The sequence below is a fragment of the Streptomyces sp. NPDC048420 genome (genome assembly GCF_040651535.1).
Taxonomy (GTDB): Bacteria; Actinomycetota; Actinomycetes; order Streptomycetales; family Streptomycetaceae; genus Streptomyces.
Genome location: NZ_JBEZKG010000003.1, coordinates 57,672 through 115,342, shown reverse-complemented (window position 1 = coordinate 115,342; position 57,671 = coordinate 57,672). Strand labels below are relative to the sequence as shown.

The window sequence follows — 57,671 nt, the reverse complement described above, 5'->3', positions numbered from 1 at the left end:
CACCTGGAGCGGCGTGTGGACCGTACGCCCCTCGAACGGGGCGGCCGTCTCCGCCACCGGCAGCACACCCGTACCGCCGTCCCAGCAGCAGGCGATCACCACCGCCGCGGCGTTCCCGATCTCCAGCCTCGGCACGCTGCCCGAGTCGGCGACACCGCTGACGGCGCCCCACGTCGAGGGCGCGGGCGACGGCTACCGGCTGCGCGCACCGTACTGGGTGCGGGTGAGCCGCAAGGGCCGGCGCTGCACCGGAGCCATCTCCCCGGACGGCATCCGGTGGACCACGGTCGGCTCCACCGACGTCGACCTGGCGGGAACGGTCCACGTCGGTCTGGTGCTCACCTCCTGCCTCGGTGTGGACGAGGAGTACGCCGAGACCGGCACCGGCGCCTTCGACAACGTCAGTGTGCGGTCCTCGTACGGCGAGGTCTGGTCCCCGCCCCGTCCCCTGCGCATCGCCACCGACCTGCGGGCAACCGCCGGCGCCGACGCCGTCGAACTCGCCTGGACCGACCCGGACCTCTCGGGCGTCTACACGGTGCTGCGCGCCGACACCGCCGACGGGCCGTACCAGACCCTCGCCACGGGCGTCGGCCCGGTCGGCTTCGGCACCCGCATCCGGTACGCGGACGCCACCGGCCAACCGGGACGGACCTACCACTACGCCGTCGCCAAGACCAACTGCGCGGGCCGCGGAGCGCGTTCTGAGCCGTCGAGCGCGCAGATGCCGACCCCGTCCGTGCCCCGGCTCACCTCCGCCACCACGGTGTACGCGAACCAGGGCGACCCCTTCCGGCTGCTGCTGGAGGCGACCCACGAACCCGTGACGTTCACCGCCGACGGTCTGCCCGACGGACTGAGACTCGACCAGCGCACCGGACTCCTCCAGGGCACCCCCGACGAGAAGGGGGAGTTCACCGTCACCACCACGGCCGGCAACGCGGCCGGCACGGCGAGCGGATCGCTGAACCTCACCGTCGGCACACCACCGCCCGACCCGTGGACCTACGGCGACCTCGGCGACGTGGTCCTCGACGAACGCGCGTACGGCACCTTCGGGGTGGTGTCGATCCTCACCCCCGGCATCACCTCGTACGACGACGGAACCTTCACCGTGCGCGGGGCCGGCACCGATCTCAACGCCAACGGCCAGGGCATGACGGGCCAGTTCGTCCGTCGGGCCGTCACCGGCGACTGCGAGATCACCGCCCGCCTCGTCTCCCGCAGCGGCGCCACCGCCGACCGGGTCGGACTGCTCATGGCGAAGTCCCTGTCACCGTTCGACCAGGCGGCCGGAGTGATCGTCACCGGCGGCACCACCGCACAGCTCATGCTGCGCAAGACCGTCGCCGGAGCCTCCGTCTTCTCCGGCAACGGCACCGTCCAGCTCCCCGCACTGCTGCGGCTGAAGCGCTCCGGGACCGCCTTCACCGCTTCCGTGTCGTCCGACGGCGGCGCCACCTGGACCGACCTCGCCTCCGGCGAGATCCCCGGCCTCGGCGACGCCCCCTTCCACGTCGGCCTGGTGGCCTGCTCCCGCAGCCCGCTGGCCCTCGTCACCTCCGAGTTCGACGAGGTGAGCATCAACCCCATCTGATTCCCCCCACGGAACGGAGATGCACACAATGAGCCGCACTTCCCCCCACCAGCACCTCCAGCACACCGAGTTGAGCCGCCGCGGTCTTCTGAGGACCGCGGGCGGTCTCGGCGCCGCCCTCGCCCTGGGCGGCGGTGGCGCGCTCGCAGCGAGCACGGCCGGCACGGCGAGCGCCGCACCCGCCACCTGGACCCACCCAGGCATGCTGCACAACGCCGGCGACATCAACCGGGCCAAGGTCAGGGTCGCCGCAGGCGACGACCCCTGGCTCTCCGGCTGGAACAAGCTGGTCGCCAACTCCCACTCGCAGTCCACCTGGACCAACCGGGCCACGGCGACCATCATCCGCGGCGGCACCGGCGAGAACTACTCCCTGCTCTTCAACGACATCGCGGCCGCCTACCAGAACGCGCTGCGCTGGCAGGTCGGCGGCACCGAGGCCAACGCCGTCTGTGCCGTGAACATCCTCAACGCCTGGTCGAGGACGCTCACTTCGGTCACCGGCAACGCGGACCGGTTCCTCGCGGCCGGCCTCTACGGCTGGCAGTTCGCCAACGCGTGCGAACTCATGCGCGGCTACAGCGGATTCGACCTCGCCGCCGCCCAGGAGATGCTCGTCAAGGTCTTCTACCCGCTCAACAACAGCTTCCTGACCAACCACAACGACGCCTGTATCACCAACTACTGGGCCAACTGGGACCTGTGCAACATGGCCTCCATCCTGGCCATCGGGATCCTCAACCAGGACAGCGCCAAGTACGACCAGGCCGTCACCTACTTCAAGTCCGGCGCGGGCAACGGCTCCCTGGCCCACGCCGTGCCGTACCTGTACACCGACTCCGCCGGATACGCGCTGGGCCAGTGGCAGGAGTCCGGCCGCGACCAGGGCCACACCGTGATGGGCATGGGCCAGATGGGCGCCCTCTGCGAGATGGCCTGGAACCAGGGCGACGACCTCTACTCGTACGACAGCCGCCGCTTCATGAAGGCCGCCCAGTACGTCGCGAAGTACAACATCGGTCAGGACGTCCCCTTCACCACCTACAACTGGGGCACCGGGCAGAACTGCACCGCCTCGTCCCAGACCGTCATCTCCTCCGCCTCCCGCGGCCAGGTCCGCCCGGTCTGGGCGATGCTCCACTTCCACTACAACCGGCGCCTGGGCCTCGACGACAAGTACATCTCGCAGATGTACTACGACCTCGTCGCCCCCGAGGGCGGAGGCGGTGACTACGGCACCACCAGCGGCGGCTTCGACCAGCTGGGCTTCGGCACCCTGATGTACGCCAAGTAGCCGCCGAACCGCGCTCTGCACCGGAATACCGCGCCGAAATGTGGTGCTGTGTTGTTCACGGTGCAGTAGCGCGGTGAGGAGGCTGGTGCGTATGACAGCGGTCCGGACAGACCCCGTGGTGAGCACACCGTACGGAGCCGTACGCGGCCGGTACGAACACGGGGTCGCGGTCTTCCGGGGCATCCCCTACGCGGCCCCGCCCTTCGGCCCCCGCCGGTTCCGGCCACCCGTGCCGCCCGAACCCTGGGACGGCGTGCGCGACACGGTCGAGTTCGGGCCGACGGCGCCGAAACCGCCGTACTCCGACGCCTTCGCGCAGTACCTGTCCGACCCGTTCGTGCCCGGCGACGACTGCCTCAACCTCAACGTGTGGACCCCGGAGCCCGGCCCGGGGGCCCGGCTCCCGGTCCTGGTGTGGCTGCACGGCGGAGCCCTGACCAGGGGATCTTCCGCGGTGCCCGTGTATGACGGGCACGCCTTCGCCCGGGACGGCGTCGTGTTCGTCTCGGTCAACTATCGCCTCGGCGTGGAGGGCTACGGCCTCTTCCCGGACGCCCCTGCCAACCCCGGCCTGCGCGACCAGTTCGCCGCACTGCAATGGGTGCACGAGGCGATCGGGGCCTTCGGCGGCGACCCGGGTCGCATCACCGTGGCGGGGCAGTCGGCCGGTGCGATCAGCGTCGGTGCCCTGCTGGCCGCCCCGCAGACCCAGGGCCTGTTCCGGCGCGCGGTGCTGCAGAGCGGGCCGCCGGAGGCGAGCGACCGCGACAAGGTACGGCGGATGGTGCGCCGGATGGCCACCCGGCTGAAGATCCCCGCCACCGCCGCGGCCTTCGCCGAGGTCGACCGCGAGCTGCTGCTGCGCACCCAGGCCGAGGTGGGCCGCCTGAGCAGCCCGGTCCTGGGCGGTCCCGCCTTCGGGATCGTGGTCGACGACGACCTCGTGCCGCGTGATCCGCTGGAGGCGCTGGTCGAGGGCTCGGCGGCCCCCGGGGTCGAGCTGATGCTGGGCTGGACCAGCGACGAGTACCGCCTGTGGCTCGTCCCCGGGGGTCTCCTGGAGCGCGTCGACCGGCTCGGCCCGGTCGCCCTCGCGGGTGCCATGGCCCGCTGCCACTGCGGCTCCGAGGTGGTCCGCGGCTACCGTGCCCTGCACCCCGACGCCGGTACCGCCGACATCGTCGGCCAGATGGTCACCGACCACCTGCTGCGCATCCCCCTGCACCGCCTCGCCGAGGCCCGCCCCGGGACGTCGTACGTCTACGAGTTCGCCTGGCCCTCCAACCGCCCGGACCTCGGCGCCTGCCATGCCCTGGAACTGGGCTTCGTCTTCGACACCGGCGCCGCACCCGAGTCGGCCAAGCTCGCCGGCGAGGGCGCCCCGACCGAGCTCGCCGACGCCATGCACGGGGCGTGGGTGCGCTTCGCCGCCGACGGCGACCCCGGCTGGCAGTCCTGGGACGCCACGCATCCGGTCCAGATCTTCGGCAAGGGCGACCCGTACGTCGAGTCCGGCCCTCGGGACGGCGATTTCGCGGTGTGGACGGCGGACCCGACCACGCCGGAGACGGCCCCCGTGACGGAACCGGCGGAGGGCTGGCCGGCGCGGACCGCGGAGCTCCGGTCGGTCGTACGGCGGCTGCGGCGCACCGGGCTCGCGCGGCGGCACTGAGCGCGGCCGCTGGTGGGGACGTGCTCAGGTGCCGGTCGCGGTGACCGAGTCCCGGACCACCACGTGGGTGCCCAGCAGGAGATGCTCGGCCGGGTCCTCCGACGTACGGCCGAGTGCGGTGCGTACGGCGAGGCGGCCCAGCTCCTCGTAGGGGACGTGGACGGTGGTGAGCGCCGGGTGGAGGTCGCGGGCGAAGGGGATGTCGTCGTAGCCGGCCAGGGAGACGTCACCGGGGACGTCGAGGCCGGACTCGTGGAGGGCGGTCAGGGCGCCCGCCGCGACCATGTCCGTCGCGGCGACCACGGCCGTGAACTCCAGGCCCTCCTTCAGGGCCCGGCGCATCAGCCGGTGACCGGAGTCGCGGGTGAAGTCGCCGTTCAGGACCAGCGCGGGGTCGGGGTCCAGGCCCCGGGCGCGGTGCGCGGCGAGATAGCCGCGCTCCCGGCCCTGCGCGGTGGTGTGGTCCGCCTTGCCGCCGAGGAACAGGACCCGCCGGTGGCCCTGGGACAGGACGTGGGCGACGAGCGCGTAGGCGCCGCCCTCGTTGTCGTACTCGATGACCGTGACGGGTGCCCCGGGGCCCAGCGGCGGTCTGCCGCACAGCACGAGCCGGGAGCCCGCCGACGCCAGCGAGTCGGCCATACGGCGCGTGCGCTCGCGGTACTCGACGGTGTCGGCGGCGCCGCCCACCAGGATCACGGCGGCCGCGCGCTGGGCCCGCATCATCTCCACGAACTCCAGTTCGTGCTCGACGTCGCCCTCCGTGCTGCACACCAGGCACAGATGTCCGAGCCGGGTCGCCTCACGCTCCACACCGTGTGCCATCAGCGCGAACGACGGGCCGGTGATGTCCTCGAGCACGAACGCGAGGGTGGGCGTACCGACGCCCGCGATCGCCTTCGCACGCGCGTCGGCGACGTAGTCCATCTCCCGCACGGCCCGCATCACACGCGTGCGGGTCGCCGCGCTCACCGGATACACCCCACCGAGCACCCGCGACACGGTCGACGCGGACACCCCGGCCCGCGCCGCCACATCCCGGATCGTGCTCCGGCTCGCGTCCTCGCTCTTCCTGGTCATCCCGCCTCACCCCTCTCCCCGTACCCACCCCTCGGGAACTGCGGCAACACCGATGGAAACCGGTTCCCGAGCGGAGGCTAGCAGGGAGACGGTGGCGAGACTAAGGGGCGGGAGCGAGAAACAGGGGGCGCGCAGCGCTCCCCTTAGGGGCGCGGGGAACTGCGCGAGCAACCACAACGAACGCAGCAGCCGCAAGACGCCGGAACCCCGAAGGCGAGTAGGCGCACCGCAACCGCAACCGCAACCGCAACCGCAACCGCAACCGCTAACGCAGCGCCCCCGCGATCCCGGAGACCGCCTCCGGCCCCACCCGACAGCACCCCCCGATCAACCGCGCTCCCGACTCCCTCCACCCCGTGACCTCCTCCGGGGTGAACGAGGACCGTCCCTCCCAGCGGCGCGCCTCCGCATCCCAGCTCTCCCCACTGTTGGGGTAGACGACGACCGGCTTGCCGGTGACCCGCGCGGCGGTCTCGACGGCGCTGTTCACGTCCTCGGGGACACAGCAGTTGACGCCGACCGCGACGATCTCGTCCGCCTCGGCGGCCAGGGCGAACGCCTCCTCCAGGGGCTGCCCCGCACGGGTGTGGTCACCCGCGACGGAGTAGGACAGCCAGGCCGGCACACCGAGCCCACGGACCGCCCGCACCAGGGCCTGAGCCTCGTCGGCGTCCGGGACGGTCTCCAGTGCCAGGACGTCGGGTCCGGCCGCCGCCAGGACTTCCAGCCGGGGCCGGTGGAAGGCCTCCAGCTCGGCCACGCTCAGCCCGTACCGGCCCCGGTACTCCGAACCGTCCGCGAGCATCGCGCCGTACGGCCCCACCGAGGCCGCCACGTACAGCGGCCGCCGGACCCCCTTCGCCGCCGCCTGGCGTGTCGCCTCACGGGCCAACTCGACGCTCATGGCGAGGAGTTCAGCGGCCCGCTCCCGCCCGATCCCGCGCTTCGCGAACCCCTCGAACGTGGCCTGGTAGCTGGACGTGATCGCCACGTCCGCGCCCGCCTCGTAGTACGCGAGATGCGCCTCGGTGATCGCCTCGGGCCGCTCCGCGAGCAACCGCGCCGACCACAGCTCGTCGCTCAGGTCGTGCCCGGCGGACTCCAGCTGGTTGGACATGCCGCCGTCGAGCACGACAGGACCGGCCGCGAGGGCCTCGGCGAAGGGTACGGGTCGGGCGGCAGGGGCTTCCGGGATGTCGCTGGTCATACCTCGACGCTAGTCGACGGTCCACGCGACGGCCGTATCCGTCCACTGTCCGAACATCGTGCCCACCATGTGGCGGTCGCCGACTTCACAGCACGCCTCATCCCTGGCCGCGCACCGCGTGCCGTCCACCGCGCCTCTTACCGGCGCCGACCCTGCGCACGGTCGCTGGCACCACCAGCCCACCCAGCAGCCCGAGTGCCAGCAGATACGGCCACCACCCCAGCCCCTCGGCCACCGTCCCCGCCGTACGCGGCGCCGCCTCCGCTGTCTGCGGCGACGACGTGTCCGCACGCACACCCGGCGACGCGCTCGCCGTGACCGCGGTCAGTACGACGTCGTTGCCGTCCCCGCCCCGATAGCTGATCCGGTACGTCGTGTCGGCCGGCTTGAGGCGCGTGCCCTCCTTGAGGCCCTTGAAGGCGCCCCTGGTCTTCGCCGTGCCCTTGTGGTTCAGCACCGTGATCCGGCGGGCGGGGTGGCGGGTGCCGACGGCCGAGAGGTCGAGGTCACCGGCCAGCCGTACCGGTCCCGTCACCTTCAACGGGCTGTCACCCAGGATCAGTTCGCCCTCGGCGTTCTGTGTGTAACCGCCGGAGACGCTGAGCCCGCCCGCGACCACACCCTCGTTGGTGACCGCCCCCTTCACCGTCCCCTTGCCGGACAGCGAGGAGCCCACCCGCAGGCCCGCCGTCCCCACGTCCAGCTGTGCCGTCGTGGAAGTGAGCCGAATTCCCCTGCTGTGAGCGAGAGTTGCCCCACCGCGCAGAGCCAGCGTGCCCTTCTGCACCGTCGTGATCCCCGTGTACGTGATCGCCCCGCCGGTCAGCGTCGTCGTCGCCGCGCCCGCCTGTGTGAGGGAGCCGGTGCCGCCGATCCGGGGCAGGGTCAGGGGCTTGCTCGCGTTGTCGAGCACGAGCGAGCCGTTGTTCACGACCTTGTAGAGGCTGCCCCCGGTGTAAAGGCCGCCGTCGCCCCCTGGCTTGCCGCTGCCCAGGCGCAGCACCGCGCCCTTCTCGACGGTCGTGGAGCCGTCGTAGTACTGGACGGCCGCGAAGGTGACGTCGTTGCCCTTCGTCCCCTTGACGACGATGTCACCCGCGCCGGGCGCGGAGAGGGTGTCGTGGAAGCGGCCGCCGCCGATCGGGGCGCCCAGCGTCACGGGACCGTTGTAGTCGAAGGCCAGGGTCGAACGGGAGCGCGCCGCCAGCAGGTTGATGTACACCGTCTCCGCCGTCCCCGGCATGAAGATCCGGCTGGTCGTCCCGTCGCCCCACTGGACGTTCGCGCCCTTGATGTTGGTGCCGCGCTTGTTGACGTTCTTCGTCGCGGGCGTCCAGTTCAGAGCGGGGTCGCTGAGCGAGGGGTTCGTGTCACCGCCCTGGTTCGACCAGCTGTACTGACCCGTGAGGATCACCTTGCCGCCCGGCCGGGACTGGACGTTGATGTCGCTGCCGTACTCGCGCTGGTAGAAGTCCATCCGCTGGGTGACGGTCCGGCCCAGCGGGGTGTCCACGGTCCAGGTGCCCTGGTTCAGCACCTTGCGGACGTTCGGCAGCGAGGTGGCGTACTCGGGCCGCCCGGCGTTGGCCTGGGTGCCGTTGTCGATGACCCCGGCGAACGATCCGGACGTCAGGTCCCAGGTGCCCCACAGGAAGCGCGGCTGGGTGATCAGGCCGGCGCCGCTGACGGTGCCCAGGTTGTACGCGCTCTTCAGGGACAGCCGCAGGGTCCCGTCGACCCTGATGTTGTCCTGGTTCAGCCGGAACGCGGGTGTGTCGTACGGGAAGTGGCCGATCAGCCCCGTCGTGCCGCCGTCGCCGTACTGCAGGGTCGCGCCGCGCTCGACCGTGATCGCGGGCGGGTCGGGGTTCGTCGTGGTGACGTAGGGGTGGTTGCCGCCGAGCGTCCGCACGGTCTGCCGCCGCCGGGACTCCGGCAGTGTGAAGTCGCTGTCCTTCGTGAGGATCAGCGTCCCGCGGCCGCGCACGGTGAGCGTGCCCTCGCCGCGGAACACCCCGTCGTACGTCGTCGTCCCCGCGGGCACGGTGACGACGGTGTCGCCGGTCAGCGTCACGTCCCGGTCCGCGAGGACGTCGGCGGTGACGTCCCGGGAGCCGGCGGCCAGCGCCGGGGGAGCCGAGACCAGGAGGGCGGCGAGGGCGCCCATGGCCGCTGCTGTCTTGTGGGTTTGGCTGCGCACATGTGGGGAGACGCGCGGCGGCCGGGCCGATAACAGAAAGTCCGGATGCAGAAAGCGCCTTCTTTTGGTCGCGTCCGACCCGTTGACCTCCTGGTTCCCCAGCCGTACCTTTCGGCTGTTCGCAATAACAACAGATGTTCTCAATACCGAACATCACTCTCTGGACACCCCCACCCGAGAGGCAGCCCGCATGAGCCGCGCTCCCGATGTCCCCGACCGACGACTGCTGCTGAAAGGTGCCCTGGCCGCGGGCGCCCTCGCAGCGACCTCCACCGTCGCCTCGGCCTCCCCGAACCCGAATCCGGACCCGAAGAAGACTGCTCCCTTCGTGAACCCGCTCGTCCGCAACCGCGCCGACCCGTACATCCACCGTCACACCGACGGCTACTACTACTTCACGGCCACCGCCCCCGAGTACGACCGCATCATCCTGCGCCGCTCCCGCACGCTGGGCGGCCTCACGACCGCCGACGAGTCCGTCATCTGGACCAAGCACCCGACCGGTGTCATGGGCGCCCACATCTGGGCTCCGGAGATCCACCGCATCGGCGGCAAGTGGTACATCTACTTCGCCTCCGCGCCCGCCGAGAGCGTGTGGGACATCCGTATCTGGGTCCTGGAGAACGCCAACCCCAACCCGTTCAAGGGGACTTGGGTGGAGAGGGGGCAGATCAAGACCGCATGGGAGACCTTCTCCCTGGACGCCACCACCTTCACCCACCGCGGCACCCGCTACCTCGCCTGGGCCCAGCACGAGCCCGGCCTCGACAACAACACCGGCATCTTCCTGTCCAGGATGGCGAACCCGTGGACCCTGACGGGTCCCCAGATCAGGCTCTCCACCCCGGAGTACGACTGGGAGTGCATCGGCTACAAGGTGAACGAGGGCCCCTCGGTCATCGCCCGCAACGGCCGCCTGTTCATGTCCTACTCGGCGAGCGCCACCGACTGGCACTACTGCATGGGCCTGCTCACGTCCGACGCGGACGCCGACCTCATGAACCCGGCGAGCTGGTCCAAGTCACCGACGCCGGTCTTCACCAGCAACGACACCACCAAGCAGTACGGGCCCGGCCACAACTGCTTCACCGTCGCCGAGGACGGCCGCAGTGACGTCCTCGTCTACCACGCACGCCAGTACAAGGAGATCGTCGGCGACCCGCTGAACGACCCCAACCGCCACACCCGCGTCCAGAAGCTCGGCTGGCACGCGGACGGCACCCCGAACTTCGGCATACCGGTGGCGGACACCGCCACGGACACGGAGGTCGCGTCATGAGACGTGCTTACGCGGTACTGCTCGCCCTCTGCCTGGCCCTGGCCGGCGCCCTGGTGACCGCCGGACCGGCCCAGGCCGCCGCGCTGACGATTCCCAACGGCGTTCAGTTCAAGGACACTTCGGGGAACCCTCTGCACGCCCACGGCGGCGGGGTCATCAAGGTCGGCTCCTACTACTACTGGTTCGGCGAGGACCGCAACGCCGACAACACCTTCAGGTACGTGGACGCCTACCGCTCCACGGACCTGAAGAACTGGGAGTTCAGGAACCACGTCCTGACCCAGTCCTCCGCCGCCGAGCTGGGCACCGCCTACATCGAGCGGCCGAAGGTCATCTACAACGCGTCCACCGGCAAGTTCGTGATGTGGATGCACAAGGAGAACGGCACCGACTACAGCGAGGCCCGCGCGGCCGTCGCCGTGTCGTCCACGGTCGACGGGAACTACACCTACCAGGGCAGCTTCCGCCCGCTCGGCGACAACATGTCCCGTGACATCACGACGTTCGTCGACACCGACGGCACCGGCTACATGGTCTCGGCGGCCAACGAGAACTACGACCTGCACATCTACAAGCTCACCGCCGACTACACCGGCATCGCGAGTCTCGTCGCCAACCCGTGGGTGGGCGGCCACCGCGAGGCCCCGGCGCTGTTCAAGCGGGGCGGCGTGTACTTCATGCTGACGTCGGGCGCGACCGGCTGGAGCGCCAACCAGCAGCAGTACGCGACGGCGACCTCTCTCGCGGGCCCCTGGACGTCCATGGCCAACGTCGGTGACTCCACGACGTACAACTCGCAGACCGCGTACGTCCTTCCCGTGCAGGGGAGTTCGGGCACCTCGTACCTCTACCTGGGCGACCGCTGGGGCAACTCCTTCGGCGGCACCGTCAACGACTCCCGGTACGTGTGGCTGCCGTTGACCTTTCCGAGCTCCACCACGATGTCCATGTCCTGGTACCCCGAGATCACCATCGACGCGGCCGCCGGGACGATCGGCGGCACGAGCGCCACGTACAACACGCTGGTCGCGCGCAACAGCGGCAAGTGCGCCGACGTGGCCAACCAGTCGCTGTGGCAGGGCGTCGCGATCAGCCAGTACACCTGCAACAGCGGCGCCAACCAGAAGTGGTGGTTCAAGGACCTCGGCACCGGCTACTACCAGCTGGTCGGCCGCGGCAGCTCCCTGTGCCTCCAGGAGAACTCCACCAACGTCACCCAGGAGAACTGCGGCACCGCGACCACCCAGCAGTGGTCGGTGGTCACCTCGGGCTCGTACGTCAACATCAAGGCCCGGGCCACCGGCGAGTGCCTGGACGTGAACGGCGCGTCCACCGCCAACTCCGCCGCGCTCATCACGTACACGTGCAACGGAGCGACCAACCAGCAGTGGACGCGCGGTTCATGACGTCAGGTCAGTAGATCGATGGCGTCGATCGACGTGCCCGCGCTGAGATAGGCCGTCGACCCCGAACCGCTCACCACGTTGATCTTCAGCGTGTTGTACTGGCCGGTGTCAGTGAGCCAGGCACTGGCCGGAACGCTGTAGGTGAACGTGTAGTTGTTGCCCCGGTAGGACCCGTTGGTCAGCGACCGGGTGCTCGGCTGCGTGGGCGGGGAGGGGATCGCCGACGTCCAGGTGTCGTTGACGACGACCTGCGGCCGCCCGTTGGCGTAGGCCGTCGTCACGCCGATGCGCAGGGTGTGCGCGGCGGCGGCCTGGGCCGCGGTCAGCTTGAAGTAGACCAGCAGACCGCTGTTGACGTCCTTCCAGAGGTAGCAGGGGAAGGCCGAGGTCTCGCTGCCGCTGCCGATCACCACGTTGCCGGTCCAGGAGGCGGCACGGACGTCGGAGGGATGGGCGTACGTCATCAGGTCGGCGTTCTTGAAGCCGCTCGGCGTGCCCGTCCAGTCGTTGATCCGCCAGATCGCGCTCGCGTTGCTCGGGTCGTTGGACGAGGGGATCGCGATCGAGTTCAGGGTGGTCGTACCGCCGGCGGTGACCGTCACCGAGGTGGTGTAGACGGCGAGTTCGCTCTTGAAGACGGTCAGCGTGTACGTCCCCGGGAGGACACCCCCGATCGAGAAGTAGCCGTCCGAGGAGCGGGCCGAACCCCAGTACTGCGCCGCCGAGTTGGCGAGCCCGACGGTGTACGGGTACGCCGTGTTCCGCCCGGTGATGCCGACGCCCGCGACCTTGCCGCGGCCGCCCGAGGCGACGTAACCGGAGATGCCGAGCGAGTCCGCCCAGGAGGTGGTGAGGGTGCCCGGGTAGAGCGAGGAGGAGGGCGCGCCGCCGTCCGTGAGGGCGATGACGTACGGGCCCTGGAGGCCGAAGCGCTCGTTCTCGGTCTGGTTCTGGGCGTAGTGCAGGATCTCGTACAGGCCGCCGCCGTCCGCGCTCTGGTGGCGCAGCAGCGAGCGGTAGAACGGGCCGCCCGACGCCTTCTCGTGGTTGGAGCGGACGATCCACAGGCCGACGCCGTTCGCGCTCCAGCCGACGTAGTTGTAGTCCATGACCCGCAGCTTCGAGTAGTGCTTCGAGCGGGTCTGGCCGTCGGACTTGGCGAACACGTCCGAGGCCTCGATGGTGGTCGGCGCGTAAGTGTAGGAATCGGGCTCGTCGTTGAGGAACAGGCCCGCCTTCACGCGCAGGATGAAGCGGGTGGAGGCGACCGAGGTGTCGGCCCGGTTGGTCCACAGATAGACGTTGTTCTCACCGCTGCGGGCCGCGTAGTAGTGCCGGAGCGTGCCGTGGGCGACCGAGATCAGGATCGTCGTCCCCGACTGCTTGATCGTCACGGTCGAGGCGCCGAGGCCGGACTCGATGTGCGAGTTCTTGCCGCCGTAGCCCTGGTACTCGGTGCCCTTGTAGACCAGCGAGGTCAGGTCGCCGTTGGACTTGCTGACCTTGAAGACCAGGCTTGCGCCGGTGTCGACGACGTAGTTCGAGCCGTCGTCGGTGTAGCCGAAGCTCGCGGCGGACGCGCTCTCGGCGAACGGCCCGGCGAGCGCGGCGGTGCCCGCGGCGGCCGCGGTACCGAGAACGAAGGTACGGCGTCCGACCGGTCTGTTCACGGCGGATTCGGACATGGGGGTGCCTCCTTCGAGAGGTGTGGGGGTGGTGCGGGTGAGTGTGAGGGTGACAGTTGAATCGATTTCGCGAAAGGGCTTTCACTCGCTGGAAGTTGGCGATCTCGTGAAATCGGTCCAGGGTCTAGAAAGCGCTTGCCGATAGGGGTACGGTCCAGCCGCCAGGCCTTGTCGACTGTCGGAGGAGCCTCGAATGAGACGTTTCAACCTCGCCCTGCTGGCGGCGGTCACGCTGGCCACGGGCCTCGCCGCCACGCCGGCGCAGGCACATGCCGGGCGTGCCCTCGGAATCGAGAACTGCACGGTGGCCGCCTGCCACTTCGACGTCCCGCCCGGGACGTACGACGTGAAGGTCCTCCTCGGCGCGGACACCGCGTCGAGCACGGCCGTCAGCGGCGAGACCCGGCGCTCCCTGCTGCCGGAGACCGCCGTCGCGGCCGGTGAGCGGGTCGCCCGCAGCTTCACCGTGAACGTGCGCACCCCGGAGGGCGAGCCCACCGGCCCCGACGGCACCCCGGGTCTGGACCTCGCGCTCGGCGGCAGCGCCCCCGCGCTCGCCGACATCAGGGTCACCCCGGCCCGGCACGCCCGCCAGATCTTCCTCGTCGGCGACTCCACGGTCTGCGACCAGCCCGGCGACCCCTACTCCGGCTGGGGCCAGCAGCTGCCCCAGTACCTGCGCAAGGGCGTCTCCGTGGCCAACTACGCCGATTCCGGCGAGAGTACGGTGACGTACCTGTCGGAGCCGCGCCTGTGGGCCACCGTCCAGCCGCTGATCCGCCCCGGCGACCTCGTCCTGATCCAGCTCGCCCACAACGACAAGACGACCGACGAGGCGACGTACCGGGCGAACCTGGAGACACTGGTCGCGGGTGTGAGGGAGAAAGGCGGGAACCCTGTCCTAGTGACGCCCATCGTGCGACGCTGGTTCAACTCCGACGGCACGCTGAACAACAACACCGCGCTGCTGGTCAACGGTCTCGGAGTGGACCACCCCGCGGTCATCCGCTCGGTGGCGGCCGCTGAGGACGTCCCGCTGATCGACCTGACGGCGAAGACGAAGTCGCTGGTGGAGTCCTTGGGTGTGGAGGGCTCCAAGGCGATCTACCTCTACAACGAGAAAAGGGACAACACCCACACGTCCGTGCACGGCGCCACCGTGTACGCGGGCCTGGTCCGTGACGAACTCGTCGCACGGCATCTGGTGCCGAAGGGCCTCGTGAGGGTGGGATAGACGTCTGGGGCGTCCCGACCGGAACCGGGGCGCCCCAGACTTTGTACGGCACGACCCCGAAAGAGAGCCGATGCACCTGCCCCCGGACGACCGCACCCTCAGTCCGCGAACCGGCTACACCCGCGCCCACTGGGAGGCCGCCGCCGACTCCCTGCTCGCCGCGGTGGAGCCGTACGCCACCGAGGACCGTGCCCTCTACCACTTCCCCGGCGACCGCCGGAGCTGGTCGGGGCGGCTCTCCGACGGCCTGGAGGGCTACGCCCGTACGCTCCTGCTGGCGGCCTTCCGCCGGGACGAGACCGCGCTCCAGCGGTACGCCGACGGCCTCGCCGCCGGAGTCTCCGGCGTCTGGCCCCGCATCGAGGACCGCAGCCAGCCCCTCGTGGAGGCCGCGTCGATCGCCCTCGCGCTGCGTCTGACCCGGGAGCAGCTCTGGGACCGTCTCGACGACGGCGTGCGGCAGCGGGCGGCGGCCTGGCTCGGCGACGCGCTCACCGCCGAAGCCTGGCCCTGCAACTGGGAGTTGTTCCCGGTCACGGTCGGCGGATTCCTCGGCGAGATCGGGTACGAGACCGAGGCGTCCGGCAAGGCGATCGACCGCGGCCTGGAACGGATCGAGCAGTGGTACGTCGGCGAGGGCTGGTACACCGACGGCGACGGCCGCAAGTTCGACTACTACAACGGCTGGGCCATGCACCTCTACCCGGTACTGCACGCCTGGCTGGCGCAGGACGAACGACTGCTGGAGATGTACGGCGCTCGTCTGTCACGCCATCTCGACGACTACGCCCGCCTGTTCGGCGCCGACGGCGCCCCCATGCACCAGGGCCGCTCCCTGACGTACCGCTTCGCGACGACCGTCCCGCTGTGGCTGGGCGCGCTGACGGGCCACACCCCGCTGCCGCCCGGCGAGACCCGACGGCTGGCCTCCGGAGCCCTGAAGTACTTCCTGGACCGGGACGCGGTGGACTCCCACGGCCTCCTCACCCTCGGCTGGCACGGCCCCAACCCCTCTGTGCTGCAGGGCTATTCGGGCCCGGCCTCCCCGTACTGGGCGAGCAAGGGCTTCCTCGGCCTGCTCCTCCCGGCGGACCACGAAGTGTGGACTGCGGTCGAGGAGCCCGGTCCGGCGGAGCGATCCGACGCGGTCACCTCGATCGCCGCCCCCAACTGGCTGCTGCAGTCCACCCGTTCCGACGGCCTGGTCCGCCTCCACAACCACGGCAGCGAGGACGTCCGTTACGACCCGTACTACACGCGCCTCGCGTATTCGACGGTGACGGAGCCCTCGACGTCGTACGACAACAGCCTGATCGTGGGCGGCGATCCCAGCCGTACGGAGATCGAGCCGTTGGGCGTGGGGGAGGGGTGGGCGGCCTCACGGCACACGGCGGCCGGAGATGCGCGGGTCTCCAGTGTCGTGCTCGCCCGGGGGGCCGTGGAGGTGCGTGCCTTCCTCGTCTCCGGGGCCGAGCCCGGGACGCCGGTGCGCGTGACCGGATGGGCCGCCGGGGACGGCGTCCGGGCCGAACTCCTGCCCGTCGTCGGCCTCGACGACGAACTCGCCGGCGTCACCGGGGAAGGGGCGGCTCTTTTCGTCGCCGTGGCCCGGCTGACGGGAGAGTCGGATCCGGTGCCGCTGGAGGAGGCGGTGGCCGTGCAGGCCTATGGCGCAAGGGAGTTGGGGGTCCGCTGGGGCGACGACGAACCCGAGGTTCGGGTGCGGTTCGGTGACGCCGGAGTGGAGATCTCGCCGCACTTGTGACGCGCCGTCTCACGGGACCAGCGGCCACGGGCCGCTGGTGGCCCGGGATGCGAGGTCACGGTGGGCCTGGGGCTGGGCGGCGCCCCTGAGTGCGTTGCCGACGTCGGCGACCACCGCCTCGTCGGGACCCCGCCCTGCGGCATCGGCCGTGACACGGACACTGACCGCGACCTGGCAGGCCGCCCGTTCGCCGACCGCTCCGCAGTCCTGGCGGCCCACACCGACCGACGCCTTGGTACTGGGCGGCTGGTGGGGCTCGGGTGCGGGGACCATCGCGGGTGTGGGGGCGGGCTCCTTGCGCGAGGACACGCCCTCGCAGGCTCGAGCTTGCCGAAGCCGTCCGGCCGGACGGGGCGCAGGCTTCGGGTCAGCGTCGGTAGAGCTGCCACATGGCGAGTTCGTCGTCGTGCGCGCGCAGGCGTTCGACGGCTTCCACGGGGGAGCGGCGTTCGGTGAGCTCGTAGAAGAAGAACAACGGGGCGAACACGCTCGCATAGCCGAACGGGGCACCCCGAGGAGCGATGTAGATACTGGCGCCGGCGTCGAGGAAGGCCTCGGCGAGCGCAGGCTCGCCCGTGTCGCAGCCGGTGACGAGAGTGACGCTGCCCGGCAGCCGGAGGTGTTCGCGTACCAGGTCCGGCCCGACGGCACCGTTGAACGGCTGGAATCCGGCCAGCTCCTCGGCGAGGTCCTCCATCAGGATGCGTCCCTCGTCGCCGTGGCAGGACACGATCACATAGGACGCGATCGATCTGGTGCCGTCCAGCGCCGCCACCAGGTGGCGAGGCTGGCCGACCCGCAGATGGTTCACATGGACGCCGAAGACCTCCAGCCCGTCACGCAACGCATGCGCGAATCCGCCCCCGATGTCGATCAGGTCGATCTCGGTCCAGGCCAGGCGACCGGCCTGGACCTCGCGCACCCGCGACGGCCGCTGAGTCGCCAGCCACTCCTCTTCCTCTGCCTGTGTCACTCGGCCAAGATGCCACGGCCAGGCTGCGGCGACGTAAAGATCCGTTCATGGTTCCCGGGCGACCAGAGACAGTAACTGTCTTGCCCTGATAGGAAATGCGCATACTCCGGTTAAGAGGGATAACTCCTGCGCGCCTTGTGACGCGGATGCACCCGTCGGCCCGAGTGACACTTCGACCACCCTCACGGCCACAGGTCTGATGGTGTGTCAGTTCCTAGGAGAGTTCTGCATGGCCAAGAAGGTCCCCGACGCGCCCGGACGCCCCGGGCACGCGGCAGCCAGGAGCGGCAGACGGGCCAGGGCGATCGCCGCGGCCTCCACCGCAGCCGTAGCCCTCATCGCCGTCAGCGCGACCGCCTCCGGCGCGGTCGCCCAGGGCGGAACGGCCGGGCCGGGCGCACCCGAGCGAATAGGGGCGGCCCCGCGTGTCCCGGCGGGTGCGACGGTGACCGGCGCGACCGCGTCGGGAACCACGCTGCACCTCAGCGTGAACCTGGCCCCGCGCGACCCGCAGTCGCTGGCGGACTTCGTCACCGCGGTGTCCACACCGGGGAACGCCCAGTACCACCACTACCTCGCCAAGGGGCAGTTCGCCTCGGTCTTCGGTCCTACGCAGGCCACCGTCGCGGGTGTGACACGGGCGTTGAAGGCGGCCGGTCTGGCACCCGGCAAGGTCAGCCCGGACGGCCTGTCCATCCCGGTCACCGCCACCGCAGCGCAGGCGTCCCACGCCTTCGGCACCGGCTTCCACAACGTCCGGCTGAAGGACGGCACCACCGACTACCTCAACACCTCGGCCCCCTCGCTGCCCGCGAACGTGGCGTCCTCGGTGACCGGGATCGTCGGCCTGAGCAGCATCAACACCATCACCAGCCACCACTCCGCGGTGCGTCGCACGAGCAGGCACACCTCCGCCCGTACCGCCACCCCCTCGGCCGTCTCCGGACGCGCTTCGAGCGCGGCGACCGCCGCCGCGTACACCCCGGCACTCTGCGCCGACTTCACCGGCTCGGGCCTTACCGACGGCAACGACTACTACAGCCCCGGCAAGCTGGCCGGCGCCTACGGGATGACCAGCTCCGCCACCGCGGGCGCGGGCCAGACCGTGGCCGTGTTCGAGCTGGAGAACGTCGACGCGGGCAGCATCGCCGCGTACCAGTCCTGCGTCGGCACGAACAGCTCGGTGTCCCACGTGTACGTCGACACGACGGAGGGTGCCGGTGCCCCGGCGACCGACGGGTCCGTCGGTGTGGAGTCGGCGCTCGACATCGAGGACCTGATCGGTCTGGTGCCCGGCGCGAGCATCATCGACTACCAGGGCCCGGACGCCGGGTCCGCGACCGACCAGAACGTGCTCGACGTCTACCAGCGGATGGTCACCGACGACCAGGCGCAGGTCATCTCCACCAGTTGGGGTGAGTGCGAGGCGCTCGAGAGCAGCGCGACCGCGAGTGCCGAGAACACCGTCTTCGCGGAGGCCGCCGCCCAGGGGCAGAGCGTCGTCGCCGCCTCGGGCGACGACGGCTCCAGCGACTGCTACCAGGCGACCGGCTCCACGGCCAAGGCCGTCGACGACCCCGCGAGCCAGCCCTACGTCACCGGCGTGGGCGGCACCACCATGACCACCTCGGGCAGCACCAGCACCCAGACGGCCTGGGGCAACGCCGACGGCGGCACCGGCGGCGGTGTCTCCTCGCGCTGGGCGCCCGTCGCCTACCAGGGCGGTGTCGCCACCACGACCAAGCGGGCCGTCCCGGACGTCGCTGCCCTGGCGGACCCGGCCCACGGCTATCCGGTCTACCTCCAGGACGACAGCCAGTCCTCCACCCCGATTCCCGCCATCGTCGGCGGCACCAGTGCGGCGGCTCCGACCTGGGCCGCCGCGATCGTCCAGGCGAACGCCGGTACGGCCTGCCAGGCAAACGGCCGGGTCGGCTTCCTCAACAACGCCCTCTACCGGGCCGCGCGGAGCAGCTACCCGACGGACTTCTGGGACGTCACCAGCGGCAACAACTCCGTCCACGCCACCGGCTACACGGCGACGGCCGGCTACGACGAGGTGACCGGCCTGGGCTCGCCCAGGGAGGCCGGCCTGACCTCCGCCCTGTGCCCGGTGCGGGGCACCGCGGCCACCGGCGCCTCCACCTTCCACGCGCTCAGCAGCCCCAAGCGCCTGCTGGACACCCGCAACGGCACGGGCTGGGGCCTCAGTTCCATCCCGACCACCAAGCCTCTGGTCGCGGGCGGCACCGCCCCGGTCAAGATCGAGGGCGCCGGGGGGATCCCCAGCAGCGGCGTCACCGCCGTCGTGCTCAACCTCACCGTCACCGGAACCACCGGCGCGGGTTCGTTGATCGCCTGGGCCGACGGCACCAGCAAGCCGTCGACCAGCAACCTCAACTGGACCGGCGCGAGCCAGACCATCGCAGCGTCGGCGACCGTGAAGGTGGCCGCCGACGGCGTGGTGGACCTCTACACGAGCAGCACCACCCACCTCATCGCCGATGTCCAGGGCTACTACACCAGCGGCACCACCGGCTCGAAGTACACGGCGCTGACCCCGGCCCGCCTGCTGGACACCCGCTCCAAGGTCGGCATCTCCACCACCAGCAAGATCACCAACGCGGTGGTCAGCCTCAAGGTCCGCGGCCATGGAGGCGTGCCGACCGCTGCCACCTCCGTGGTGCTCAACCTGACAGCCACCCAGACCGTCGGCGGGGGATACCTGGAGGCCTACCCCGAGGGCGCCACCCGCCCGACCGCGTCCAACGTCAACTGGTCGGCCACCGGCACCACCATCCCCAACCTGGTGGTCGTGCCGATCGGCAGCGACGGCAACGTCAGCATCTACGTGCACGGCACCAGCCACGTGATCGCGGACGTCTCCGGCTACTTCTCCACCAGCGGCTCGACCTTCGACACGGTCACCCCGCTGCGCCTGCTGGACACCCGCCAGACGACGGCACTGGGCTCCGGCAAGACGCTGGCCGTGCAGATCTCGGGGCGCGACGGCATCCCCTCCACCGGCGTCAAGGCCGTCGTACTGACGGTCACCGTCACCGGCACCACCGGCAGCGGCTACCTCACCGCCTGGGCCGACGGCAGCAGCCGTCCGACGGCCTCCAACCTGAACTGGACGCAGGGCAAGACGATCGCCAACCAGGTGATCGTGCCCGTCGGTTCCGACGGCAAGGTCGACTTCTACACGAGCAGCACCACCAACGTGCTCGCGGACGTGGCCGGCTACATCAGCTGACGCCGACGGCGGACACGACCGCGATGCCCCGCCGACCATTCCGGTCGGTGGGGCATCGTTGCGCCCGGTGAGCCGGGGCCGCCCTGCGCGGCTTTCAGGGCTTGAGGCGGGCGATCCGCAGACTTGTCGTCGTCGGGGACGCGCCCGTCAGCGGCTTCGCGTACGTCGGTGTGACCGGGACGTACGCCCAGGTCAGCGTGCCGTCCTTCTGGACAGCAAGGTCACCCGTGATTCGCGTCGACACCACCTTGTCCGCGCTCTGGACCTTGCCGTTCCAGTCGACGAGACGGAAGTGCGTGCCGGTGAACGTGCCGGTGCAGGTGCCGCTCGCGCACTTGGCGTTCTTCAGGGACTCCCAGGACACGAGGAGACGGTCCTTGCCGTACGGCGCCACATGCACGTTGACGTTCTCGACGGTCTTGGCGCTGGTGAGGTAGATCGCCTTGCCGGGCCCGGAGTTGCGGTTCTTCAGAAAGGCCACCGCCACCTGGTGGGTGCTGGTCCTCGGCGTGACCGTCCAGCCGCGGCCGCTGGAGTCGTCCGGGTTCTTCTTCGCGGAGGCGGCCCCGCGGGAGGCGAAGGCGGTCACGTAACGGCCGCTGGAGGACTTCACCAGATCACCGGTGCGGGAGGCGAAGGTGCCCCCGCAGTACCCCGCCCAGCACTGCTCGCGCTGCACCACCGGAGCCACATCCGGGGCGCCGATGCCCGTCGACACGAACAGGCCGGAGCGCCAGTCGTCGAAGCACAGGGAGGTGAAGTCGCCGGTGGTCTCGGCGTGCAGCGCGATGCCCTCGTTGTGACTGCACCCCCAGCCCCAACCCCCGCCGAGCTTCGCTCCCTTGGCGCTGATGTACGACAACTTGTCGCCGAAGTGTCCGTCGGCGAAGCCGCCCGCGCCGTGCACGACGAAGTAGGCGCCGTACTTCTTGCCGTTCCAGGTGAGTTGGCCGTCGAGGGTGGGGGAGGTGTCGTGGGAGGCGGTGCCGGTGAGCTTCGTACGGAACGTCTGCTTGCCGTTCGTGTACCGGACGATCGCGGCCGCCGTCTCCTTCCACTTGTTGGTGTCGGCGACCCGGGTGAGCAGCGCGAAGCCGTCGTTGTGGGCGACCAGCCCGCCGACCTCCTTCGCGCCCTTGACGACGGTGTCCGCGCCCGAGCGCTTCCCGGCCGACGTCAGCGGGGTGACATGGACGCCGTCCGAGGCGGGCCAGGCGACACGCAGGGTGCCGTTCGGCGCTACCGCGGTCGTCGTCCGGGTCCACTCACGCGTGTTGTTGTAACCGGCGGACAGATAGGGGAACTTGGCGGCCAGGGTCACGGCCGTGGTGGTGGGTGCGAGCGTGGGGGCGGTGGCCGCACCGGCCGTGGCGTACCAGGCACCGACGAGCGCGGCCGTCGCGGCGAGACCGGCGATGACGGGCTTACGGGCGGCGCGGACCCGGCGGTGGCCGGCGCGAGGGGAGCCACCGGAGGCGTCAAGGAGGGTGCCACTTTGTCCGTCGCGGCGACGGTCGCGGCGGCTCTCGCGGGAGGCGTCGCCGTCGCGCGGCGTGCGTCTTGCGGAAGTCATGCCCCCAGGTCGCCGCGGGGCGCGCGAAGGTTGCCGCCGCCCTTGCGGTGATCGACCGGGCCTCCGAGAATCCCCCCATGACCTCCAGCATCCGCCACGTGACCATCGACTGCGCCGACGCCTACGCGGTCGCCGACTTCTGGTCCCGGGTCCTCGGCCAACCGCTGCACGAGGACGACGGCGAGGAGGACGAGGAGGTGCTGATCGAGGCCGCGGGGCTGCTCTTCGTCACCGTCCCGGAGGCCAAGACCGTCAAGAACCGCCTCCACTTCGACCTCCAGCCACAGGACCGCACCCGCGACGAGGAGGTCGACCGCCTGCTCGCCCTGGGCGCCTCGATCATCGACGACCAGCGCACGGGTGACGGCATGGGCTGGGTGGTCCTCGCCGACCCGGAGGGCAACGAGTTCTGCGTGGAGCGCAGTGAAGCGGAACGCGAGGACTGAGAGCGCGGGGCGAGGGTTCGGGGCCTGCACCACACTTCGGTCATCACCGAAACGATCCGTGACCTGTCATGACCGTACGTCGGCCCCGAGCAGCGTCCGCGTGAGCTGTTCGGCGAAGCCCGCCGGGTGCTGGAGAATGCCGAGGTGACCGCCGGGGAACTCGACGAGGTCGGTCTGCCGGTCCTTCGCGAGGAACTCAGCGGTGCGGTAGAGGAGTTGGCCGCGGGAGTCGACGCCCGCGCCCAGGGTGAGGTGGACCGATGAGGGTCCTGCCGCGGGGACGTAGGACGTGAAGGGCCCGATGACATGCGCCAGGGAGAGCGCCATCGGGTTCACCAACTCCTCCTCGCGGGACAGCGGTTGACCCGCCGGAAGCACTCCCGCCTCCCGCTCCTCCAGTACGGCGGTCATCAGCGCGCCCGCCACCGCGAGCCCCTGGGCCCGGTAGACGTCACAGACCTCCCCGAACCGGGCCCGCTGCCGCACCCCGTCCGGCAACACCCCCACGCACGGCGGCTCGTGCGCGACGACGTGCCGCAGCCGCTCCGGATGCCGGGCGAGCAGATCGAGCGCGGCGACGGCGCCGGCGCTGGTGCCGAGGACGTACGCCGACTCACCCTCAGGAAGCGTCAGTTCGAGCACGCGCCGCGCCCCGTCGCTCCAGTCCTGGACACGCTGGTCCGCGACGGGTTCGCCGAGGCGGCCATGGGCGAGGCCGAGGGGATCGTAGGTGACGACGGTGAAGTGCGCGCAGAGCACGTCCGTGATCGCGTCGAGGCCCATGGGGTGCCCCGCGCCACCGGGGATCAGCAGCAGGACCCTGCCGTGGCCGGTGACGTCGTAGTGCGGGTGCGGGTCAGTCATGGGCCTTCTCCTCAGGGGGCCAGTTGGTGAGAGCCACGTGCAGGGCGTCGACCGCCCGGTCCCAGGACTTCTGTACGTCCCGGGGCGCGCGAGGGCGTACGCCCGGTAGGCACCGGCGAACGCGGCCAGCGCGTCCTTCCCGGCCCGCCCCGCCACCGCGATGGCGATCCGTGGGCATGGGGGGACGTTACCTAGGTGGCCTGGGTTCTTGGCCAGTGATTTTTGGTTCGGCGGAACAGGGCCATGTCGTTGGCGAAGCAGATGAGGAGGTCGGTGCCGACGGCGGTGGCGGCTGTGGTGGGGAGGGGGAGGGAGATCACCTCGGTGCATTCGCCGGTTTGGAGGTCCCATATGCGGGCGGTGGCGTCTTCGGCGGCGGTCAGGAGGTGGGGGTGGTCGTCGAGGGTCAGAGGGCTGACCGTCTTCACCTCGCCCGTGTGTCCGGAGAGGAGATGGGTGCGGTTGCGTGACTGGAGATCCCACAGATGTACGGTCGATCGGTGGCTGACGACAGCGTGGGGGCGGTCGTTCAGCGTGACCACGCAGACCGATCGAGCCCTGGTGCCCTGCTCCGTCAGGGTCGCCGCGCATTCCGCGGTCCGGAGATCCCAGAGGCGCAGGGCACCCCGATGGTCGCCGGTGAGGGCGTAGAGGTCATCGTTGATGCGGACACTGGATATTGCCTGGATCGCCCCGTTGTGTCTGATGAGGAACCGTTGTTCGCCTGTGTGGAGGTCCCACAGATAGAGCGCGTTCACGCTGCCTGCGAGGGCATGTGGGCGGCCGTCCATCTCCAACGCATCCACCGACTGGATGTAGGGATACGCCTTGTCAGCGGCCAGGGTGCGCTTGCACTCACCGGTTTGGAGATCCCACAAGCGGACGAAGCGGTTTTCTGCGGTCAGAGCATGAGGGCGACCGTCGATGGTGAAGCTGTCGATACCTCGTACGGCTTGCAAGTCCTGCGAGAGTACGCGAACGCAGTCGCCCGAGGAAACATCCCAGAGCCTGGTGGAGTGATCGAGGCTCACGGTGACGGCGTGAGGTCGGTTGCTCAGACTGGTGGCGGCCACCCCGACCACCCAGTTCGTGTGCCAGGGAGAAGTCGTGGTGGCGTGGCTGCCGTCCAAGGACCACAGTCGGACCGACTCGTCGACGGACGCCGTGAGCGCGTGGGGCTGGCCGTTGACGGTGACACCGCAGACCACCTGGATGTAGTCGGTGTGTCCGGCAAGCGTCTGTGCGCAGACGCCACTTTCGAGGTCCCACAGTCGCACGGTCTCGTCGCCCCCGACGCTGAGGACGTGTGGTCGGCCATTGATGGTGAGGGTGTCGACGCCGGCTACTTCGTGCGTGTGCCCAACGAAGGAGCGTACACATGCTCCGGTCTGGAGATCCCAAAGGCGCATGGTGCCTGTGGCGTCGCCGGCGAGGACATGGGGGCGATCGTCGATGAAGATGCCATGCACCACTGACACCTCGTGCTTCTGCTCGCCAAAGATGCGGACACATGTGCCATCCAGAAGGTCCCACAGTCGGATGGACTCGTCACTGCTGCCAGTGAGGGCATGGGGCCGGCCTTCGAAGGTGACGGCGGCGACGCTGGTGATCATCCCGGTGTGCCCGAGGAGGGTGCGCACGTGCTCCCCTGACACGAGATCCCACACCTGCACGGAGGCATCCTCGCCTTCGTCGCTTGTGAGCGCGTGTGGCCGGTCATCTATCACGACTCCGCAGATTTCCATGACCAAGGTCGCCGGACCGTCGATGGAGTACGCGCATTCTCCGGTGAGTAGGTCCCACAGCTGGAGGCCCTGGTTGACGATGAGGGCATGTGGGCGGTCGTCGACCATGAGCTTGTGCAGGATCTCCGGACGGTCTTCCCCGCCACCGAAAGCGCGGACGCATTCACCGGTCCGGAGATCCCACTGGCGAAGGGCGCAGGATTCGTTCCCGCCGGTCACTGCGTAGTCGTGGCCGTCGGCGGTGAAGCTGAGAACGTGTGGGGCGTCCAGGTCGTACGCGAGCGTCCTGCGATGCGCGGGGTGCACCAGGCCGCCCGTGGCCCAGGCAACCTTCCAAGAGCGTCCTTGGGACAGCTGCTCGGCGAGGTCGGGCCGACGGTATCGAGCGGCGTCGATGGAGAGGATGTCGCGCCGCGCTCGTGCGCTCGCCGTCGACAGGAGATGCGCCGAGGTCCGGTAGACCGCCGCGAATTTCTCGGCGTCCGGACCGGTGGCGACATCCAGTGCCCGCAGCAAGGTGACTGGATCCGCGTGCACCACGTACTCGGTGTCCGTGAGCAATCCGTCGAGGATGCCTCCCGCGACGGCGTGACTCGCCAGATGTGTGAGGACGTACGGATGAACCGACGCCCAGTCTCGTTCTCCGGTGGCGGGATGACGGGGCACCAGCGTGCTCAACTCACCTGCGATGGCCCGCTGATGGTCCACGGACGAGCTCGGTACCCGCAGGTACTCCGCCATCGTCTCGTGGTACAGCCGGAACACCGACGCCCCGTCGCTCTCCTCCTCCGTGATGTACGACCCCGCGATCTCGAACAGCCACTCCAGGTCGTCGTTGCTGCACGGCGTCCCGGACAACGCCTCCGCCAGTGGTGCCCAGATCGTCGACCACGGCAGTCCGGCGCCCTGGGCATATGCGAGCGGTCGCAACAGCCGTACAACTCGCTGCCGTTGGGCTCCGAAGCGTTCCAGATAGTCCGCGAAGGCCTGCTTGGCATCGCTGGGAAGGGAGAGCTCCCAGCCGTCCTCGCTCGTGTCGACGACCTGCTGCCGATGGACGAGAGCGCGGGCGTTCATACGGGCTACAAGGAAAGACCGGCCAGCCTGCGCGGCGATGCCGAGAGCGACTTCGTTGGCCAGGTCCGGTGCGTGGCGGTAGGGCGAGCGGCTGTCAGGGTCGTGGGCGTCGAGCAGCAGGGCACGGGCATAGTCGGTCACCGCCTCTCGCGCGTGTTCGTCCGTGTCCAGGTCCAGGACGTCCACGGCCTGCCCCAGCGCGGGGATCAGGTCGCGTCGCGTCCCGACGATCAACCGCACCGCCGACATCGCCGACAGCGGCTGGAGCAACTCCCGTGCGATACGGCGGCCTTCGGTCTGGTCTCCGGCCGTCCCGGCTTCGTCGAGCGAGTCGATCACGATGACGACCTCGTCCGTGCGCGATCCCAACTCCTTGAGCAGTTGCGTCAGATCGGTGTCCGGCAAGGAGACCGCCGCACCCAGATCCCGCACCAGATCCGTTCCGCTGGCCCGTCGTGCCCACAGCCTTACGATCTCCAGCCCCGCCGGCGGCAGCCAGGCAGCCTCCGTGGCCGTGCTCCGGGCCAGGTGCTGAGGGTCGGACAGGTCCAGAAGGCGCCCCAGTACGGCCGACTTGCCCGACCCCGGATCACCGGTGACCACGCGGGCCTTGCGGTCGTGCGGTCCCCGGAGCCAGTCGGACAGCGAGCCGAGAACGGACGTACGCCCGGTGAAGTAGTCACCGCGCTCACCGGCGTGCTCCAACCCCTTGCCCCGAGGCCCGTAATGACCCTCGTGACGCTTGCGCAACTGTGCCAACACGGCCAGATCCAGGCCGTTCTGGTCAGCCGTCGGGATGTACAGGACGTTGTCGAAGAAGGGGTCCTGCCCCGCACTGTCGATCACGGAGTGACTCGCGTGCTGGTGTGGGGAGTCCAGGTGTTCGTTGACGCGCGCGGTGACCTCGCGGACGCTCAAGTAGCGTTGGGACGGCCCGGTTCGGGGCGTCGCCAGCACCTGCGTCAAGGCATCGACGAACTTGTTCTCCTTCGCCGTCTCCTTGCCCCGCGCAGCAGCGATCATCGCCCGCTGTGCGCTCCCGCGCCGCGTGTGCGTGAGCTGTGTCGCCAAAGTGGCCACGCTCTCCGTACCGGCGCTCGCGAAGCACGTGTCCAGGATGACCAGCAGATGGCCCACCTGGCTCCGTACCAGCGGCTTCGCCAGGTCGTCGCTGCGTACGGCCGTGGACCAGCGGCCCGGCCGGTGGTTCGAGCAGAGCAGGAAGTGCTCGTGGCCCTCCTTGCGGCCGTGGCCCGCGAAGTACACCACCACCGTGTCCTCGGGTCCCAACTCCGTCTCGTACGCCCACTCGTCGAGCCCCTCGGCCAGCTCGGTGTGCGACGGATTCACGGACAGGTCCGGCAACACCCGTACGTATCCCATCGGTTCGAGCAGCCCCGCCACCCGCTCCGCGTCGGCCGCCGCGCCCGGCAGGGGCGTGATGCTGGAGTCCCTGTACGTACTCACCCCCACGGAGACGAGAAAACGCCGCCCCGTGCCCGTGTCCGTCATACCCGTCCCCGTTACGCCAGTCCCTCGGCGACCGCCCGCCCGGTCTTCTTCGCGAGCAGGTAGCGGGTCAGGCTGTGCGGCGCCGACCCGTTGTCCAGGGAATCATCCACCACCCCGCCGAAACGCGGGGCGAGTTCATCCACAACGGCGACCAGGTCACCGGGGTCCGTGAGGTTCGTCCAGCGAGTGATGTTGCCGGGCCAGGCCCCCTTGCCGTCCCGAGGCAGTGGGCTGAGCCGGTTGAAGATGAGCGACAGGCCCAACGGGGAACCGACCGTCACAAAGTCCGTCACCGGCCATTCCGCATGCTCGCACAGGGCCTCGTACGCCACCACCGAACCGAGGGAGTGGGCCACGACCACCCGCGTGTCCGGGCCGATCTCGGCGGCCACTCTCGCCCGTGCCGCCTGCCAGACAGCCGGTTCGTTCATGTAGCGCCGCACCTGCTTGAGGGCCAACACCATCATGCGGTCCGAGTAGCTGCCGAAGAACCGGGACCCGGACAGCGCGTCCAGCGCGGCGCGGACCCGGTCGGTCAGAAGCCCGGCCCTACCGGGGATCGCCCGGGCACCCACCGGGTCCGGCGGTTCGACCTCGGGATCCAGCTGAACCCCAGCCTGCCACCAGGCCTCCAGCAACTCCGCCTCGAAGCCCTCGTCCACGTCGTACTCGTCCCACGGCGGCACGTCCGACGACCGTGTGCCCTCCTCGAAGAACACGTCGCCGTAGAACGCGCACGCCACGTCGTCCTCGTCCAGCCGCAACCCCGACCCGAGCCGCACACCGTCCCGCAGCGCCGGCCCGACGTCCTTGCCCATCAAGGCCGGTCCCGACCACTGGTGCCCGATGCCGTGTACTACGACTACACGCGCCACGATCGCCGTCAGCCTCGCGCGGCAAAGTCCACGAAGTCCGTCCATACGGTGGGTGAGAGGGCGAGCTGTGGGCCGTGGGTGTTCTTGGAGTCGCGGACGTGGATGGTGGTGGGGCAGGTGGCGACCTCGACGCAGTCACCCGAGCTGTCGCCGCTGTAGCTGCTCTTGAACCAGGACAGTTCAGTCGTGCTCATCATGCTCCTCGCATCCGCTCCAGCAGGCTCCGGGAGTCCTCCGGGGTCAGGGCCTGTGAGCGAAGTTTCGCATAGCGCATGTGGAGCATGCTGATCGTTTGCGGCTTGACGATGAACTGGCTGCTCTCCTGGCCCTCCAGGTAGGCGAACCACTCGTTCTCCGGTGTCTCCAACAGCTGGATCGGACCGTTCAGCCCAGGGTGGTAACCGCGCGAGCTCGGCATCACCTGGAACTCCACGTTGCGGGGCGCAGTGGCCTCCAACAGGTGCTCGATCTGCTCGCGTCGGGCTTCCTCCCCACCCGTCGGCCGCAGGAGCACATGCTCCTCGACGATGAAGCTGAACGACGTGTTTGGTCGCTCACTCAGCAGTGACTGGCGCTCCAACCTGGCCGTGACCAGGGCCTCGATCTCCGAGTCCGTCAGCACCGGCACCCGCTCCCTGAACAGCGTCCGCGCATACCCCTCCGTCTGCAACAGCCCCGGAACCAGCCGGTTCTCGAACGTGTACAGACTGATCGCGATCTCCTCCAGCTCCGCCCACTGCCGGAACCACGAGGCCAGCCCCTTCTCCCGGGTCGCGTGCTTGTACACCCCCTTCAGCACCCCGAACGCGTCCAGGACCTCCTCCGCCCGGTCCACGTACTTGCGTTGGGGGAAGCGGCGGCCCTGCTCGATGGACCCGACGGTCGACGGCTGGTAGCCGACCATGGGTGCGTACTCCTCCTGGGTGTACCCCGCGCGTTTGCGGAAGGCCTTGTGTGCCTCGCCGAACGCCTTCAGGCTGTCGGACGGTTCGGGCTCGGCGGGGCTCTCGATGCTCACGGCACTGTCGCTCATGCGAGAAATGGTCACGGACCGTGACGCGTCCTGTCCACTCCGTAACTCGTACAACCCGAAGCGTACGAGTTTCGTGCCTGGCCGACTGCCGTTCCTCCCGGGACGGTTGGGGCATGCACGCAGACACCGAGGTCCAACCCGCGGCCACCGTAAGCACGTTCACCCAGCTCTTCGCCTGCACCCCGTCCGGCGCCCGGCGGGCCCGCCGCCTCGTCGCCGCCCGGATGGACCTCTGGGGCCACCCGCGGGGTACCGGTCCGAACGAGGATGTCGCACTGGTGGTCGCCGAGTTGGCCGCGAACGCCGTACGGCACGGCCGGGTGCGCGGGCGTGGGTTCCGGGTACGGCTGGTGCTGCGCGAGGACCGGGTGCGGGTGGAGGTCATGGACGCGCGCGGGGAACGCCTGCCGGTGCCCGCGCACGAGCCCGACGAGGGCGGGCGTGGGCTGCTGCTGGTCGACGCGCTGTCGGAGGAGTGGGGCGTGGAGCCCCGGCCGGACGGGGTGTACAAGACGGTCTGGGCGGAGGTCCGCGTGGGTGCCGCCCCCGGGTGATCCATGCACTCCGGGGCCCCGGAGAGGCGAATTCCAGAGGCCCTGGACAGCGTGCTTCAGGCCGTCGCGAACGCCGTCCGCAGGGTGCTGATCGCCTGGGCGATGGCGGCCTCCGCGGCATGTGTCTCCCGCAGCGCGTTGAGCATCACGAAGTCGTGGATGATCCCCTGGTAGCGGACCGCGGTGACCGGGACGCCGGCCTCGCGCAGCTTGTTCGCGTACGCCTCGCCCTCGTCCCGCAGCACGTCGGCCTCGGCGGTGATCACCAGGGCCGGGGGCAGGTCGCGCAGCTGGTCGACGGAGGCGCGCAGCGGGCTCGCGGTGATCTCGGCGCGCTGCTTCTCGTCGGTCGTGTACTGGTCCCAGAACCACTGCATGGCGTCCCGGCGCAGGAAGTACCCCTCGGCGAACTGCTGGTAGGAACCGGTGTCGAAACTCGCGTCGGTGACCGGGTAGAAGAGGACCTGCTGGACGAGCGGGACGTCACCGCGCTCCTTGGCCATCAGGGTCAGGGCGGCGGTCATGTTGCCGCCGACGGAGTCCCCGGCCACGGCGATCCGCGTGGCGTCCAGGCCCTTGGCGGCGCCCTGCTCCACGACCCACTTCGCCACCGTGTAGTTCTGCTCGACGGCGACCGGGTAGCGGGCCTCGGGCGAGAGGTCGTACTCGGGGAAGACGACCGCGGCACCGGTGCCGACGGCGAGCTCGCGGACCAGCCGGTCGTGGGTGTGGGCGTTGCCGAAGACCCAGCCCGCGCCGTGGATGTAGATCACCACGGGGAGGGGGCCGGTGGCGCCGGCCGGGCGGACGATCCGGGCCCGGACACTGCCCGTGGGGCCGCCCGCGACGGTCACCCACTCCTCGTCCACGGTGGGCTTGGCGATGTCGCCCGACTGCACCTCGTCGACGGCCTTACGGCCTTCGACGGGCCCCAGGTCGAAGAGGTACGGCGGGTTCGCGGTGGCCTCGGCGAAGGCCTGGGCGGCGGGCTCCAGAACGGGGCGGGGGCTGCTGTCGGTCATGGTGATCTCCTCCGATCGGGTGCCGCGGGCACCCCCAGTCTCTGGGTTCGGCCGAGCGGCGGCATGTCCAGAATAGTAGCGCGCTATTTAGTCGTGCGCAACTAATTAGGGCTCGATAGAATCGAGTGGACTCGAACGGATACGCTGGAGACCCAGGGAAGGGAGTCGTTCCGTGAGTACATCCACCGGTGAGCGGGCCGAGAGGGCCGAGGCGTCCCTGCTCCTGGACGATCAGCTCTGCTTTGCCCTCTACGCGGCGTCCAGGGCGGTCACCGCGCGCTACCGCCCACTCCTGGACGAGCTCGGGCTGACCTATCCCCAGTACCTGGTCATGCTGGCCCTCTGGGAACAGGACTCGATCTCCGTACGCGATCTGGGTACGGCCCTCCAGCTGGAGTCCAGCACCCTGTCACCGCTGCTCAAGCGCCTGGAGGCGGCCGGCCTGCTGCGCCGCGAACGCCGCCCGGGCGACGAGCGCTCGATCGCCATCCGCCTGACGGACGCAGGGGCGGCCCTTCGGGAGCGGGCGCGCGACGTACCGCCCGCGATCGGGGACGCGATGGGTCTCACACCCGAACAGGACGCCCTGACAAAGCAGTTGCTCCGCCTGATCGCCGAAAACGTGGGCACGGCCTGACCGTTTGTGCCCACCGGCCGACGGTGGGCATCAACAGGCCATTCAGATCTGAGAGTTGACTCTCACGTTTTGTGAGAGGACACTCTCACGTCATGGATCCCGGAAACCGTCTCGGCGACATGGAGATCACCGACCCGAAGGCCATGCGGGCGCTCGCGCATCCCGTACGGCTCGCCGTCCTGGAGCGGCTCCAGCGGTACGGACCCGCCACCGCCACCGAACTCTCGCCGCATGTCGGAGCCACTCCCTCCGTGGCCAGCTGGCATCTGCGGCACCTGGCGGGGTTCGGGCTGGTGCGGGACGCCGTCGAGGGCGGCACGGACCGGCGGGAACGGCGGTGGGAGGCGGTGGCCCGGGGATGGCGTCTCCAGGTGCCGGAGGACGAGGACGGCACCTCGGCCGCGCGGGCGCTGTCCTGGGAGATGTTCGCGCGGGCCGCGGAACTGCCAGAGCGCTGGGCGACGGAGACCGAACCCGCCCTCGAACCGGCCTGGCGCAGGCTCTCCGGCCTCGCCAACACCCGTATCACGGTGACCGCGGAGGAACTCGCCGCGATCGAGGACGCGATGGAGGCCGTCCTCGCTCCCTATGTCACGCGGGAGTGGACACCGTCGGACGGCCGGGGTGTACGGCTGCTCCGGTACGTGCTGCCGGAGTCGGCGGACGGCGCCGACGCGTGACCTCCCTGTGGCGCGACCGGCGCTTCGTCCGGTACTGGGCCAGCAGCGCCGTCTCGCAGTTCGGCGACCGGGTCTCCGAAGTGGCCGTACCCCTCATCGCGGTCACCGTCCTGGACGCCTCCGCCGGTCAGGTCGCCGCCCTGACGGCGCTCGCCTGGGCGCCGAACCTGCTCGCGCTGGTGCTGGGCGCCTGGGTCGACGGGCGGGCGCGGAAGCGGCGGCTGCTGATCGTCATGGACCTCGTACGGGCGGGCGTGCTGCTCTCCCTGCCCGTCGCCCACCTGTGGGGCGCCGTCACGCTCTGGCAGCTGTATGTGGTGGTGCTGCTCGGCGGTCTCGCGGGAGTGACGGCCGGCTGTGCCTGGCCGCCGCTGTTCGCGCGGATCGTGCCGCGAGCTTCGTACGTCGATGCCAACAGCAAGTTCAGCGCGGCCCGTTCGGCGTCCTTCGTGGCCGGTCCCGCGGCCGGCGGCGGGCTCGTCCAGGTGCTGGGCGCGCCGGTCGCCGTGGTCGCCGATGCCCTGTCCTTCCTGGTGTCCGCGCTGCTGCTGGGCAGGGCCCCGGTCGACGAGCCCGAGCCGGCGGCCCGTTCCGGCGCCGTGATTCCCGCGCTGCTGCGCGACGCTCGGGACGGACTGCGCTACGTCCTGCGGGACCCGGTGCTGCGAGCGAGCCTGGGCTGTAGCACCACCGTCAACTTCTTCACCTTCCTTGCGGGCACCGGGATGGTCGTGCTCTTCGCCGACCGTGAGCTCCAACTCTCCCCGGGCGCCATCGGATTGACGCTCGGCATCGGGGCGAGCGGCTCCCTCGTCGGCGCGCTCACGGCGCCCTGGCTGTCCCGACGGATCGGTGTGGGGCGGTGTGTCACCGTCGGGGCCGTACTGTTCCCGGCCCCCTTCGCCTTGGCCGCGGTCGCCGGCGGACCGGAGTGGGCCGGTGTCCTTCTCCTGGGCGGCGCCTATTTCCTGGTGGGCCTCGGGGTGATGTGGTTCGACGTGCCCCTCAACTCTCTGCAGACCGCGATCACTCCGGACTCCCTGCGCAGCCGCGTCGCGGGCGCCTACAGCACCGTCAACTACGGGATACGCCCTCTCGGCGCACTCGTCGGAGGAGCGCTCGCCACGACCGTGGGGCTCAGGGCGACCCTCGTCACGGTCGCGGTCGGCGGAGTGCTGTCGGTGCTGTGGCTGCTGCCCTCGCCGATACCGGGCATCCGCTCCCTGGACCATGACCTGACCCCCGCCGAACCAGCCGCTGTGCGGCGGTAATTCCGCTCTTCCTCGCGGGCGGTGGCATGGCGGGCACCTGCTCCATGTCCTTCCGCCAGGAGATCACCCCCGAACCCCTCCTTGGCCGCGTCACCTCGGCCTTCTGGACCCTCCACTACGCGGCGGCCCCGATCGGCGCGGCAGCCCTGACCTGGGCGGCGGAAGAACAGGGCACGGCCCCCGTGGGCCTGGTGGCGGGCGCTTGCTGCGTACTTGTCGCGGTCGCCGCCCTGTTCACTCCGATCCGGCGCGCCTGAGAGGACGCTTGCTGCGCAAGATCCCGCCGCCCGAAAGGCGCACGGTTCGTCCATCAGTCTCCGGTCCGCACGTAACCGGGCGCCGGATCCCGGGCCCTATCTCACCCGGTTCGCGAGACGGGCCCGCTTCGCCTTCGCGACGCGCTCGGGGTCCGCCTGCTCCCGTTCCGGGGCGAACTTGTCCCAGTCCTGCGGTCGTACCACCAGCAGGGTGTCGCTGCCGGGTACGACGACCACCCCTCCGAACGGCAGATCCCCCGCGAACCAGACACCGTCTTCACCACCCTGGGGCCAGCGATGACGCTCCAAGGCGTCAACCGCCCTCATGAGCGGGGACCTGCCCCGCTCGTCGGCCTTGACCCGCACAGTGAAAACCGTGCCGTACTTGGTCCGACTCTCGCTCTTCTTCGACATGCCTGTGCGGAACTCGAGGGGGTATTCCTTCAACACCCTCCCGCATCTGCGCAGCGAGAGAAAAGCGAACGGAAACCTGTAGGCCATCAGGACAAATCCCAGGACCCCCGCCACACTCAGCACCGCCAGAACCGGCGAGTCCCATGTCCCGGTCTGCGCCAGGACTACCGGTGTCGCGCACAGCGTCCCGAAGATGACGAGACGTAGAAGAATTCCCCTGAACAGGAGGGAATAATTGCGCTTCAGTAGCCGGTTCACTTCCACGGCATTGGGTGGATTCATCCGAAGGGGCTCCTCACCTGCGCAGCAGAGCTGCCGCCTCTGCTCTCCGTCTCCGCGAGCGATGGGTCAGTGAATGTGAGCGTGGATGCGAAGCCAAGCAGCACATTGCGGTAGTCGTCCACGAAGTCAACTTCGGACGTGACCAGTTGCAACATGACGATCTCCGACGAGGCCACAGCGGGCACGGCCACGGTGCCCTGCCAGACGTTCCCTTCCGGGGGGTCATCACCCCCGTCCGAGGGTTTGCCTGGGGCTGTCGTGGTGCGCTCCTCCTCGAAGAGGAATCCCGTACCGCACGGCAGTTCAAGCGGTTGAATGTGTTTGTCCGGTGTTTCGTCGGCTGATTTCACCAGGGAGGCGATGACCAACTTCGGATCGACTCCGGATGCGGACATGGTCGCTACGGTGATGACGGAGGAAAGGATCCCGCCACTACCGTCGGGGTGCAATCCGATTGCGCATCCCTGCACATGCTGCTGATTAAGCAGCAGGAGGGCACCCGCATAGAATCGAAACACCTGATCGGCCTTCCCTCGCAGCTCCGTAGGCAGACCGATTACTTGCTCCGCGAGCAGCTCGAAACGCTCGGACGAGGGATCCAGGTCAAGTTGCAGGTAGCCTCGCGGAATTCCGTACCAGAAGACGGGCATCGTCGGTGTCATGCGAGCCCCACAAGCCCGGCGATCCCGTGCAGAGTTGCAGCCGCCTTAGTGGTTTCGGCGGTGTTGTGCCCGGCACCGTCATCGGGAAGCCAGCCGAAGGTCTCTGCGGAAGAGGCCAGATTTGCGGTCACGTTGACGGAGTTCATGCCGAAGTCGGCGATCCGCTTCACTTGGGCCGCCCCGCCTGCCGCGGCGTCGGCCACAGCCGCAGCAAGATCGTCTGTGTGGCTCCTCGAGAAGGCAGGCACGATGTCCTTGGCGAACTCGGTCACCTTTGCGCCGGTCGAGACGGTCTCACCGAACCCTTCAGCCATCCTCGCGGCTTCAGCCACCTCTTTCCCGGCCTTACCCAGGGCGCCGACACCTGGCACCATCCCCAGGGTGTCACCGGCGAGGGAGCCGTAGGCCGAGAAAGTGTCCATGTTCCATCCGAACTTGTCACCCCACAAAGCCGATCTGAACTCCGGGTCCGCGAGGTTGTGCGTCATGGAGACCATGCTCGCTACCAGTGCGATGCCTGCGAACACGGGAGACCAGGGGCCGGGGATGAGTGCCAGAAGGCCGGCAATGGCCCCAATGGTGCCGGCGTGGTCATAGAGGAACTGGCCGACGGCCTTGATCGCTTCCCAGATGCCGTTGACAGCTTTGCTGAGCCAGCCCGGCTCCTGCGGCGCCAACTTGTCGGTGGCGTCGTCGAGCGACTTGGCGACCCAGTCCGCCTGGTCCGTGTGTGAGTGCTCCAGCTGCTCCGCCTTGCGGATGACATCGCTGTATGCGTCGTTCGCACTGTTGAGCGCAGTTGTCGCTTCATTGAGGCTGCGCTCGGCGGCTCGGAGCCGCTGCTCCGCCGCGTCGGCCTCCGCCTGGGTGGGGAACTGCTGGTTCGCGAGCTTGAGATCCGGGTGTTCCTTGGCCTGGCCGTAATGTTCCTTGGCTTTGGCTGCGGCGGCTTTCCGCTCGCCGGCCTCCTCGTCGTATTTCCGCGCCAAGTCGCGGTTGGACGTCAGATCCTCGTCCCAAATCTTCAGCTGTGCGGCTGCCTTTTCCAAGGAGCGTGCGGCGTTTTTGACGTAGATCGACAGATCTCCATCAAGCGCGTCACGGAAGCTCTTTGCCGCGTCCCCTTGCCAGTAGCTGCTCTCACCGCTCAACCTCTGGAGTTGGTTGTGGCAGTTACGCAGAGAGGTCGCCGCGTGCGAGACTTTCTGCTGCAGAGCATGAACTTCGCCAGGGACTCCAGGAACCGGGTTCCAGCCGAGGCTGCGGTACGGATTCGTCGCCATTTACTTGGCTCCTCCGTAACCGCTGCCTGTCGAGGCCTTCCCGATGTCTTTGAAGGCCTTGTTTAGTGCTTCCTCGACCTCTTCGTATGCCTTCTTGTTGGCCTTGACGCCCTCACTGATGGCGTCAATCATCTTCTTGGTCTGCTCGGCTCCGTACTTCCAGCGTTCCTGGAAGCCGTCACACGATTCATCGAGACGCTGCGTTCCGATTTGGTCGGCGCGGACATGGGCCAACGCAGTCCGTGCCTCGTTGAGCTCCTGAACACATCCCTCAAGCGTCCTGATGAACGTCTGCAGTTGGTCTAGATCTGTTGTGAACTGCTCCCCCATGAACTCTTTCCCTACGGTAAAGCTGGTAGATCTGATGCCAATTCGGGTGCGCCCCGGCATCCGGCGCGTCTCCGAGACCCCCATCACCCTACCGACTCCTGGCCAGGGGCTGTCACCTCCCGGCCGAATCCGGGAGCTCTGGTGTGGGGGTGTTGTTCGGGTGGACCTCGGTTTCATCACGCTGTCTTCACTGGCAGCTAAAGGCGTAGTGAGGCCGGGTGAAGTCACCCGTTCACCCCCGAATACCGCCGCAGACTCCATCCCCACAGCACCCGCGCCCCCAGATACGCCACCACCCCCAGCAGCGGTGACGCCGCCGCCAGCCAGTACGGGGCGCCGGTGTCGTGGCCGTGGCCGGTCAGGACTGCCGCCGGGAAGTAGGCGACGAAGGCGAGGGGGAGGCCGTAGGTGAGGAGGGCGCCCACCGCGCTGGGGAGGACGTTGAGGGGGTAGCTGCCGAAGGTGCCGAGGAGTTCCTCCAGCCAGCGGCTCCAGTAGTCGGCGGCCGGGAAGCGCAGGGCCGCGCAGGTGATCGCGGTGAAGAGGGCCGCCTCCAGGAACATGCCGCCGATGATCGCCGCGACCAGGTAGGAGATCCGGCCCGGTGTCCAGTCCAGCTGGCTGCGGCTCAGCGCGCCCACCATCAGGCCGACCGCGACCGTCAGGTCGCCGATCGCGTTCGTGGGGAAGAACGCCAGCTGGAGCTGGCGGTACACCGGCATCGGGCGGGTCAGGTAGACGTCGATCTTCCCTTCCTGGATCTGCCGGCCCGCACCGTGCACCCGGCCCAGGAGCATGACGAACAGCCCGTGCGCGAGCATCCTCGTCGCCGGGATCAGCAGGACCTCCGAGCTGTCCCAGCCGCCCATCCCGGTGAACCGGGTCAGCAGCACCGTGGCGAACACGATCACCGAGACCTGCCAGATTGCGCCGATCGCGATCATCAGCAGGAACTCGGTCCGGTACTCCAGCTGCGCACGGAAGTTGAGACGCGTGATGCGCCACGCGATCCGGACGGCGTTCATCGGCCTCAGCCTCCTTGGGAGATGACGCGGCGGGCGGCCCGCCGCCACAGGAAACGGGTGAACAGGGTGAGCGCCACGACCCAGAACGCCTGGATCGCCAGCTGCGGGACGGCGTCCGACAACGGAATGCGTCCGATGTAGATCGACAGCGGCACGCTCAACGTCGCCTGGAACGGCAGGAATCCGCTCAGCGTGATGAACCAGTCCGGGAAGAACCACAGCGGCGCGTACACACCCGACAGCAGGTTCTGCGCGAAGATCAGGATCAGCATCGCCGCGGTGTTGCGCACCGTCCAGAAGCACAACTGGTCCAGCATCAGCATCACGTAGTAGAGCACCCACTGGCCGAGGAGGAGGCTCAGCGTGAACACCCCTGCCACGGCTGCCGACCTGGGCGGATCCAGCACGCCCGCCGCGAGACAGACCAGGTAGCCGCCGAGCGCCCACGCGAAGCCGTACAACTGCTCACCGATGGCGCGCAGGGCGTGGTAGCGCTGGGGCGGCAGCGGGCGCAGGTACCAGTAGACGATCGTGCCGAAGTGCATGTGCTGCAGCACGGTGTCCCGGCCCGCGTACTGGTCCAACTCCCGTAGCCGGGAGGCGAGTACGGCCAGGACGGCATACGTGACCGCCTGGCCCTCGGAGAGGCCCGCGGTGGTGCCGGTGTGGGAGTACAGGCCGTGCCACAGGGAGGCCACCAGGACCACCTGGACGGCGAGACGGACCAGGACGGCCGTCATCCGGGGCGGTGCGTGCAGCTCGCCGAGCGGGGTGACGCGGGCGGCGCGCCAGGCGTGCAGGACGGCCATCTCAGACCGCCTCGGCATGCACGTAGGCCGCCCGCATCACGTCTTCGAGGTCGGCCTCGTCGATGGCGACGCCCGTCACCTCGTACCGTTCGATGACCGCCTTCAGCGCCTGGTGCACGGTGGGGGAGTCCGGTCCCTCCGGCCCGAAGACCACCTGCGGCCCGTCCTTCTTCAGTACGGCGATCCCGGGCAGCGCCACGACCTCGGTGTGCGCGTCGGCCAGCGTCGCCCGGACCTGCCAGGTGGAGCCGAACTTGCGGCGGATCTCGTCGAGGCTGCCGTCCAGGACGAGCCTGCCGTGGTTGATGAGGACGACCCGCTCGGCGAGCCGCTCGACCTCGGTCATGTCGTGCGTGGTCAGCAGGACCGTACGGCCGCGCTCCTCGACCTGGTGGCGCAGGAACTCCCGCACCTGTTCCTTGACCACCACGTCCATGCCGATGGTCGGCTCGTCGAGGAAGACGACCGGCGGGTCGTGCAGCAGGGCCGCGGCCAGGTCGCAGCGCACCCGTTGGCCGAGGGAGAGGTGACGGACCCGGGTGTCCCAGAACGTGGAGAGCTCCAGGATGTCGTCGAACTCCCCGAGCCGTGCCGCGTGTTCGGCTTTGGGCACCTCGTAGATGTCCCTGAGGATCGAGAACGACTCCCGTACCGGCAGGTCCCACCACAACTGGGTGCGCTGCCCGAACACCGCGCCGATGTTACGGGCGTTGCGTTCGCGATCCTCGTACGGCACCACGCCCGCCACCCGGGCCTCGCCGGAGGTGGGTGTGAGGATGCCGGTGAGCACCTTGATGGTGGTGGACTTGCCGGCGCCGTTCGGCCCGAGCAGGGCGAGGAGCTCGCCGGGCGCCACGTCGAAGGTGATGTCCGAGACGGCGTGCTTGGCGACCCGCTCCGGGTTGACCAGGGAGCGCAGGGTGCCGGCGAGGCCGGGGCGGCGGACGGTGGTGTGGAAGGTGCGGGACAGGCCGCGAACCTCGATGCTTCCGGGCACTCTGTGAACTCCCTTGTGCTGAACAAGAGTTGCGGCCGGTCGGCTTGGAGGGCCGACCGGCCGCGGGTACACCATGACCGTTGCAGAATCCCGATCACACTGGCAATGGATTAATCCACCTGTGCATTGGACTAATCGATCACCGAGGACCGACCGATCACAGGGCGAGCACCGAGAACACGAACGAGAACTCCGCCGGCTCCGCCCGCAGGTGGTACTGCGGCAGCGGGCCCGGACCGCAGGACTGCGAGCCGACTCCGTGGTGGCCGTGGTCCAGGTTCACCCACACCGTGTCACCGGCCCGCAGATCCGTCAGATGCTTCGCCGCGTCCAGCTGCTCCGTCGTCCAGCGCCGGGCCGTGAAGGAGAACTCCGGGTCGCCCTCGATCCTGAGACCGCCGAGCTCCACCCAGCGGACGTCGGCGCGCGCGCCGTTCTCCTGCGGGCGCAGATACGGCGTCTGCAGCGCGTCCACGGTCGAGTCCCAGCGCCCGACCATCGAGGCCTTGTGGGTGTCCGGGTAGGCCTCACCGGGACCGCCGCCGAACCACCGCACCTGGTCGGCCTCGGACAACCCGAGCCGGATGCCCAGCCGGGGCAGCGGCACGGTCCACTGGCCCTCGGGGTCGACGGACACCGTCAGGCGGAGCCGCGAGCCGTCCGAGGTCCAGCGGTAGACCACGCCAAGGCCCACCTCGCGGGCCGCGGGCGATACCCGGGTCCGGACGGTCAGTGCCTCCTCGCCGACCTCCACGGACGCCAGCCGGTGCCGCATCCGGTGCAGGCCCAGCGTGCGCCACAGCCCGCTGTACTGGATGCCGGAGTTCCACTCCGTGCCCTCGTCGTTGTCGGTCGTCGCCCGCCACACGTCCAGACGCGGGCTCTCGACGGCGACCCCGCCGATCTCCTTCAGCGCACCGGTACGCGCGTCGAAGGAGGCCGGACCGAGGGTGATCAGCTTCTCGCCGCGCACGGGCCGGTCGGTGGGCGCCACGGAAGGACGTACCGGCGAGGAAGCGGGGACCTGCCCCCACGCGACGACATGGTCCTTCGGTCCCCAGGCCGTGTCGGCCGCCAGCAGCGCCCGCACGGTCCACTGCGCCTCCGCGCCCTCGTGGGCGGGGGGCTCCGGCAGCTTCAGGTCCGCCGACTCGCCGGGCGCCAGGGCCGGCACCGACAGCGTGCCCGCCTCGACCGTCTCGCCGTCGACCTCGTACGACCACTCGAAGGCGAGCCCGGACAGGTCCGCGAAGTCGTACTTGTTGGTGACGCGTACGGTGCCGTCGGCGCCCTCGATGCGGACGGGCTCGATGACCTTCTTGTACTCCAGGAGCCCGGGGGAGGGCGTGCGGTCCGGGAAGATCAGGCCGTCGCAGACGAAGTTGCCGTCGTGCAGTTCCTCGCCGAAGTCGCCGCCGTAGGCGTAGCCCAGCTCAGGGTGCTTGACGCCGTGGTCGATCCACTCCCAGATGAAGCCGCCCTGGAGACGGTCGTACTTCTCGAAGAGGTCCTGGTAGTCGGCGATGCCGCCGGGGCCGTTGCCCATGGCGTGGCCGTACTCGCACTGGATGAACGGCAGCTCACGGCGGCCCAGCGTGCCACCGTCCAGCCGCTTGCCGATCTGCTCGACCTCGTCGTGGAAGGCGTACATCCGCGAGTACACGTCGGTGTCCCGGCAGTTCCAGTCGCCCTCGTAGTGGACGAGCCGCTCGGGGTCCCGGCCGTGGATCCATTCGGCCATCGCGGTCAGCCCGCGGCCGGTGCCGGCCTCGTTGCCCAGCGACCAGAAGACGATCGAGGGGTGGTTCTTGTCCCGCTCGACCATGCGGGCCGCGCGGTCCAGGAGGGCCGGGGTCCAGCGGTCGTCGTCGACGGGGTTGTCCCGCCAGTCCTGCTCGGTGAAACCGTGGGTCTCCAGGTCGCACTCGTCGATGACCCACAGGCCGTACTCGTCGCACAGGTCCAGGAAGGCCGGGTGCGGCGGGTAGTGCGAGGTGCGGACGGCGTTGATGTTGTGCCGCTTCATCAGCAGCACGTCCTCGCGCATGGTCTCCAGGTCGAGCGTGCGGCCCGTCTCCGGGTGCCACTCGTGCCGGTTGACGCCCTTGAACAGGATCGCCTTGCCGTTGACCTTGATGAGACCGTCTTCCAGGACGACCGTACGGAAGCCGATCCTGAGCGGGACCCGCTCGCCCTCGGTGACCAGCTCGCCGTCGTACAGCCGGGGGCTCTCGGCGCTCCACGGGGCCACCAGGGCGGTCACGGACTCACCGGTGGCGACATCGATGTCGAGGGCGGGCACGAGCACCCGTCCGTCGACGTCGGAGTCGACACGCAGGGTGCCCTCGCCGGTGAGGTGGTCGTAGGAGGCGTGCACGAAGAAGTCCAGGACGCTGCCCGCCGGGCGGTGCAGCAGGGTCACCTCACGGAAGATGCCCGGCAGCCACCACTGGTCCTGGTCCTCCAGGTAGGAGCCGGCCGACCACTGGTGCACACGGACCGCGAGGACGTTGCCCTTCGGCTTCAGCAGATGGCCCACGGCGAACTCGTGCGCGAGCCGGGAGCCCTTGAACTCGCCGATGTCCGTGCCGTTGAGCCAGACCCGGGCGCAGGACTCGACGCCGTCGAACCGGATGACCGCGCCCCCGTCCGAGGGCCAGTCCTCCGGCAGGTCGAAGACACGCAGGTGGTCGCCGGTCGGGTTCTCGGTGGGGACGTGCGGCGGGTCCACCGGGAAGGGATAGAGGTGGTTGGTGTAGATCGGCAGCCCGAAGGCGCCGTCACCCTGGAGGACCCAGTGCCCGGGGACCGTGACCTCGGCCCAGCCGGCGGCGTCGTATCCCTCCTCGGCGAAGGAGTCGTCCTCGGCGTCGGCGGTCGCCGACAGCCGGAAGCGCCAGGTGCCGTCGAGGGGCAGGGCCTTCGCGTCGGAGGACGCGTACCAGGCGCGGGGCGGGAGGGCCCCGCTGCCCGGGGACACGTCCTCGACGTAGTCGAAAGCGCTGGTCGTGCGGAAAGACATCGGTCTCCAGGTCCTGAGAGAGGTGTCAGCCCTTGATGCCGGTCTGCGCGATTCCCTGGACCAGCCAGCGCTGGAGGAAGAGGAACACGAACACCAGGGGCAGGATGGAAATGGCGGTGGCCATGAAGATCAGGTGGAAGTTCACGGTCTGGTTGGTCATGAAGGAGGACAGGGCGACCTGGACGGTCCAGGAGCTCGGGTCCTGGCCGATGACCAACGGCCACAGGAAGGCGTTCCAGCCGCTGATGAACGTGATCGTGGCCATCGCCGCGAAGAAGTTCAGCGAGTTGGGCACCACGATCCGCCAGTATGCGCCCCAGTATCCGAGTCCGTCCACGCGAGCCGCCTCCTCCAGCTCCTTCGGGAACCCGAGGAAGTACTGCCGGAACAGGAAGCAGGTGAAGCCGCTGAACAGGCCGGGGATGATCAGACCGCGGTAGGTGTCGATCCAGCCGAGGGACGAGACCAGCACGAAGCTGGGCACGAAGGTGACGGCGGAGGGGACCATCAGGGTCGCGAGGACGACGTAGAAGACCTTGTTGGCGTGCTTGTAGGGGATCCGGGCGAGGCCGTAGCCGGCCAGGGAGCAGATCAGCAGGGTGCCGATGGTCATGGAGACGGCGATCACCGTCGAGTTCCACATGGAGCGGGCGAAGTCCACCGTCGGGTCGTTGAACAGCTCGCTGATGTTGCCCCACTGGAAGGAGGGGAGCAGCTTCCAGTTCTCGCCGGTGATCTCCGGGTCCGTGGAGAGGGAGTTGCGGAGGATCAGGTAGAAGGGGAGCAGGAAGAGCAGGGCGGCGACGCTGACGGCGAGGTACAGGCCCGTGTTGCCGAGGACGCCTCCGCGCTTCTTGCGGCCTTCCTTGCCCACCTGAGGTGCGGTGGTGGTCACTTGGAGTCCTCCCCCCTTCCGAAGCCCATGAACTTGCCCTGGAGGAGCGTGACGGCGCAGATCAGCACCGTGAGGATGACGGCGCCCGCGCTGCCGGCGCCGTAGTCCTGGTTCTCGCCGAGGGCCGTCTTGTACAGGACCATGAGCGGGGTCTGACCCCAGGTGGCCTTGGTCGTGATGATGTTGAAGAACTCGTCGAACGCCTGGTAGGCGGCGACGAGCAGCAGCAGGATCACCGCAGTGGAGGTGGCGCGCAGCTGGGGAAGCGTGATGTACCGGAAGGTCTGCCAGCCGGGCTTGGCGCCGTCGATCGCGGCCGCCTCGTACAGCTCCGCAGGGATGTTCTGCAGCGCGGCCAGGAACAGGATCATGTAGAAGCCGGCCTGCAGCCACAGGCGTACGGTCACGATGACCAGCCAGTACCAGGGCGGGTTCGGGTCGGACAGGTAGGCGATGTTGTCGACGCCGAACCAGCCGAGCACCGTGTTCATCAGACCGAAGCGGACACCGGTGAAGATGGACATCTTCCAGATCAGCGCGGCGGCGACGTAGGACACGGCGGTCGGCAGGAAGAACACCGACCGGAAGAACGCCCGCATGAACCGCAGCCGGTGCACCAGCATCGCCAGGCCCAGGGACAGCGCCCAGGTGAGGGGCACGATGAGCGCCGCGAACACCGTGAACGTCACCAGGGAACCGGTGAAGTTGGAGTTCGTCAGCATGCTCTCGTAGTTGTCGAAGCCGACGAACTTGCTCGGCGTGACGGTGAAGCGCGCGTCGAAGAAGCTGAGCCAGATGCTCCAGAAGATCGGCACGAAGACGAAGATCGCCAGGCCGATGAGGAAAGGCCCGGTGAAGAGCCAGAAGTTGAAGGTCGGGTTGCCCCGCAGGCCCCGCCGCGGCCGGGCCTGGGGGGCCTTGGCCGGGGCGGGCTGGGTGACCCCGCGCGTGGTGGTGGTCGACATGTCGTGGATGCTCCGTCGGCCTAACCGAAGAGCTTCTTGAGCTCGGCGTTGACCTTCTTCTCCGCGGTGGCCAGCGCGGCGTTCGGGTCGCCGTTCTTACGGACGCTGTTGGCGAACGCGTCGGTCACGGCGGTGATCATCGCCTGGGTCCAGCCGATGTTGTCGAAGTGCCCGAACTCGTTGAAGAGCTTGACGCCCTCGGCCGGCAGACCCGTCTTGAGCTTGGTGGCGGACTGCGCGATGGAGGTGCGCGGCGGGATGTGGAAGCCGTACGAGGTGGCCCAGTCCTCCTGGTACTCCTTCTGGTCGATCCACAGCCACTTCACGTACTCCTTGGCCGCGTCGACGTTCTTGCCCTTGGCGTTGACGAACATCGACCATCCGCCGTTGTAGACCGACTGCTTGCCGTTGTCGCCGACCTTGGGGAAGGGGAAGACACCGAGGTCGTCGCCGAGCGCCTTCTGCATGGCGGGCATCGCCCACATGCCGCAGAACTGGATGGCGCACAGGCCCTGGTTGATCGCGGACGGGTCCCAGTAGTCGGCCGGGGCGTCGAGGAGCAGGTTGCCGCTGGTGAACAGCTGGCGGAGCTGCTTCATGCCGGCGACGACCGCGTCCGTGTGGAAGGCGGGCTTGTTGTCGGGGGTGAGGGTGTCGGCACCGGCCGACCAGATGAGCGGGTTGATGGCCGGGGTGAGGTCGTTGCCGAGGAAGAGGCCCTTGACCTTGTTGGTCGTGAGCTTCTCCGCCGCCTCGAGCAGCTCGTCGAGGGTGGTCGGCACGTCGACCTTGGCCGCCTCCAGCATCGACTTCCGGTAGAAGAAGAACTGCGGGTCGTCGATCATGCGGACGCCGTATATCTTCCCGTCCACCGTGTGCGACTTGATGTCGGCCGGATTGAAGTCGTCCTTGACCGGGGCGATGATGTCGGTCAGGTCCGCGACCTGGCCGCTCTTGACCATCTGGATCTGCGGGTGGAACTCGAAGACGTCGGGCGCGTTCTTGGTGAGCAGGGATGCGAAGAGCTTCGCCTCGAAGTTGTTGCCCGTGATCCAGTTGGTGGTCACGTTGGCCTTCTTGTACGCCTTCGCGTACCGCTTGATGGCCTGCTCCGTGCCCGCCTCGCCGTAAGCGTGGAAGAACTGGACGAGCCCGTCGCCCGATCCGCCGCTCCGGCCCGTGTTGCTGCCGCACGCGGCCAGCCCGCCGGCGGCGGCCAGGCCCATCGCGGCTCGCAGAACGTTTCGACGGTCCCAGTTGTTGCTGCTCATTGCCGACATGCTGACGTCCTTGTCTCGAATACGGCTGCGGCTCTGCGCCATGGCTCTGCGGCTCAGTGCCAGGTGGCTCAAATGGTCCTGCGGTGCGGGACGTTAACCTTCGGCTAAGCCTTCGGCAAGGGGTTGGACGAAGTCTGCTCGAAGCGTTGTGCGACGTTCGGGATACCGGACGCCTCGGGTCGCGGGCCGCCGCACCAGCGGCCCGCAACCCCCTTGCAGGTGTTACGTGGTACTGCTCGACCAGGCCTGGTTGGTCCCGCCGTTGCAGGTCCACAGGCCGACCTTGCTGCCGTCGGCCGTCGCCTGTCCGCCGACGTCCAGGCACTTGCCGGACGCTTCGCTGACGACTTGGCCGTTGGCGTTCAGCAGCCATTGCTGACTGCCGTCACGGGTGGGCTCAGGGCTCGTGGTGAGACCCGAACTCCCCGCCGTCAGATAGCCGTTCACGCCCTTCAGACGGCCCTTCGCGTCGTACGACCACACCTGCTCGGTTCCTCCCGTGCAGCTGGTGATCGCCGCGCCGGAGGCGTCCGCGGTCAGGCACTTGCCGGACTGCTTGCCCGCCAGCGCGCCCGTGACCGCCGAAGGCGCGGAGTGGCCCTCCTGGTCCAGGACGTACGTCGTGATGGACCGGGCGGGCAGAGACGCGGAGACCGCGCCCTGACGGACCGCCGGCTTGGTCACGTTCGCCCAGCTCTCGGTCGCCGAGGTCCGCACCGCCTTGCTCGCGCGAACCGGTGTCCTGCTGTTGAAGTGCAGGTCCAGCGCGGTGTCGGTGGTGTTGTGGTTGTTGACCACGACGACCCACTTGCCGTGGTCGTCGTACGTCGACACCTCTACGCCGGCCGGCACGCCGGTCACGTTGTGCGCGACCGAGCCCGGCCGGACGAACTTGCTGTACTGGCCGAGCGCGTAGTAGCGCTTGGTGTAGTACAGGGTCTGGTTGCCGTTGGTGGCGTAGTTCGGGTCGTAGTAGATCAGGCCGTCGTTCCAGCCCTCGGAGTTCTTCGCGAGGGGGTCGGAGCCGATCATCTCCGACAGGGCGACCCACCACTGGAACGCCGAGTCGTGCGCGGTCGCGAAGTCCTTGTAGATGATCCGGGAGAGGTTCAGACCACCGTCGATCGTGGGGTCGTACTCCTGCGCCCAGCCCGTGCCGCCGTTGCCGAAGCAGCAGATCTCCGTGGACCAGGACTGCTTGCCGACCGACTTCGACGTCTCGTAGATCTTCGCCCGCTGGTCGTCGCCCGGGTTGTTGTACGTGTGGTGGGCGAGCTTGTCGACGTACTGGGCGGTGTCCGGCTGCGAGATCCACTGCGGGACCTCGGTGTTGAAGTTCACCGTGCTGCTGGACTCGTCCGCGATGATGCCCGTCCTCTGGTGCCGGGCCTGCTGCTCGGCGCCCAACGCCCGCACGATGTCGTCGCGTTGGTCGACCGGCACCAGCATGCCTTCCTGGCCGCAGCTGTCGAAGCTGTTGGTCGGCTCGTTGAAGGGGCTGATGTAGTCGAACCGGACACCCTGCTTGGCGAAGTGGGCGGTGACGTCCGCGACGTACTTCGCGAAGTCCTGGGTGTTCTCCGCCTTCAGGTAGCCGCCGCAGCTCTTGGCGTTGGTCTTCCACTGCGCGGGCGCGCTGTTGACGAAGGCGATGAGGTCCTTCACGCCGTACTTGGCGGCCGCGTACAGGAACGTACGACCGGCCTTGTCCTTGCTCCAGTCGTACGACCCGTCGTCGGTCAGGAAGTCCTCGGGGGCGCGCGGCGCGTAGGTCACGCCGGTGCCGCCACCGCCGATGTTGTAGCGGTAACTGCTCAGCGCCAGGCCGTCCTTGGAGAACAGCAGCTTGGCGACCTTCGCCTGGACCTTCGGGTCGAAGTTCTTCAGGTCATTGACCCACCAGGCGCCCGAGGCGCCGATGTTGTCGATGGTCTGGGCGGCGTGCGGGGACACCTCGGCCACCGTGGGGGTGGCGGCCGAGGCGGGCGGGGCGGATATCAGGGGTCCCGCGACAGCGAACGCGGCTGCGGCTGTCAGCAGGGCTGATCTCCTGCGGTGGTGGTGAGACACGTGCATCCCTTCCGTCGTCATGAAGGTGGTGCGGTACGGCTCCTAGCGGGGGTTGTGCGTCTTCGTCCTTGCCGGGGTGGTGCGCTTTGTTGCGGACCTCTGCCCGACCGACTGGAGCGCCCCTTCGAGTGCGAACGTCGCCGCGCCCAGGCACGCCGGGTCCGTCGGGATCGGGGAGAGGACGATCTCGGTGGCGGCCATCGGCCGGGGCAGCGCGTGCCGGGCGACGGCCTCGCGCACCTCCGCGACCAGGGGCTCGCCGAGGGCGGCCGCGACCCAGCTGCTGAGCACGACCACCTCGGGGTTGAACAGGTTGACCAGGTGCGCGATGGAGGCGCCGAGGTAGCGGGAGGTGTGCCGGACGACCTCGACCGCCACCGGGTCCCCGGTGAGCATCCCCCGGGCCAGCGCGGTGATCGTCGCCGTCTGGTCGCCCGGGTGCAGGAGCTCGCTGTCGGGGCTCAGCTCCCGCAGGTTCAGCATGATCCCGGGCGCGCCGACGTACGTCTCCACACAGCCGTGGTTGCCGCAGCGGCACAGGCGTCCGTCCAGGACGATCGTGTTGTGGCCCCATTCGCCGGCGCTGTTGGAGACACCGCGGTGCAGCGCGCCGCCCAGGACGAGCCCGGCGCCCACACCGGTGCCGAGGGTGACCACCACCGCGTTCCCGCGCCCACGCGCGGCCCCGAACCACAGTTCGGCCACGGCGACGGCCCGCAGCGGGTTGTCCAGGTAGAGCGGGTAGGCGATGTACTCGGAGAGCAGGTCGAGAAGCGGCACGTCGTGCCAGTCCCAGTTGGGGGCGTACTCCGAGATGCCGGTCGCGCGGTCCACCTGGCCCGGGACGCTCACGCCGACGCCGAGCACCCGGGCGCCCTCGATCCCGGCCTGCGCGACCACCGAGCCGACGGCGGCGGCGACATGGCCGACCACCTGCTCGGGGAGGCTCTCGCCGGGGCGGACGTCCTCCTCGGCGCGGGCCAGGACGTTCAGCGCCAGGTCGAACAGCTCGACATGGACGTACGTCTCCGCGATGTCGACCCCGATCAACGCGCCCCCCGACGCGTTGACGGCCACGAGTCCCCGGGGCCGGCCGCCGGCCGACTCCTCGAACCCGACCTCCGTGATCATGCGGAGGTCGAGCAGCTCGCCCACGAGCGTGGCGACGGTGGCCAGGCTCAGCCCGGTGGCCGCCGCCAGCTCCTGCCGGGAAGTGGGCGACTCGGCGATGATCTGGCGCAACACCTCGTAGCGGTTCGCGGTGCGGATGTCGCGTGATGTGCGCTTCATCGGTGCCGACCCCCATCCCTTCAGCTCATGCCGGGACGTCAGTGGCACCGGCGCGGCGCAAGGCTATGGGCAGCGGGGGACTTTGTACAAGGGGTTAGGAAAGGGGTTTTATGAAGTCAGTCGGCGAGTACGCTCCGGACGAACGCGTTGGCGAATTTTGCCTCGGGGTCCAGCTCACGCGCCAGCTTCCGGAAGTCACCGAGCCGCGGGTAGCGCTCGCGCAGCACCTCCGTGGGCGTGGTGAAGACCTTCCCCCAGTGCGGCCGCGCGTCGAAGGGGTCCAGCGCCTCCTCCAGCCGGCGCACCGCCGGAAGCACGGCCGCCGTGTCCTCGATCCAGGTGAAGTGCAGCGCCACGGTGTCCCGTCCGTAGGCGGGGCTCAGCCACTGCTCGTCGGCGGTCATGGTCCGCACCTCGCAGATCTGGAGCACCCCGGCGACCGTCTCCCGGACCGCGTCCACCGCGTGCAGCGCCTCGACGGCGTACTCGCGCGGCAGTAGGTACTCCGACTGCAACTCCGCCCCGCTGCTCGGCGTGAACTCGGCCCGGAAATGGGGGAGTCGGTCATGCCAAGGCCCCGCCACCCCGAACTGCTCGGTGCAGTTGACCGCGGGCATCCCCGGCACCGGGTGCAGCTTCTCGGTGGCGGGCGTGGCCCACGGGAAGTCGGCGAGCGGCTGGTCCGTCCGCCGCTTGACCCACACCTGCCTGAAGCCCGGCTCGCGCCAGTCGGTGAACAGGCTGACGCTGTACGCCGCCGACATGATCGCCTCGAAGGACGTCAAGTCCAGCCCGGCGAGGGGGAGTTCGGTGAAGACGTACTGTTCCACGTCGAAGGACGGGACGAGGTCCAGGGTGAGCGCGGTGACGACACCCAGGGCGCCCAGTGAGGTGACCGCGCCGCCGAACCGGGGGTCGCCCCGGCCGATCGTCAGCGCGGAACCGTCCGCCGTGATCAGCTCCACCTCCCGTACGACCGACGCCAGCGTGCCGTTGCCGACCCCCGAGCCGTGGGTGCCGGTCGCGACCGAGCCGGCCACCGAAATGTGCGGCAGCGAAGCCATGTTGGGCAGTGCGAGGCCGTGGGCGTACACCGCGCGGGCGAGTTCGGCGTAGCGGACGCCGCCCGAGACCCGTACCGTACGGGCTTCGCTGTCCACGTCGATCACCGGCGGCAGGTCCGCGATCGACAGCAGGACACCCTCGGCGCCCGGCTCGGCGATCTCGTTGAAGGAGTGCCCGCTGCCCAGCACCCGCACCCGCGCGCTGTCGGCGACCAGGGCTGCGACCCCGTCGAGCGAGTACGGGCGTTGCAGTTCCTTGGCGGAGTAGGTGATGTTCCCCGCCCAGTTGGTGATCTTCTCGGACATGTCCGTCGTTCCTTCCGGGGTGCACGTATGCGTTGACCCTCTCATTTCCTGACACATAACGTAGAGAGCGTTTTCTGCAACTCTGGAGGGTCCCCCTTGACCGAGCGACCCCGGGCGCTGTTCGCCATGACCGCCGAGAACGTGCCGCTCGTCTTCCCGCCCGAGGTACTGGCCCGCCTCCGGGCCGTCGTGGACATCGATCCCGCGGTCGTGGCCGAGGACCTCACCGACCCGCGGCTCGCGGACGTCCTGGCCCGCACCGAGATCCTCGTGACCGGCTGGGGCTGCCCCCGCCTGGACGCGGCCGTCCTCGACGCGGCCCCGAAACTCCGGGCCGTCCTGCACTCGGCCGGCTCGGTCAAGGGCTTCGCCACCCCGGAGGTCTGGCGGCGCGGCATCGCCGTCTCCTCGGCCGCCGAGGCCAACGCCCTGCCCGTCGCCGAGTACACGCTCGCCATGATCCTGCTCGCCGGCAAGGACGTCTTCGTGCGCCGGGAGCGGATGCGGACCGAGCGGGCGTACCCCGGCTGGGGGATCGTGCCGGGCCTGGGCAACCACGGTCGGCGGGTCGGGGTGATCGGGGCGTCACGGATCGGGCGCAAGGTGATCGAGCTGCTGCGGCCGTTCGACCTGGCGGTGACCCTGACCGACCCGTACGTCGACGAGGCGGGGGCCTTGGAGCTGGGCGTCCCCCTGGCGGAGTTGGACGATCTCCTGCGCACCTCCGAGATCGTGACGGTCCATGCTCCGGAGACCCCCGAGACCCGGCACCTGATCGGCCGCCGTGAGCTGGCCCTGATGCCGGACGGGGCGGTCCTGATCAACACCGCCCGCGGGAGCCTCGTCGACACCGACGCCCTGGTCGAGGAGCTGCGCACCGGGCGGCTCAGCGCGATCCTCGATGTGACCGACCCCGAGCCCCTGCCCGCCGACTCGCCCCTCCACGACCTCCCGAACGCCTTCGTCACCCCGCACCTCGCGGGATCGCAGGGCAACGAGCTGGCCCGGCTGGGGCTGGCCGTCGTGGGGGAGGCGGAGCGGGTGGCGGCCGGGGAAACGGTGGTGCATCAGGTGGCGTTCGCGGCGCTGGCGCACGGGGCCTGACCTGGGGGTAGCCTCCCTGGACATGACGCCCGAACCCGTCCCCGCCGTCCTGCCCGAGACCGACCTCACCCGTCATCGCCGGCTCCGCGAGCAGGGCAGCCGCGACCGGGCGGACCTGGAGGCGATCCTCGACGCGGGCTTCGTGTGTCATCTCGGGGTCGTGGTCGAGGGGCGGCCGGTGGTCGTGCCGACGGTGTACGGCAGGGACGAACGCCTGCTCTATCTGCACGGCTCGGTGGCCAGCCGCAGTCTCGTGGGCGGTACGCCCGTCTGTGTCACCGTCACCCACGTCGACGGACTGGTGCTCGCCCGGTCCGTCTTCGAGCACGGAGTCAACTACCGCAGCGCCATGATCCACGGCACGACCCGCAAGGTGACCGACCCGGCGGAGAAACTGGCGGGACTGCGCCGGCTCACCGAACACGCGACCCCCGGGCAGTGGTCGTACGCCAGGCAGCCGAGCCGCAAGGAACTCGCCGCCACCACCCTGCTGGCCCTGCCCCTCGACGAGGCCTCCGTCAAGATCCGCACCGGCGCGCCCGACGACGGGGACGGCCCCGACGCCGAGCTGGGGCTGTGGGCCGGTGTGCTGCCGCTCACATCGGTGTGGGGCGCGCCCGTGCCCGACCCGATACTGCCTCCGAAAACACCCGTACCGCCCCATATCGGCCGCCGTGCGGGGACCCGGCACGGGTGATGTCCGAGCGAGGGCATACCGTGAGGAGTCGTACGTCCGAACCGGGAGGAGACAACGGGATGGGCAGCCGTACCGCGCTGGTCGAGGATCTGATGGAGCGGTTCCCGCAGGTTCCGCGGGAAGCCGTCTTCAAGGAGGACCTGCTGCGCGGTGGCGTGGCCTTCGACCCGTCCGCCCTCAGCGACAACGAGTCCGGTGAGGTGAAGCCGAAGTCGTACTTCATCTTCTCCTTCGACCACGGCACCCTGCCCGAGCTCGGCGAGGCCGCGCTGCGCCGCCCACCGGAGGAGATCATCCTCACCGGCGGACCGTACGACCTGCGCAGGACCGTCGTCTCGGTGCGGGTGAACCCGGCCTCGCCGTACCGCGTCGCCGCCGACGACGAGGGCGTCCTCGGGCTCTACCTCGACGGGAAGCGGATCTCCGACGTGGGCGTGCCGCCGATGCCGGAGTACTACCGGCACAAGCTCTCCAACGGGAAGTCCGTGATGGAGGTCGCCCCCACCATCCAGTGGGGCTACCTGATCTATCTGACCGTCTTCCGGGTCTGCCAGTACTTCGGCGCCAAGGAGGAGTGCCAGTACTGCGACATCAACCACAACTGGCGCCAGCACAAGGCGGCCGGGCGGCCGTACACCGGGGTCAAGGACGTGGACGAGGTCCTCGAAGCCCTGGAGATCATCGACCGGTACGACACCGCGAAGACGTCCACGGCCTACACGCTCACCGGCGGCGCGATCACCTCGAAGCTCCAGGGCCGTGACGAGGCCGACTTCTACGGTCTCTACGCCAAGGCCATCGAGGAGCACTTCCCGGGCCGCTGGATCGGCAAGGTCGTCGCGCAGGCGCTGCCGAAGGACGACGTGCAGCGGTTCAAGGACTACGGCGTGCAGATCTACCACCCCAACTACGAGGTGTGGGACGAATACCTCTTCAAGATGTACTGCCCGGGCAAGGAGCGGTACGTCGGCCGGGACGAGTGGCACAAGCGGATCCTGGACTCGGCCGAGGTGTTCGGGGCGCGCAACGTGATCCCCAACTTCGTGGCGGGCGTGGAGATGGCCGAGCCGTTCGGCTTCAAGACGGTCGACGAGGCCATCGCGTCCACGACGGAGGGGCTGCGCTTCTTCATGTCGAACGGAATCACGCCCCGCTTCACGACCTGGTGCCCCGAGCCGACCACCCCGCTCGGCAAGGCCAACCCGCAGGGCGCGCCGCTGGAGTACCACATCCGGCTGCTCCAGGCCTATCGCCAGACCATGGAGGACTTCGGGCTGTCCTCCCCGCCCGGATACGGCCCACCCGGACCCGGCCGCGCGGTGTTCTCGGTGAGCTCCTTCATGGACAGCCTTCCGGCGGCTCCGGAACCGGTGCAGGTCTGACGGCTGTCGCGCAGGGCGTCACCCGACGTCGAGCGCCGCGAGAAGCGCGGTGACCCGGCGGCCCGGAAGGAAGGTCCACTTCGGGATCGCGGCCAGCTTGGCGACGACCGTGGCCATCCAGTCCGGGTCGCCGAGCAGGCGGACCGCCTTCGCCTCGGAGACCTTCCGGAACAGGTCGCTCAGCAGGTACAGCTGCATGTAGTCGTAGGGGCGCTCGTGGTGGGTGTAGACGACTGACCAGCCCTCGTACGGATGCCGGACGTAGGCCCCGACGGTGCACGCCTTGGGTCCGGCCTCCATGTGGCTGCCGCCCAGTGCGTTGAGGACGCCCATGGTGCGGGTGGTGTGCCAGGTCCGGGTGGAGCCGGACACTCCCACGCTGACGACCCTGGCCCACGGGACCGCCGAGACCGGCTCGGACGCTTCGCGCTCGTGGTGCTCCATGCCGTCCCGCGTGAGCACCACGCACGAGCCCTCGTCGCGTTTCGGGTCGCCGATGACCCAGCGGTCCCCGACCAGTTCCAGCGGTCCCAGGAGCTGCGACATGATCCCCCTCCGGTCGTGCGTCATCTCGGCCTGCCGGACTCAATTCTCTGTGACGGCTGGTTCCTGTGAGGCTGGATTGATACGTTCCCGCTTCCGGTCCGTATAAGAGGGTGTAACTCCGTGCGGTGATGATGCCGTGGGTACTGGACCGAACCCTCGGTAACCGATTTGAATAGCCTGCTTGTCAGTTGTGTGGGAGACGTGAAAGGCTCCTGTCCTGCCGCGAGGTTCCCCCCAACTCCTTTGCCAGTATGGCGAGTTGACCTCGCTTTGGATGCAGGAGACCCATGCCCGACCTGCCGACCCCCCAGGACGCCACCGAGGCCGCTCTGTTCTCCGAGTGCTGGGATGCCGTGCTGTCGTACGCCGATCTGTGCACGGCCGGCTCCACCGCCGCCACCGAACTGGCCACGGAGGCCTTCTCCCTCGGGATGCGCGAGGTCCGAGAAGCGGAGGCGACCGTCCGCGGCGCCGGCCGGCGTCCGGTCCGACTGCCCCGAATACCCCTGCTGCTGACCGCCGTTCGCACCACGGCGGCGGACTGGGAGACGCGGGGTCTGGGCCACCGGCTCGACCCCGACCTGCGGCTGTGGCTCAACTCCGACAAGGCCTTGCGCTACACCGGCCCGCCGCTCCAGCGCCCGATCGCGCTGCGCGGACTGCGCGACCTCCAGGCGGCGGACGCCGAACTGCTGTGGCTGGCCGAGGTGGAGGCGCTGCCGCTGCCCGTGCTGGCCCGTCGGCTCGGCCTCGACCCGGCCACCGTGGGCGACGAACTCGCCCAGGTGCGTGGCCTGTTCAGGGACCGCAGTCACCGCAACCATCTCGACTCGCCGATGGACGCACAGTGCCGCAGCTACGCCCGGCTGCTGGACGCGGTCACCCGGTCCACCGCGGGTGAGACCCCGGGCGACCTCTCCCGGCACCTCGCGCGCTGCCAGCAGTGCGCGGAGGCGGCCGCCTGTCTGAGGCTGCACGGCGGTGGGCTGCCCGCGGCCCTCGCCGGTGGGGTCATCGGCTGGGGTGGACTCGCCTATCTGGAGCGCCGCCGCCGGGCGGCCGAGGTGCGGCTCGGTGCCGGGCGTCCGGCGGCCCTGGAGGGCGGGCCGCCCGACCCCGGCGCGAACAAGGCGAAGGTCGTGCGCAGCGGACTGCTCGTCGCGGCCGTCCTCGTCTCCCTGCTCGCCCTCGCCGTCTCGATGATGCCGGGCGACGACATGGACAACGGCGCCCAGGGGCCCGGCGCCGGCACCACCACCGCGGAGGGGCTGCCGGTGGCCAACCCCAGCTCGTCGATCCCCGCCGCCACCTCTCGGGCGCCCGGTTCCGCGAAGCCCTCGCAGGCCGCCGGCGCGAACCCGTCCGAGTCCACGGGGGCGAAGAACTCCGACCCGGAACCCCAGGGCACCTCCTCCGCGGGCGCCGAGGAACCGGAGCCGAGCGCGAGCCCCGCGCCGTCATGCCTGGTCGAGTACAGCCTCGTCAACCAGTGGCCCGACGGCTTCCAGGCCGCCGTCACCGTCACCACCACCGAGGCCCTCAGCGACTGGAAGGTCACCTGGTCCTTCAAGGACGGCCAGAAGGTGACGCAGATGTGGGACGGGAGCTTCACCCAGAGCGGCGCGAAAGTCACCGCGACCGCCGCCGACTACAACAAGTCGGTCCCCGCGGATGGTTCGCTCTCCCTCGGCTTCCTCGCCTCCTGGCAGGGCAGGAACGCGCCGGCGTACGACTTCTCGCTCAACGGACACGCCTGCGCCAAGTCCTGACTTGGCGTGAACTCTGGCCCTCCGCTTCGAATTTGGTTAGCCTTGCCTAAGTTTCCCCTGTGGGGGTCTGAGCGCTGCTGATCCGGTCCGGGGGGATGGGTGACAGAAGCAAGCCTGCCCGGGCGAGGCGTCCTGTGGGGCGCGGTCGCCGGCCAACGCCGGGACGTCGTGCTCGGTTCGCTCCTCGGCATGGGGCACCAGGCGGGCGAGGCCCTGGTGCCGGTCGTCATCGGCCTGGCCGTCGAACGGGGCGTGGTCGACGGCGACGCCGGCGGACTGCTGCTCTGGCTCGGCGTCCTGGCCGTCGTCTACGTCGGTCTCTCCTTCAGCTGGCGTGGCAGCGCCCGCGCCGGTGAACGCGCCTCCGTCGTCGCCGCGCACCACCTCAGAGCCCGGTTGGTGGCCCGCCTCCTCGCGCCCGAAGGCGGCGCCGAGGAGGGCCGGTTGCACGGAGAGCTGGCCAACACCGCCACCGAGGACGCCCGTCGGGTCGGTGCCGTCGCCATGGCGGTCATCGTCGCCGTCGCCTCCGCCGCGGGCCTCGTCGTCGCCGCGGTGGCGCTGCTGCGGATGTCGTTGCCGCTCGGGCTGGTCGTCCTGCTCGGCACTCCGCTGCTGCTGTGGCTGGGGCACCTGCTGAGCAAGCCCCTGGAGCAACGCAGCGCCACCGAGCAGGAACGTGCGGCGCGGGCCTCGGGGGTCGCGGCCGACCTCGTGGCCGGACTGCGGGTCCTCAAGGGTCTCGGAGCGGAGTCGGCGGCCACCGCGCGCTACCGGGCCACAAGTCGCTCGTCCCTGACCGCGACACTGCGCGCCGCCCGCGCCGAGGCCTGGCAGAACGGCCTCCTGACCGTCCTCACCGGCGTGTTCCTCGCCCTGGTCGCCCTCGTCGGCGGCCGCCTCGCCGCCCACGGCGACATCGGCCTCGGCCAACTCGTGTCCTCCGTCGCACTGGCCCTGTACGTCATCGGCCCGCTCTCCGAATTCTCCTGGGTGAACGCGGAGTTGGCGCAGGGACGGGCGTCGGCGGCGCGGATCGCGGAGATCCTGGAGACTTCGCCTGAAGTGGTGGCTGGTGCGGAGCCGCTCGGAGGTCGCATCGAGGGACGGCTGCGGTTGCTCGGTCTCTCCTACGGTCCCCTCCGCGCCGTCGACCTCGACATCGCCCCCGGTGAGACGGTCGGCGTCGTCACCACCGATCCCGGTGCCGCGTCGGCGCTCCTCCACTGCCTGAGCCGTCGGGTCGACCCGGACGAGGGGGTGGTGGAACTGGACGGGGTGCCGT

46 protein-coding genes and 1 pseudogene (2 of these 47 cut by a window edge) are annotated in these 57,671 nt (G+C 69.5%); 19 read left to right on the top strand and 28 right to left on the bottom strand.

Going from position 1 to position 57,671, the window contains the following annotated elements; genetic code table 11:
- From AB0D34_RS05600 to AB0D34_RS05590, 3 genes are all read left to right on the top strand, one after another.
- Positions 1–1,597 carry the end of an alginate lyase family protein gene (locus tag AB0D34_RS05600; RefSeq protein ID WP_362656897.1) on the top strand. The gene continues 1,742 nt to the left of window position 1, outside the view, so the window shows 1,597 of its 3,339 coding nt (coding positions 1,743–3,339); the start codon falls outside the window, past its left edge; its stop codon occupies positions 1,595–1,597.
- Positions 1,598–1,625: 28 nt separating this feature from the next.
- Positions 1,626–2,891: an alginate lyase family protein gene (locus tag AB0D34_RS05595; RefSeq protein ID WP_362656894.1), complete on the top strand. Its 1,266-nt coding sequence runs from the start codon at positions 1,626–1,628 to the stop codon at positions 2,889–2,891.
- A 91-nt stretch (positions 2,892–2,982) separates the two neighbouring features.
- The gene (locus AB0D34_RS05590) at positions 2,983–4,563 is read left to right on the top strand and encodes a carboxylesterase family protein (RefSeq protein WP_362656891.1); all 1,581 of its coding nucleotides are present in this window, start codon (positions 2,983–2,985) and stop codon (positions 4,561–4,563) included.
- Positions 4,564–4,587: 24 nt separating this feature from the next.
- On the opposite strand, the gene AB0D34_RS05585 is transcribed toward AB0D34_RS05590, so the two are convergent.
- From AB0D34_RS05585 to AB0D34_RS05575, 3 genes are all read right to left on the bottom strand, one after another.
- Entirely contained in the window at positions 4,588–5,643 is a 1,056-nt protein-coding gene (locus AB0D34_RS05585; protein WP_362656888.1) for a LacI family DNA-binding transcriptional regulator, read from the bottom strand.
- 265 nt (positions 5,644–5,908) lie between these two features.
- Positions 5,909–6,850: a homocysteine S-methyltransferase gene (gene mmuM, locus AB0D34_RS05580; RefSeq protein WP_362656886.1), complete on the bottom strand. Its 942-nt coding sequence runs from the start codon at positions 6,848–6,850 to the stop codon at positions 5,909–5,911.
- Between the two features lie 97 nt (positions 6,851–6,947).
- On the bottom strand, positions 6,948–9,017 hold the full coding sequence (locus tag AB0D34_RS05575; protein ID WP_362656883.1) for an autotransporter: 2,070 nt from the start codon (positions 9,015–9,017) through the stop codon (positions 6,948–6,950).
- A gap of 223 nt (positions 9,018–9,240) precedes the next feature.
- On the opposite strand from AB0D34_RS05575, the gene AB0D34_RS05570 reads away from it, so the two are divergent.
- A complete protein-coding gene (locus AB0D34_RS05570; RefSeq protein WP_362656880.1) occupies positions 9,241–10,329 on the top strand; it encodes a glycoside hydrolase family 43 protein in 1,089 nt (362 codons plus the stop codon).
- Positions 10,326–11,735, top strand: a complete 1,410-nt coding sequence (locus AB0D34_RS05565; protein WP_362656877.1) for an RICIN domain-containing protein — start codon at positions 10,326–10,328, stop codon at positions 11,733–11,735. Before AB0D34_RS05570 ends, AB0D34_RS05565 begins: the two co-directional genes overlap by 4 nt.
- 2 nt (positions 11,736–11,737) lie before the next feature.
- On the opposite strand, the gene AB0D34_RS05560 is transcribed toward AB0D34_RS05565, so the two are convergent.
- Entirely contained in the window at positions 11,738–13,420 is a 1,683-nt protein-coding gene (locus AB0D34_RS05560) for a rhamnogalacturonan lyase B N-terminal domain-containing protein (protein WP_362656875.1), read from the bottom strand.
- 193 nt (positions 13,421–13,613) lie between these two features.
- On the opposite strand from AB0D34_RS05560, the gene AB0D34_RS05555 reads away from it, so the two are divergent.
- Both AB0D34_RS05555 and AB0D34_RS05550 read left to right on the top strand, forming a co-directional pair.
- Positions 13,614–14,654 carry a rhamnogalacturonan acetylesterase gene (locus tag AB0D34_RS05555; protein WP_362656872.1) on the top strand — a complete coding sequence of 347 codons (1,041 nt, stop codon included), beginning with the start codon at positions 13,614–13,616 and terminating at the stop codon, positions 14,652–14,654.
- A gap of 70 nt (positions 14,655–14,724) precedes the next feature.
- Positions 14,725–16,419 carry a DUF2264 domain-containing protein gene (locus AB0D34_RS05550; RefSeq protein ID WP_362656869.1) on the top strand — a complete coding sequence of 565 codons (1,695 nt, stop codon included), beginning with the start codon at positions 14,725–14,727 and terminating at the stop codon, positions 16,417–16,419.
- Between the two features lie 9 nt (positions 16,420–16,428).
- On the opposite strand, the gene AB0D34_RS05545 is transcribed toward AB0D34_RS05550, so the two are convergent.
- A complete protein-coding gene (locus AB0D34_RS05545) occupies positions 16,429–16,728 on the bottom strand; it encodes a hypothetical protein (protein WP_362656866.1) in 300 nt (99 codons plus the stop codon).
- A 58-nt stretch (positions 16,729–16,786) separates the two neighbouring features.
- Positions 16,787–17,392 (bottom strand): hypothetical protein, encoded by a 606-nt coding sequence (locus AB0D34_RS05540; RefSeq protein WP_362656863.1) that lies wholly within the window; start codon positions 17,390–17,392, stop codon positions 16,787–16,789.
- Between the two features lie 229 nt (positions 17,393–17,621).
- Here AB0D34_RS05540 and AB0D34_RS05535 point away from each other — a divergent pair, with 229 nt between their 5' ends.
- On the top strand, positions 17,622–20,648 hold the full coding sequence (locus tag AB0D34_RS05535) for a S53 family peptidase (protein ID WP_362656860.1): 3,027 nt from the start codon (positions 17,622–17,624) through the stop codon (positions 20,646–20,648).
- Between the two features lie 94 nt (positions 20,649–20,742).
- On the opposite strand, the gene AB0D34_RS05530 is transcribed toward AB0D34_RS05535, so the two are convergent.
- Positions 20,743–22,221 (bottom strand): hypothetical protein, encoded by a 1,479-nt coding sequence (locus tag AB0D34_RS05530; RefSeq protein WP_362656857.1) that lies wholly within the window; start codon positions 22,219–22,221, stop codon positions 20,743–20,745.
- A gap of 77 nt (positions 22,222–22,298) precedes the next feature.
- On the opposite strand from AB0D34_RS05530, the gene AB0D34_RS05525 reads away from it, so the two are divergent.
- A complete protein-coding gene (locus AB0D34_RS05525; protein ID WP_362656854.1) occupies positions 22,299–22,667 on the top strand; it encodes a VOC family protein in 369 nt (122 codons plus the stop codon).
- 66 nt (positions 22,668–22,733) lie between these two features.
- Here the strand turns inward: AB0D34_RS05525 and AB0D34_RS05520 are convergent, their stop codons facing one another.
- The 5 genes from AB0D34_RS05520 to AB0D34_RS05500 form a co-directional block, all read right to left on the bottom strand.
- Positions 22,734–23,531, bottom strand: coding sequence for an alpha/beta hydrolase (locus AB0D34_RS05520; protein ID WP_362656851.1), 798 nt, complete (start codon positions 23,529–23,531; stop codon positions 22,734–22,736).
- Between the two features lie 191 nt (positions 23,532–23,722).
- A complete protein-coding gene (locus AB0D34_RS05515; protein WP_362656848.1) occupies positions 23,723–27,865 on the bottom strand; it encodes a caspase family protein in 4,143 nt (1,380 codons plus the stop codon).
- An 11-nt stretch (positions 27,866–27,876) separates the two neighbouring features.
- On the bottom strand, positions 27,877–28,683 hold the full coding sequence (locus AB0D34_RS05510; RefSeq protein ID WP_362656845.1) for an antibiotic ABC transporter ATP-binding protein: 807 nt from the start codon (positions 28,681–28,683) through the stop codon (positions 27,877–27,879).
- 65 nt (positions 28,684–28,748) lie between these two features.
- Positions 28,749–28,934 carry a DUF397 domain-containing protein gene (locus AB0D34_RS05505; protein WP_362656842.1) on the bottom strand — a complete coding sequence of 62 codons (186 nt, stop codon included), beginning with the start codon at positions 28,932–28,934 and terminating at the stop codon, positions 28,749–28,751.
- Complete coding sequence (locus AB0D34_RS05500) at positions 28,934–29,773, bottom strand: helix-turn-helix transcriptional regulator (protein WP_362656839.1); 840 nt, start codon at positions 29,771–29,773, stop codon at positions 28,934–28,936. Before AB0D34_RS05500 ends, AB0D34_RS05505 begins: the two co-directional genes overlap by 1 nt.
- 113 nt (positions 29,774–29,886) lie before the next feature.
- Here AB0D34_RS05500 and AB0D34_RS05495 point away from each other — a divergent pair, with 113 nt between their 5' ends.
- Complete coding sequence (locus AB0D34_RS05495) at positions 29,887–30,327, top strand: ATP-binding protein (RefSeq protein ID WP_362656836.1); 441 nt, start codon at positions 29,887–29,889, stop codon at positions 30,325–30,327.
- A 56-nt stretch (positions 30,328–30,383) separates the two neighbouring features.
- On the opposite strand, the gene AB0D34_RS05490 is transcribed toward AB0D34_RS05495, so the two are convergent.
- Positions 30,384–31,349: an alpha/beta hydrolase gene (locus tag AB0D34_RS05490; RefSeq protein ID WP_362656833.1), complete on the bottom strand. Its 966-nt coding sequence runs from the start codon at positions 31,347–31,349 to the stop codon at positions 30,384–30,386.
- 172 nt (positions 31,350–31,521) lie between these two features.
- Here AB0D34_RS05490 and AB0D34_RS05485 point away from each other — a divergent pair, with 172 nt between their 5' ends.
- From AB0D34_RS05485 to AB0D34_RS05470, 4 genes and pseudogenes are all read left to right on the top strand, one after another.
- A complete protein-coding gene (locus tag AB0D34_RS05485; RefSeq protein ID WP_362656830.1) occupies positions 31,522–31,986 on the top strand; it encodes a MarR family transcriptional regulator in 465 nt (154 codons plus the stop codon).
- A gap of 92 nt (positions 31,987–32,078) precedes the next feature.
- Positions 32,079–32,666, top strand: coding sequence for a helix-turn-helix domain-containing protein (locus AB0D34_RS05480; RefSeq protein WP_362656827.1), 588 nt, complete (start codon positions 32,079–32,081; stop codon positions 32,664–32,666).
- Complete coding sequence (locus AB0D34_RS05475) at positions 32,663–33,937, top strand: MFS transporter (RefSeq protein ID WP_362656824.1); 1,275 nt, start codon at positions 32,663–32,665, stop codon at positions 33,935–33,937. The genes AB0D34_RS05480 and AB0D34_RS05475 overlap by 4 nt, the downstream gene beginning before the upstream one ends.
- A pseudogene (locus AB0D34_RS05470) lies at positions 33,928–34,194 on the top strand (MFS transporter); the annotation flags it as partial. The gene AB0D34_RS05475 and the pseudogene AB0D34_RS05470, both read left to right, overlap by 10 nt.
- Positions 34,195–34,290: 96 nt before the next feature.
- On the opposite strand, the gene AB0D34_RS05465 reads toward AB0D34_RS05470, so the two are convergent.
- The 14 genes from AB0D34_RS05465 to AB0D34_RS05400 all read right to left on the bottom strand — a co-directional run bounded on the left by AB0D34_RS05465 (position 34,291) and on the right by AB0D34_RS05400 (position 50,888).
- Positions 34,291–34,890: a hypothetical protein gene (locus AB0D34_RS05465; RefSeq protein ID WP_362656821.1), complete on the bottom strand. Its 600-nt coding sequence runs from the start codon at positions 34,888–34,890 to the stop codon at positions 34,291–34,293.
- Entirely contained in the window at positions 34,887–35,552 is a 666-nt protein-coding gene (locus tag AB0D34_RS05460; protein WP_362656818.1) for a hypothetical protein, read from the bottom strand. The genes AB0D34_RS05465 and AB0D34_RS05460 overlap by 4 nt, the downstream gene beginning before the upstream one ends.
- Complete coding sequence (locus AB0D34_RS05455) at positions 35,549–36,835, bottom strand: putative T7SS-secreted protein (RefSeq protein ID WP_362656815.1); 1,287 nt, start codon at positions 36,833–36,835, stop codon at positions 35,549–35,551. Before AB0D34_RS05455 ends, AB0D34_RS05460 begins: the two co-directional genes overlap by 4 nt.
- Complete coding sequence (locus AB0D34_RS05450; protein WP_362656812.1) at positions 36,836–37,165, bottom strand: hypothetical protein; 330 nt, start codon at positions 37,163–37,165, stop codon at positions 36,836–36,838.
- Between the two features lie 224 nt (positions 37,166–37,389).
- Entirely contained in the window at positions 37,390–38,190 is an 801-nt protein-coding gene (locus AB0D34_RS05445; RefSeq protein WP_362656809.1) for an ABC-2 family transporter protein, read from the bottom strand.
- Between the two features lie 5 nt (positions 38,191–38,195).
- The gene (locus AB0D34_RS05440) at positions 38,196–38,999 is read right to left on the bottom strand and encodes an ABC-2 family transporter protein (RefSeq protein ID WP_362656806.1); all 804 of its coding nucleotides are present in this window, start codon (positions 38,997–38,999) and stop codon (positions 38,196–38,198) included.
- 1 nt (position 39,000) lies between these two features.
- On the bottom strand, positions 39,001–39,996 hold the full coding sequence (locus AB0D34_RS05435) for an ATP-binding cassette domain-containing protein (protein ID WP_362656803.1): 996 nt from the start codon (positions 39,994–39,996) through the stop codon (positions 39,001–39,003).
- 157 nt (positions 39,997–40,153) lie between these two features.
- Positions 40,154–43,018, bottom strand: coding sequence for a glycoside hydrolase family 2 TIM barrel-domain containing protein (locus tag AB0D34_RS05430; RefSeq protein ID WP_362656800.1), 2,865 nt, complete (start codon positions 43,016–43,018; stop codon positions 40,154–40,156).
- A gap of 25 nt (positions 43,019–43,043) precedes the next feature.
- A complete protein-coding gene (locus AB0D34_RS05425) occupies positions 43,044–43,913 on the bottom strand; it encodes a carbohydrate ABC transporter permease (RefSeq protein ID WP_362656797.1) in 870 nt (289 codons plus the stop codon).
- On the bottom strand, positions 43,910–44,878 hold the full coding sequence (locus AB0D34_RS05420; RefSeq protein WP_362656794.1) for a sugar ABC transporter permease: 969 nt from the start codon (positions 44,876–44,878) through the stop codon (positions 43,910–43,912). Before AB0D34_RS05420 ends, AB0D34_RS05425 begins: the two co-directional genes overlap by 4 nt.
- A gap of 20 nt (positions 44,879–44,898) precedes the next feature.
- On the bottom strand, positions 44,899–46,158 hold the full coding sequence (locus AB0D34_RS05415; RefSeq protein ID WP_362656791.1) for a sugar ABC transporter substrate-binding protein: 1,260 nt from the start codon (positions 46,156–46,158) through the stop codon (positions 44,899–44,901).
- A gap of 222 nt (positions 46,159–46,380) precedes the next feature.
- Positions 46,381–48,234 carry a glycoside hydrolase gene (locus tag AB0D34_RS05410; protein WP_362656788.1) on the bottom strand — a complete coding sequence of 618 codons (1,854 nt, stop codon included), beginning with the start codon at positions 48,232–48,234 and terminating at the stop codon, positions 46,381–46,383.
- 36 nt (positions 48,235–48,270) lie between these two features.
- Positions 48,271–49,518: an ROK family transcriptional regulator gene (locus tag AB0D34_RS05405; RefSeq protein ID WP_362656785.1), complete on the bottom strand. Its 1,248-nt coding sequence runs from the start codon at positions 49,516–49,518 to the stop codon at positions 48,271–48,273.
- Positions 49,519–49,634: 116 nt separating this feature from the next.
- Complete coding sequence (locus AB0D34_RS05400) at positions 49,635–50,888, bottom strand: FAD-binding protein (RefSeq protein ID WP_362656782.1); 1,254 nt, start codon at positions 50,886–50,888, stop codon at positions 49,635–49,637.
- A 96-nt stretch (positions 50,889–50,984) separates the two neighbouring features.
- On the opposite strand from AB0D34_RS05400, the gene AB0D34_RS05395 reads away from it, so the two are divergent.
- The 3 genes from AB0D34_RS05395 to AB0D34_RS05385 are packed head-to-tail and all read left to right on the top strand — an operon-like array spanning position 50,985 to position 54,071.
- A complete protein-coding gene (locus tag AB0D34_RS05395) occupies positions 50,985–51,992 on the top strand; it encodes a hydroxyacid dehydrogenase (RefSeq protein WP_362656779.1) in 1,008 nt (335 codons plus the stop codon).
- A 22-nt stretch (positions 51,993–52,014) separates the two neighbouring features.
- Positions 52,015–52,689: a pyridoxamine 5'-phosphate oxidase family protein gene (locus tag AB0D34_RS05390; RefSeq protein WP_362656776.1), complete on the top strand. Its 675-nt coding sequence runs from the start codon at positions 52,015–52,017 to the stop codon at positions 52,687–52,689.
- A gap of 59 nt (positions 52,690–52,748) precedes the next feature.
- Positions 52,749–54,071, top strand: coding sequence for a radical SAM protein (locus AB0D34_RS05385; RefSeq protein ID WP_362656773.1), 1,323 nt, complete (start codon positions 52,749–52,751; stop codon positions 54,069–54,071).
- 18 nt (positions 54,072–54,089) lie between these two features.
- Here AB0D34_RS05385 and AB0D34_RS05380 read toward each other — a convergent pair whose 3' ends face one another.
- Positions 54,090–54,617, bottom strand: coding sequence for a hypothetical protein (locus AB0D34_RS05380; RefSeq protein WP_362656770.1), 528 nt, complete (start codon positions 54,615–54,617; stop codon positions 54,090–54,092).
- Between the two features lie 287 nt (positions 54,618–54,904).
- On the opposite strand from AB0D34_RS05380, the gene AB0D34_RS05375 reads away from it, so the two are divergent.
- Both AB0D34_RS05375 and AB0D34_RS05370 read left to right on the top strand, forming a co-directional pair.
- Positions 54,905–56,386, top strand: coding sequence for a cellulose binding domain-containing protein (locus AB0D34_RS05375; protein WP_362656767.1), 1,482 nt, complete (start codon positions 54,905–54,907; stop codon positions 56,384–56,386).
- Positions 56,387–56,485: 99 nt separating this feature from the next.
- Positions 56,486–57,671: the 5' portion of an ABC transporter ATP-binding protein gene (locus AB0D34_RS05370; RefSeq protein WP_362656764.1), read on the top strand. It continues 521 nt past the right edge of the window; the window shows 1,186 of its 1,707 coding nt (coding positions 1–1,186); the start codon lies at positions 56,486–56,488; its stop codon lies beyond the right edge, outside the window.

Bases quoted from the DNA above. Each gene is read 5' to 3' on its own strand.
- AB0D34_RS05595 (WP_362656894.1), top strand. From the start codon at position 1,626: ATGAGCCGCACTTCCCCCCACCAGCACCTCCAGCACACCGAGTTGAGC.
- AB0D34_RS05590 (WP_362656891.1), top strand. From the start codon at position 2,983: ATGACAGCGGTCCGGACAGACCCCGTGGTGAGCACACCGTACGGAGCC.
- AB0D34_RS05585 (WP_362656888.1), bottom strand. From the start codon at position 5,643: ATGACCAGGAAGAGCGAGGACGCGAGCCGGAGCACGATCCGGGATGTG.
- mmuM (WP_362656886.1), bottom strand. From the start codon at position 6,850: ATGACCAGCGACATCCCGGAAGCCCCTGCCGCCCGACCCGTACCCTTC.
- AB0D34_RS05575 (WP_362656883.1), bottom strand. From the start codon at position 9,017: ATGGGCGCCCTCGCCGCCCTCCTGGTCTCGGCTCCCCCGGCGCTGGCC.
- AB0D34_RS05570 (WP_362656880.1), top strand. From the start codon at position 9,241: ATGAGCCGCGCTCCCGATGTCCCCGACCGACGACTGCTGCTGAAAGGT.
- AB0D34_RS05565 (WP_362656877.1), top strand. From the start codon at position 10,326: ATGAGACGTGCTTACGCGGTACTGCTCGCCCTCTGCCTGGCCCTGGCC.
- AB0D34_RS05560 (WP_362656875.1), bottom strand. From the start codon at position 13,420: ATGTCCGAATCCGCCGTGAACAGACCGGTCGGACGCCGTACCTTCGTT.
- AB0D34_RS05555 (WP_362656872.1), top strand. From the start codon at position 13,614: ATGAGACGTTTCAACCTCGCCCTGCTGGCGGCGGTCACGCTGGCCACG.
- AB0D34_RS05550 (WP_362656869.1), top strand. From the start codon at position 14,725: ATGCACCTGCCCCCGGACGACCGCACCCTCAGTCCGCGAACCGGCTAC.
- AB0D34_RS05535 (WP_362656860.1), top strand. From the start codon at position 17,622: ATGGCCAAGAAGGTCCCCGACGCGCCCGGACGCCCCGGGCACGCGGCA.
- AB0D34_RS05530 (WP_362656857.1), bottom strand. From the start codon at position 22,221: ATGACTTCCGCAAGACGCACGCCGCGCGACGGCGACGCCTCCCGCGAG.
- AB0D34_RS05525 (WP_362656854.1), top strand. From the start codon at position 22,299: ATGACCTCCAGCATCCGCCACGTGACCATCGACTGCGCCGACGCCTAC.
- AB0D34_RS05520 (WP_362656851.1), bottom strand. From the start codon at position 23,531: ATGACTGACCCGCACCCGCACTACGACGTCACCGGCCACGGCAGGGTC.
- AB0D34_RS05515 (WP_362656848.1), bottom strand. From the start codon at position 27,865: ATGACGGACACGGGCACGGGGCGGCGTTTTCTCGTCTCCGTGGGGGTG.
- AB0D34_RS05510 (WP_362656845.1), bottom strand. From the start codon at position 28,683: ATGGGCAAGGACGTCGGGCCGGCGCTGCGGGACGGTGTGCGGCTCGGG.
- AB0D34_RS05505 (WP_362656842.1), bottom strand. From the start codon at position 28,934: ATGAGCACGACTGAACTGTCCTGGTTCAAGAGCAGCTACAGCGGCGAC.
- AB0D34_RS05500 (WP_362656839.1), bottom strand. From the start codon at position 29,773: ATGAGCGACAGTGCCGTGAGCATCGAGAGCCCCGCCGAGCCCGAACCG.
- AB0D34_RS05495 (WP_362656836.1), top strand. From the start codon at position 29,887: ATGCACGCAGACACCGAGGTCCAACCCGCGGCCACCGTAAGCACGTTC.
- AB0D34_RS05490 (WP_362656833.1), bottom strand. From the start codon at position 31,349: ATGACCGACAGCAGCCCCCGCCCCGTTCTGGAGCCCGCCGCCCAGGCC.
- AB0D34_RS05480 (WP_362656827.1), top strand. From the start codon at position 32,079: ATGGATCCCGGAAACCGTCTCGGCGACATGGAGATCACCGACCCGAAG.
- AB0D34_RS05465 (WP_362656821.1), bottom strand. From the start codon at position 34,890: ATGAATCCACCCAATGCCGTGGAAGTGAACCGGCTACTGAAGCGCAAT.
- AB0D34_RS05460 (WP_362656818.1), bottom strand. From the start codon at position 35,552: ATGACACCGACGATGCCCGTCTTCTGGTACGGAATTCCGCGAGGCTAC.
- AB0D34_RS05455 (WP_362656815.1), bottom strand. From the start codon at position 36,835: ATGGCGACGAATCCGTACCGCAGCCTCGGCTGGAACCCGGTTCCTGGA.
- AB0D34_RS05450 (WP_362656812.1), bottom strand. From the start codon at position 37,165: ATGGGGGAGCAGTTCACAACAGATCTAGACCAACTGCAGACGTTCATC.
- AB0D34_RS05445 (WP_362656809.1), bottom strand. From the start codon at position 38,190: ATGAACGCCGTCCGGATCGCGTGGCGCATCACGCGTCTCAACTTCCGT.
- AB0D34_RS05440 (WP_362656806.1), bottom strand. From the start codon at position 38,999: ATGGCCGTCCTGCACGCCTGGCGCGCCGCCCGCGTCACCCCGCTCGGC.
- AB0D34_RS05430 (WP_362656800.1), bottom strand. From the start codon at position 43,018: ATGTCTTTCCGCACGACCAGCGCTTTCGACTACGTCGAGGACGTGTCC.
- AB0D34_RS05420 (WP_362656794.1), bottom strand. From the start codon at position 44,878: ATGTCGACCACCACCACGCGCGGGGTCACCCAGCCCGCCCCGGCCAAG.
- AB0D34_RS05415 (WP_362656791.1), bottom strand. From the start codon at position 46,158: ATGTCGGCAATGAGCAGCAACAACTGGGACCGTCGAAACGTTCTGCGA.
- AB0D34_RS05410 (WP_362656788.1), bottom strand. From the start codon at position 48,234: ATGCACGTGTCTCACCACCACCGCAGGAGATCAGCCCTGCTGACAGCC.
- AB0D34_RS05405 (WP_362656785.1), bottom strand. From the start codon at position 49,518: ATGAAGCGCACATCACGCGACATCCGCACCGCGAACCGCTACGAGGTG.
- AB0D34_RS05400 (WP_362656782.1), bottom strand. From the start codon at position 50,888: ATGTCCGAGAAGATCACCAACTGGGCGGGGAACATCACCTACTCCGCC.
- AB0D34_RS05390 (WP_362656776.1), top strand. From the start codon at position 52,015: ATGACGCCCGAACCCGTCCCCGCCGTCCTGCCCGAGACCGACCTCACC.
- AB0D34_RS05385 (WP_362656773.1), top strand. From the start codon at position 52,749: ATGGGCAGCCGTACCGCGCTGGTCGAGGATCTGATGGAGCGGTTCCCG.
- AB0D34_RS05380 (WP_362656770.1), bottom strand. From the start codon at position 54,617: ATGTCGCAGCTCCTGGGACCGCTGGAACTGGTCGGGGACCGCTGGGTC.
- AB0D34_RS05375 (WP_362656767.1), top strand. From the start codon at position 54,905: ATGCCCGACCTGCCGACCCCCCAGGACGCCACCGAGGCCGCTCTGTTC.